This is a genomic window from Rhizobium sp. USDA 3886, assembly GCF_056279785.1.
In genome coordinates, this window is record NZ_JBWCDC010000001.1 from 731,235 (window position 1) to 788,404 (window position 57,170).

General features: G+C 60.9%; 48 protein-coding genes, 1 tRNA gene and 2 pseudogenes (2 of these 51 cut by a window edge). 28 read left to right on the plus strand and 23 right to left on the minus strand.

Annotated elements, in window-relative coordinates; genetic code table 11:
- The 4 genes from serS to ACZ9BX_RS03800 form a co-directional block, all read left to right on the plus strand.
- A protein-coding gene (gene serS / locus ACZ9BX_RS03785; protein WP_476215807.1) for a serine--tRNA ligase crosses the window boundary here: on the plus strand, window positions 1-764 show its 3' portion. The gene continues 520 nt to the left of window position 1, outside the view; only the last 764 of its 1,284 coding nucleotides appear in the window; its start codon lies off the left edge, out of view; the stop codon is at window positions 762-764.
- A gap of 4 nt (window positions 765-768) precedes the next feature.
- The gene (surE, locus tag ACZ9BX_RS03790; protein ID WP_132561791.1) at window positions 769-1,536 is read left to right on the plus strand and encodes a 5'/3'-nucleotidase SurE; all 768 of its coding nucleotides are present in this window, start codon (window positions 769-771) and stop codon (window positions 1,534-1,536) included.
- A 6-nt stretch (window positions 1,537-1,542) separates the two neighbouring features.
- A complete protein-coding gene (locus tag ACZ9BX_RS03795; protein WP_027509313.1) occupies window positions 1,543-2,196 on the plus strand; it encodes a protein-L-isoaspartate(D-aspartate) O-methyltransferase in 654 nt (217 codons plus the stop codon).
- A gap of 172 nt (window positions 2,197-2,368) precedes the next feature.
- The gene (locus tag ACZ9BX_RS03800; protein WP_476215810.1) at window positions 2,369-3,961 is read left to right on the plus strand and encodes a peptidoglycan DD-metalloendopeptidase family protein; all 1,593 of its coding nucleotides are present in this window, start codon (window positions 2,369-2,371) and stop codon (window positions 3,959-3,961) included.
- A gap of 75 nt (window positions 3,962-4,036) precedes the next feature.
- On the opposite strand, the gene ACZ9BX_RS03805 is transcribed toward ACZ9BX_RS03800, so the two are convergent.
- Window positions 4,037-4,909, minus strand: a complete 873-nt coding sequence (locus tag ACZ9BX_RS03805) for an ATP-binding protein (protein WP_476215812.1) — start codon at window positions 4,907-4,909, stop codon at window positions 4,037-4,039.
- A 210-nt stretch (window positions 4,910-5,119) separates the two neighbouring features.
- Between ACZ9BX_RS03805 and yajC the strand changes: the two genes are divergently transcribed.
- The 5 genes and pseudogenes from yajC (at window position 5,120) to ACZ9BX_RS03830 (ending at window position 9,831) form a co-directional block, all read left to right on the plus strand.
- Entirely contained in the window at window positions 5,120-5,467 is a 348-nt protein-coding gene (gene yajC, locus ACZ9BX_RS03810) for a preprotein translocase subunit YajC (RefSeq protein WP_476215816.1), read from the plus strand.
- A 43-nt stretch (window positions 5,468-5,510) separates the two neighbouring features.
- Window positions 5,511-8,044, plus strand: a pseudogene (gene secDF, locus ACZ9BX_RS03815) (protein translocase subunit SecDF).
- A gap of 3 nt (window positions 8,045-8,047) precedes the next feature.
- The gene (locus ACZ9BX_RS03820; RefSeq protein WP_132561797.1) at window positions 8,048-8,434 is read left to right on the plus strand and encodes an Mth938-like domain-containing protein; all 387 of its coding nucleotides are present in this window, start codon (window positions 8,048-8,050) and stop codon (window positions 8,432-8,434) included.
- 2 nt (window positions 8,435-8,436) lie between these two features.
- Complete coding sequence (locus tag ACZ9BX_RS03825) at window positions 8,437-9,288, plus strand: phytoene/squalene synthase family protein (RefSeq protein ID WP_476215818.1); 852 nt, start codon at window positions 8,437-8,439, stop codon at window positions 9,286-9,288.
- 72 nt (window positions 9,289-9,360) lie between these two features.
- Window positions 9,361-9,831, plus strand: a complete 471-nt coding sequence (locus ACZ9BX_RS03830; RefSeq protein ID WP_476215819.1) for a hypothetical protein — start codon at window positions 9,361-9,363, stop codon at window positions 9,829-9,831.
- A gap of 3 nt (window positions 9,832-9,834) precedes the next feature.
- On the opposite strand, the gene trmFO is transcribed toward ACZ9BX_RS03830, so the two are convergent.
- The 7 genes from trmFO to ACZ9BX_RS03865 form a co-directional block, all read right to left on the minus strand.
- Window positions 9,835-11,268 carry a methylenetetrahydrofolate--tRNA-(uracil(54)-C(5))-methyltransferase (FADH(2)-oxidizing) TrmFO gene (gene trmFO / locus ACZ9BX_RS03835; RefSeq protein ID WP_476215821.1) on the minus strand — a complete coding sequence of 478 codons (1,434 nt, stop codon included), beginning with the start codon at window positions 11,266-11,268 and terminating at the stop codon, window positions 9,835-9,837.
- 60 nt (window positions 11,269-11,328) lie between these two features.
- Window positions 11,329-13,002 carry a GNAT family N-acetyltransferase gene (locus tag ACZ9BX_RS03840; protein ID WP_476215823.1) on the minus strand — a complete coding sequence of 558 codons (1,674 nt, stop codon included), beginning with the start codon at window positions 13,000-13,002 and terminating at the stop codon, window positions 11,329-11,331.
- Window positions 13,003-13,131: 129 nt separating this feature from the next.
- Window positions 13,132-13,623: a hypothetical protein gene (locus ACZ9BX_RS03845; RefSeq protein WP_476215825.1), complete on the minus strand. Its 492-nt coding sequence runs from the start codon at window positions 13,621-13,623 to the stop codon at window positions 13,132-13,134.
- Window positions 13,624-13,709: 86 nt separating this feature from the next.
- A complete protein-coding gene (locus ACZ9BX_RS03850) occupies window positions 13,710-15,056 on the minus strand; it encodes an HlyD family type I secretion periplasmic adaptor subunit (protein ID WP_476215827.1) in 1,347 nt (448 codons plus the stop codon).
- The gene (locus ACZ9BX_RS03855; protein WP_476215829.1) at window positions 15,046-17,310 is read right to left on the minus strand and encodes a type I secretion system permease/ATPase; all 2,265 of its coding nucleotides are present in this window, start codon (window positions 17,308-17,310) and stop codon (window positions 15,046-15,048) included. The genes ACZ9BX_RS03850 and ACZ9BX_RS03855 overlap by 11 nt, the downstream gene beginning before the upstream one ends.
- 23 nt (window positions 17,311-17,333) lie before the next feature.
- On the minus strand, window positions 17,334-19,325 hold the full coding sequence (locus tag ACZ9BX_RS03860; RefSeq protein ID WP_476215831.1) for a hypothetical protein: 1,992 nt from the start codon (window positions 19,323-19,325) through the stop codon (window positions 17,334-17,336).
- A gap of 139 nt (window positions 19,326-19,464) precedes the next feature.
- Window positions 19,465-20,430 (minus strand): fibrinogen-binding protein, encoded by a 966-nt coding sequence (locus tag ACZ9BX_RS03865; RefSeq protein WP_476215833.1) that lies wholly within the window; start codon window positions 20,428-20,430, stop codon window positions 19,465-19,467.
- Between the two features lie 868 nt (window positions 20,431-21,298).
- Between ACZ9BX_RS03865 and ACZ9BX_RS03870 the strand changes: the two genes are divergently transcribed.
- Window positions 21,299-22,066, plus strand: a complete 768-nt coding sequence (locus ACZ9BX_RS03870; protein ID WP_476215835.1) for a helix-turn-helix transcriptional regulator — start codon at window positions 21,299-21,301, stop codon at window positions 22,064-22,066.
- 13 nt (window positions 22,067-22,079) lie between these two features.
- Here the strand turns inward: ACZ9BX_RS03870 and ACZ9BX_RS03875 are convergent, their stop codons facing one another.
- Window positions 22,080-22,400: a hypothetical protein gene (locus tag ACZ9BX_RS03875; RefSeq protein ID WP_476215836.1), complete on the minus strand. Its 321-nt coding sequence runs from the start codon at window positions 22,398-22,400 to the stop codon at window positions 22,080-22,082.
- 370 nt (window positions 22,401-22,770) lie between these two features.
- On the opposite strand from ACZ9BX_RS03875, the gene ACZ9BX_RS03880 reads away from it, so the two are divergent.
- The 6 genes from ACZ9BX_RS03880 to ACZ9BX_RS03905 all read left to right on the plus strand — a co-directional run bounded on the left by ACZ9BX_RS03880 (window position 22,771) and on the right by ACZ9BX_RS03905 (window position 29,290).
- Window positions 22,771-23,790 carry a UDP-glucuronic acid decarboxylase family protein gene (locus ACZ9BX_RS03880; protein WP_476215837.1) on the plus strand — a complete coding sequence of 340 codons (1,020 nt, stop codon included), beginning with the start codon at window positions 22,771-22,773 and terminating at the stop codon, window positions 23,788-23,790.
- Between the two features lies 1 nt (window position 23,791).
- Window positions 23,792-24,775 (plus strand): UDP-glucose 4-epimerase GalE, encoded by a 984-nt coding sequence (galE, locus tag ACZ9BX_RS03885; RefSeq protein WP_476215838.1) that lies wholly within the window; start codon window positions 23,792-23,794, stop codon window positions 24,773-24,775.
- Window positions 24,772-26,667, plus strand: a complete 1,896-nt coding sequence (locus tag ACZ9BX_RS03890; protein ID WP_476215839.1) for a glycosyltransferase family 2 protein — start codon at window positions 24,772-24,774, stop codon at window positions 26,665-26,667. The genes galE and ACZ9BX_RS03890 overlap by 4 nt, the downstream gene beginning before the upstream one ends.
- A gap of 46 nt (window positions 26,668-26,713) precedes the next feature.
- A complete protein-coding gene (locus ACZ9BX_RS03895; RefSeq protein ID WP_476215840.1) occupies window positions 26,714-27,220 on the plus strand; it encodes a DUF995 domain-containing protein in 507 nt (168 codons plus the stop codon).
- Between the two features lie 11 nt (window positions 27,221-27,231).
- The gene (locus ACZ9BX_RS03900) at window positions 27,232-28,197 is read left to right on the plus strand and encodes a glycoside hydrolase family 26 protein (RefSeq protein ID WP_476215841.1); all 966 of its coding nucleotides are present in this window, start codon (window positions 27,232-27,234) and stop codon (window positions 28,195-28,197) included.
- A 127-nt stretch (window positions 28,198-28,324) separates the two neighbouring features.
- Window positions 28,325-29,290 (plus strand): squalene cyclase, encoded by a 966-nt coding sequence (locus ACZ9BX_RS03905; RefSeq protein ID WP_476219890.1) that lies wholly within the window; start codon window positions 28,325-28,327, stop codon window positions 29,288-29,290.
- Between the two features lie 154 nt (window positions 29,291-29,444).
- Here the strand turns inward: ACZ9BX_RS03905 and ACZ9BX_RS03910 are convergent, their stop codons facing one another.
- Together ACZ9BX_RS03910 and ACZ9BX_RS03915 are read right to left on the minus strand one after the other, a co-directional pair.
- Entirely contained in the window at window positions 29,445-29,588 is a 144-nt protein-coding gene (locus ACZ9BX_RS03910) for a DUF1127 domain-containing protein (RefSeq protein WP_084606424.1), read from the minus strand.
- 298 nt (window positions 29,589-29,886) lie between these two features.
- Window positions 29,887-30,033, minus strand: coding sequence for a DUF1127 domain-containing protein (locus ACZ9BX_RS03915; RefSeq protein WP_476215843.1), 147 nt, complete (start codon window positions 30,031-30,033; stop codon window positions 29,887-29,889).
- Between the two features lie 865 nt (window positions 30,034-30,898).
- Here ACZ9BX_RS03915 and ACZ9BX_RS03920 point away from each other — a divergent pair.
- The 4 genes from ACZ9BX_RS03920 (at window position 30,899) to tig (ending at window position 34,489) form a co-directional block, all read left to right on the plus strand.
- Window positions 30,899-31,999, plus strand: a complete 1,101-nt coding sequence (locus ACZ9BX_RS03920) for a DUF2157 domain-containing protein (RefSeq protein ID WP_476215845.1) — start codon at window positions 30,899-30,901, stop codon at window positions 31,997-31,999.
- Window positions 31,996-32,586 carry a GDYXXLXY domain-containing protein gene (locus tag ACZ9BX_RS03925; protein ID WP_476215847.1) on the plus strand — a complete coding sequence of 197 codons (591 nt, stop codon included), beginning with the start codon at window positions 31,996-31,998 and terminating at the stop codon, window positions 32,584-32,586. Before ACZ9BX_RS03920 ends, ACZ9BX_RS03925 begins: the two co-directional genes overlap by 4 nt.
- A gap of 151 nt (window positions 32,587-32,737) precedes the next feature.
- Window positions 32,738-32,822: transfer RNA gene (locus ACZ9BX_RS03930), tRNA-Leu, on the plus strand.
- Window positions 32,823-33,010: 188 nt separating this feature from the next.
- Entirely contained in the window at window positions 33,011-34,489 is a 1,479-nt protein-coding gene (gene tig / locus ACZ9BX_RS03935; protein ID WP_476215849.1) for a trigger factor, read from the plus strand.
- Between the two features lie 104 nt (window positions 34,490-34,593).
- On the opposite strand, the gene sthA is transcribed toward tig, so the two are convergent.
- From sthA to map, 4 genes and pseudogenes are all read right to left on the minus strand, one after another.
- The gene (gene sthA / locus ACZ9BX_RS03940) at window positions 34,594-36,000 is read right to left on the minus strand and encodes a Si-specific NAD(P)(+) transhydrogenase (protein ID WP_027509334.1); all 1,407 of its coding nucleotides are present in this window, start codon (window positions 35,998-36,000) and stop codon (window positions 34,594-34,596) included.
- A gap of 102 nt (window positions 36,001-36,102) precedes the next feature.
- On the minus strand, window positions 36,103-36,693 hold the full coding sequence (locus tag ACZ9BX_RS03945) for a tyrosine-protein phosphatase (protein WP_476215851.1): 591 nt from the start codon (window positions 36,691-36,693) through the stop codon (window positions 36,103-36,105).
- An 84-nt stretch (window positions 36,694-36,777) separates the two neighbouring features.
- A pseudogene (locus ACZ9BX_RS03950) lies at window positions 36,778-37,117 on the minus strand (JAB domain-containing protein); the annotation flags it as partial.
- A 141-nt stretch (window positions 37,118-37,258) separates the two neighbouring features.
- Window positions 37,259-38,092 (minus strand): type I methionyl aminopeptidase, encoded by an 834-nt coding sequence (gene map, locus ACZ9BX_RS03955; protein WP_476215853.1) that lies wholly within the window; start codon window positions 38,090-38,092, stop codon window positions 37,259-37,261.
- A 385-nt stretch (window positions 38,093-38,477) separates the two neighbouring features.
- Here map and ACZ9BX_RS03960 point away from each other — a divergent pair, with 385 nt between their 5' ends.
- The 3 genes from ACZ9BX_RS03960 (at window position 38,478) to ACZ9BX_RS03970 (ending at window position 40,928) form a co-directional block, all read left to right on the plus strand.
- Window positions 38,478-39,041, plus strand: a complete 564-nt coding sequence (locus tag ACZ9BX_RS03960) for a RidA family protein (protein ID WP_476215855.1) — start codon at window positions 38,478-38,480, stop codon at window positions 39,039-39,041.
- On the plus strand, window positions 39,038-39,940 hold the full coding sequence (locus tag ACZ9BX_RS03965) for an adenylate/guanylate cyclase domain-containing protein (RefSeq protein ID WP_476215857.1): 903 nt from the start codon (window positions 39,038-39,040) through the stop codon (window positions 39,938-39,940). Before ACZ9BX_RS03960 ends, ACZ9BX_RS03965 begins: the two co-directional genes overlap by 4 nt.
- Before the next feature lie 94 nt (window positions 39,941-40,034).
- A complete protein-coding gene (locus ACZ9BX_RS03970) occupies window positions 40,035-40,928 on the plus strand; it encodes a phosphotransferase family protein (protein ID WP_476219891.1) in 894 nt (297 codons plus the stop codon).
- 27 nt (window positions 40,929-40,955) lie between these two features.
- Here the strand turns inward: ACZ9BX_RS03970 and ACZ9BX_RS03975 are convergent, their stop codons facing one another.
- Both ACZ9BX_RS03975 and ACZ9BX_RS03980 read right to left on the minus strand, forming a co-directional pair.
- Complete coding sequence (locus ACZ9BX_RS03975) at window positions 40,956-41,954, minus strand: alpha/beta hydrolase family protein (protein ID WP_476215859.1); 999 nt, start codon at window positions 41,952-41,954, stop codon at window positions 40,956-40,958.
- Between the two features lie 32 nt (window positions 41,955-41,986).
- Window positions 41,987-43,234 (minus strand): DUF2778 domain-containing protein, encoded by a 1,248-nt coding sequence (locus ACZ9BX_RS03980; protein WP_476215861.1) that lies wholly within the window; start codon window positions 43,232-43,234, stop codon window positions 41,987-41,989.
- Window positions 43,235-43,533: 299 nt separating this feature from the next.
- Between ACZ9BX_RS03980 and ACZ9BX_RS03985 the strand changes: the two genes are divergently transcribed.
- Window positions 43,534-44,556 (plus strand): SAM-dependent methyltransferase, encoded by a 1,023-nt coding sequence (locus ACZ9BX_RS03985; protein WP_476215863.1) that lies wholly within the window; start codon window positions 43,534-43,536, stop codon window positions 44,554-44,556.
- A 30-nt stretch (window positions 44,557-44,586) separates the two neighbouring features.
- On the opposite strand, the gene phaC is transcribed toward ACZ9BX_RS03985, so the two are convergent.
- Window positions 44,587-46,422: a class I poly(R)-hydroxyalkanoic acid synthase gene (phaC, locus tag ACZ9BX_RS03990; RefSeq protein WP_476215865.1), complete on the minus strand. Its 1,836-nt coding sequence runs from the start codon at window positions 46,420-46,422 to the stop codon at window positions 44,587-44,589.
- Between the two features lie 155 nt (window positions 46,423-46,577).
- Here phaC and ACZ9BX_RS03995 point away from each other — a divergent pair, with 155 nt between their 5' ends.
- From ACZ9BX_RS03995 to recJ, 4 genes are all read left to right on the plus strand, one after another.
- Window positions 46,578-46,994 (plus strand): SHOCT domain-containing protein, encoded by a 417-nt coding sequence (locus ACZ9BX_RS03995; RefSeq protein ID WP_132561855.1) that lies wholly within the window; start codon window positions 46,578-46,580, stop codon window positions 46,992-46,994.
- Window positions 46,995-47,216: 222 nt separating this feature from the next.
- Window positions 47,217-48,434, plus strand: coding sequence for an LL-diaminopimelate aminotransferase (locus ACZ9BX_RS04000; protein WP_027509346.1), 1,218 nt, complete (start codon window positions 47,217-47,219; stop codon window positions 48,432-48,434).
- A gap of 67 nt (window positions 48,435-48,501) precedes the next feature.
- Window positions 48,502-49,824, plus strand: coding sequence for a homoserine dehydrogenase (locus tag ACZ9BX_RS04005; protein WP_132561857.1), 1,323 nt, complete (start codon window positions 48,502-48,504; stop codon window positions 49,822-49,824).
- A 154-nt stretch (window positions 49,825-49,978) separates the two neighbouring features.
- Entirely contained in the window at window positions 49,979-51,802 is a 1,824-nt protein-coding gene (recJ, locus tag ACZ9BX_RS04010; RefSeq protein ID WP_476215869.1) for a single-stranded-DNA-specific exonuclease RecJ, read from the plus strand.
- A 1-nt stretch (window position 51,803) separates the two neighbouring features.
- Here the strand turns inward: recJ and rfbA are convergent, their stop codons facing one another.
- The 5 genes in view from rfbA to ACZ9BX_RS04035 are tightly spaced (at most 26 nt apart) and all read right to left on the minus strand, a layout consistent with a single transcriptional unit that may run on beyond the window.
- On the minus strand, window positions 51,804-52,673 hold the full coding sequence (gene rfbA, locus ACZ9BX_RS04015; protein ID WP_476215871.1) for a glucose-1-phosphate thymidylyltransferase RfbA: 870 nt from the start codon (window positions 52,671-52,673) through the stop codon (window positions 51,804-51,806).
- A gap of 11 nt (window positions 52,674-52,684) precedes the next feature.
- Entirely contained in the window at window positions 52,685-53,572 is an 888-nt protein-coding gene (rfbD, locus tag ACZ9BX_RS04020) for a dTDP-4-dehydrorhamnose reductase (RefSeq protein ID WP_476215872.1), read from the minus strand.
- Between the two features lie 2 nt (window positions 53,573-53,574).
- Window positions 53,575-54,630: a dTDP-glucose 4,6-dehydratase gene (gene rfbB / locus ACZ9BX_RS04025; RefSeq protein ID WP_476215874.1), complete on the minus strand. Its 1,056-nt coding sequence runs from the start codon at window positions 54,628-54,630 to the stop codon at window positions 53,575-53,577.
- Between the two features lie 7 nt (window positions 54,631-54,637).
- Window positions 54,638-55,216, minus strand: a complete 579-nt coding sequence (rfbC, locus tag ACZ9BX_RS04030; RefSeq protein WP_476215876.1) for a dTDP-4-dehydrorhamnose 3,5-epimerase — start codon at window positions 55,214-55,216, stop codon at window positions 54,638-54,640.
- Window positions 55,217-55,242: 26 nt separating this feature from the next.
- Window positions 55,243-57,170, minus strand: partial view of a CgeB family protein gene (locus ACZ9BX_RS04035; protein WP_476215878.1) — the 3' portion only. It continues 28 nt past the right edge of the window; the window shows 1,928 of its 1,956 coding nt (coding positions 29-1,956); the start codon falls outside the window, past its right edge; the stop codon is at window positions 55,243-55,245.

Below are 57,170 nucleotides of genomic sequence, written 5' to 3' on the forward strand. Positions count from 1 at the left end.
TCGAACGGGCGCTCGGCCAGTTCATGATCGACCTCCACACGAGCGAGCACGGCTATACCGAAGTCAGTTCGCCGCTGATGGTGCGTGACGAGGCGGTGTTCGGCACGGCACAACTGCCGAAGTTCGCGGAAGACCTCTTCAGGACGACGGACGGCCGTTGGCTGATTCCGACGGCTGAAGTAACGCTAACCAATCTTGTCTCGGGTGAGATTCTCGAGCAGGAAAAGCTACCGCTCCGCTTCACCGCGCTGACCCCCTCCTTCCGCTCGGAAGCCGGTTCGGCTGGGCGCGATACGCGCGGCATGCTGCGCCAGCACCAGTTCTGGAAATGCGAACTCGTGTCGATCACCGATGCCGAGAGCTCGCTCGCCGAGCACGAACGCATGACAGCCTGCGCCGAGGAAGTTCTGAAGCGCCTCGGCCTGCATTTCCGCACGATGACGCTCTGCACCGGCGACATGGGCTTCGGTTCGCGCAAGACCTACGATATCGAAGTCTGGCTGCCGGGACAGAACGCCTACCGCGAGATCTCGTCCTGTTCGGTCTGCGGCGATTTCCAGGCGCGGCGCATGAATGCGCGCTATCGCGGCAAGGACGATAGGAGCGCGAAGTTCGTTCACACGCTGAATGGCTCCGGCACTGCTGTCGGCCGCTGCCTGATCGCAGTTCTCGAAAACTACCTGAATGAGGATGGGTCGGTCACTATCCCCGACGCGCTGCTGCCCTATATGGGCGGTTTGACGAAGATCGAACGGGCGGCCTGAGGCGATGCGCATTCTGCTCACCAATGACGACGGCATCCACGCCGAAGGTCTCGCTGCACTTGAGCGGATTGCGCGTACCCTTTCCGACGACGTCTGGATCGTCGCGCCGGAAACGGATCAGAGCGGCCTGGCGCATTCGCTGAGCCTTTCCGAGCCGCTTCGCCTGCGTCAGGTGGCCGACAAGCATTTCGCGCTGCGCGGTACGCCGACCGATTGCGTCATCATGGGCATCAAGCAGGTGATGGACATCAAGCCTGACCTCGTGCTTTCCGGCGTCAATTCCGGCTCGAACGTCGCCGACGACGTCACCTATTCCGGCACCATCGCCGGCGCCATCGAAGGCACGATGCAGGGCGTGCGTTCCTTCGCGCTGAGCCAGGCCTACACTTATTCAGACGGCGCGCGCATCGTGCCGTGGGAAGTCGCCGAGGTCCACGCGCCGGCGCTGCTTGACAGGCTGATGAAGGTTGACTTGCCTGAAGGCACCTTCCTCAACCTCAACTTCCCGAACTGCCGTCCGGATGAGGTGCAGGGCGCCGAAGTCACCGCCCAGGGCAAGCTTGCCTTCAACCTGCAGGTCGACGCGCGCTCCGACGGCCGCGGCTTGCCCTATTACTGGCTGAAGTTCGGCGAGCGTGCCGGCGCCTTTACCGAGGGCACGGATATTCACGCGCTGAAGCATAATAAGATTTCGGTAACACCTTTGAAACTGGATCTGACCGATTATTCCGTGGAGGACCGCGTGGCGCGGGCGCTTTCTGGTACGGAGTAGGACATTTTGACGGCACGGCTGGTCGAGAAGGAAGGTTTTGCAGCACTTGTCCTGAGGCTGCGGGCGGAGGGGATATCGGACATCGACCTCCTGACCGCCGTCGAGCAGACGCCGCGCGCGCTCTTCGTGCCGCCGCAATTTGCCGACGATGCCTATTCCACCCGGACGATCCCGATCGAGTGCGGGTCGTTCCTGGAGGGCGTCGATCTCGCTGTCCGTATCCTTTATCTTTTGAAGGTGAAGCCCGGCCAGCGTGTGCTGGAAGTGGGTACCGGCAGTGGTTTCACCGCAGCTGTCATCGGCCGCATTGCCGAGCGCGTTTTGACGATCGACCGCTACAAGACGCTGACGGCCAACGCGCAGCGCCGCATGGATCAGCTCGGCCTTCGCAGCGTCATCGTCCGCCAGGCCGATGGCAGCAATGGCCTGCAGGGCGAGGGGACTTTCGACCGCATCCTTGTTACAGCCGCTTTCAATTCCATGCCGCGCTTTTATGCGGACCAGCTCGTCTCCGGCGGTTCGATGATCGCACCGCTGATGATGTCCGAGGACCAGTGCCGCATGGTGCGGCTGACGAAGACCGGCAGCCGTTTCGAGCGTGAAGAGCTTTTCGACGTGCCCTATCTGTCGATCGTGCCGAGACTGGCTTCCCAGCTCTGACGGGCATTCCCTCGGCATTTTCCGCGTGTCGGGCGTCTGCGATTTCTCACCCGCAAAACTATGGTTATCAATTCCTCAAAAAAATCGCACTGATTCCAGCGCTTTAACCGGGTGGTAACACTAACGCGCTTTAATATACCCACGAATGGTTGAGTTATGAGTGGGTCGAGTCATGCGTTTTAGCGTTTCGCCAAAGTTCGGAAAGCCGGCCGGCAATCTCTTGTTTGTTGCCTTGTTGGCAAGTGCCGCTACGGGCTGCAGTTCGGATGTGACCCGCTTCGGCGGCCTCTTTGCCGGGTCGGGTCAAGATCAGATGACGACCGGTTCTGTACCGAGGCGGAACATGAGTGGCTCACAGGGTGATCCTGTCCCGAGCGCCGATCTTCAGTCCGGAATGGCGCAACCCTCATACAATGCCAGCAATAATGCATTGAATCAGCCTTATCCGCCGACAACCGCAACGACCCGCTCCAGCGCGCGCCTTGCCTCCGCTCCGGTTTCCGTCCAACGCACCGAACTTGCGGCGCCGGCGGGCGCATCCTCGATGCCGTCGCGTGAAAAGCAGGTCGCGATGGCGCAGCCGTTCCCGGCGTCTTCCTCGGGATCGCAGGCTCCGCGCCAGATGCAGGCCGCTCCGAAGCTGGCTTCGCCCGATCAGATGACGACAGGCACGACGCCGAAGGTTTCTGGCTGGTCCGCCGCTAATGCGCCTTCCGTCCTGGTTCGTCCGGGCGAAAATCTGACGACCCTCGCCAACCGCTACGGCGTTCCCGAAAAGGAAATCCTTCGCGTCAACAACATGAAGTCGGCCGCTGCCATCAAGCCGGGCGAAACGATCCTCATCCCGACCTTCAACGGCGGCAGGAATGCGGCCAAGGCTTCGGCGCAGGCCGCCGACATTTCCAAGAGTGGCAAGCTTCCGCAGCCGTCGAAGACGCCGGACCAGAACCTCGCGGTCCTGCCGGCTGCGAATGCTGCTCGCGACAAGTCGCAGGCAAGCACAGATGCTGCCGCGGGCAAGATTGCGGCCGGTGCCGGAAAGGATCCGAAAGCACGCGGCGGCACTTACACGGTCAAGCCGGGCGATTCCCTCGCCAAGATTGCCAGGGCGACTGGCACGAAGATCGACGACCTCAAGGCTGCGAATAATCTCTCGGCAACCTCGATTCGCATCGGCCAGACGCTGACGATCCCGAACGGCTCCGCTTCCGCCGATCAGACGAAGACTGCGTCCATTCCGGCCAAGGCCGAACCGAAGCCTGCGTCCCCTGCCGCAGCTGAAACGGCCTCCGCTCAGCCGGCCTCCTACCAGCCGCCGGTTGCAACGCAGACCGTCGATGAAGTCCAGAAGAAGTCCGACGTCGCCTCAGCCGCCCCGGAATCGACCGGCATCGGCAAATATCGTTGGCCGGTCCGCGGGGCCGTCATCGCGGCCTATGGCGCAAACGTCAACGGCAGCCGCAATGATGGTATCGACATCTCGGTGCCGCAGGGCACGCCGATCAAGGCCGCCGAAAACGGTGTGGTCATCTATGCGGGCAACGGCCTGAAGGAACTCGGAAACACCGTTCTCATCCGCCACGACGACGGCACCGTGACCGTCTACGGCAATGCCGACACGCTGAGCGTCGCCCGCGGCCAGAAGATCCAGCGCGGACAAACCGTCGCCGTCTCCGGCATGAGCGGCAGCGTCAAGCAGCCGCAGGTCCACTTCGAAGTCCGCAAGGACGCCTCGCCGGTCAATCCGATCACCTTCCTCGAATAGGTAAAGCGTCTCGGGGAAGTGCAAAAGCCCGGCCGACCGCCGGGCTTTTGTCGTTTTGCACTGGCCATAGCCTGTTTAGCCGCGGGCGAGAGCGATCCGCATGCGCCCTGCAAGATCCTGGATATACTGCCATGCGACGCGGCCGGAGCGCGCACCGCGCGTGGTTGCCCATTCCAGCGCTTCGGCATGCATCTTCTCGCGGTCGAGTGTCAGCTTGAAATGCTCGGCATAGCCGTCGATCATTGTGAGGTAGTCTTCCTGGCTGCATTTGTGGAAGCCGAGCCAGAGACCGAAACGGTCGGAAAGCGATACCTTCTCTTCGACGGCCTCGGATGGATTGATGGCGGTCGACTGCTCGTTCTCCATCATGTGGCGCGGCAGCAAGTGGCGGCGGTTGGAGGTGGCGTAGAAAAGCACGTTGTCCGGCCGGCCTTCGATGCCGCCGTCGAGCGCTGCCTTCAGTGACTTGTAGGCGGTATCGTCATGGTCGAAGGAGAGGTCGTCGCAGAAAACGATGACGCGATGCGGCGCTTCCTTCAGGATATCGAGCAGCGTCGGCAGGCTCGCAATGTCTTCGCGATGCACCTCTACGAGCTTCAGCGAAACGCCGCTTTCCTGGCGAACGTCTTCATGGACCGCCTTGACCAACGACGACTTGCCCATGCCGCGCGCGCCCCAGAGCAGCACGTTGTTGGCTGCAAACCCGTCGGCAAAACGCACCGTATTCTCGTGCAGGATGTCGCGCACATGGTCGACGCCACGGATGAGTTTCAAGGCCACACGGTTCGGCCGTGCGACGGGCTGCAGGTGCGTGCGGGCGGGCGACCAAACGAAACAGTCGGCGGCATTCCAGTCGTTGGGGCCGGGTGCCGGACCCGCCAGCCGCTCGACCGCGTCGGCAAGCCGCCGCAGCTCCTGCAAAATGACGCTGTTCAATTCTTGGGCCATCGCATGTCCTCCTGAATTTCCTGCCGCGGCGTCCGCGCCAAATTTTTCGACGCGGAGTAGCATGGCCTTTCCAAAGCGGAAAGGTTATGAGACAGGGGAATCGGTACGCCCGCAGGCTGTTTTTGTTGCATTCATCCTTGCCGCAACTATAGTCCGGCCACCCGAAAAAGAGAGGCGGATATACGCCGCCCGTAATTGAGGAGCCTATCAATGTTCATCACCCCGGCATTTGCCCAGGCCTCACCGGATGCCGCTGCGTCGCCCTTCGGCTCCGGCTTCGAAATGATCATCCTGTTCGTGCCACTGATGGTCGTCTGGTACTTCCTGCTGATCCGTCCGCAGCGCGCCCAGGCCAAGAAGCGTGCAGAAACGCTGAGCGCGATCCGCCGCGGTGACCAGGTGGTCACGGCCGGCGGCCTCGTCGGCAAGGTGACCAAGGTCGTCGACGACAAGGAATTGGAAGTCGAAATCGCTGAAGGCGTGCGCGTCCGCGTGGTCCGTAGCGGTATCGCAGACGTTCGCGTGAAGGGCGAGCCCGTAAAAGCAGACGCCGCGTAATTCCGGCAGGCAGAGCAGCCGGATCAGAGGTGTCGAGACTGAAATGCTCCATTTTTCGAGTTGGAAAACAGTTCTGATCTGGCTCATTGTCTTTGTGGCGGCGCTCTGCGCCGCCCCAAATCTTTTCACGGACGCCTCGCTGCCAAGCTGGCTGCCGCACAAGCGGGTGGCCCTCGGCCTCGATCTTCAGGGCGGCTCGCATATCGTGCTGAAGGCCGAGCGCTCCGATATCGTCAGGGAGCGGCTCGAAAGCACGGTTGCGAGCGTGCGCGGCAGGCTGCGCGAAGCCGGAATTCGCTATACCCGGGCTGGCCGGCACCGGGCAGACCATTCAGGTCCGCATCACCGATCCGAGTGAGGTCGATCGCGCCGTCACCATTCTGACCCCGGTGACGGCACCGGCCGCCGGCGCCCCGGATCCCGAAGTCACGCTCTCGAAAGGAAATGACGGCCAGCTGACGCTGCAGATCACCGGCAAAGCGATCGACCGCAGCCTGTCGGCGACCCTCACGCAATCCGTGGAGATCGTCGGCCGCCGCGCCGTCGAAGCGGGCGGGATCGATCCCGTCATCGAAACCCGCGGCGCTGATCGATTATCCGTCCAGGTGCCGGGTCTCGCCGACTCGCAGCGGTTCAAGGATCTCTTGAGCCAGGATGGCCGGCTCTCCTTCCACTTGATTGATAGCAGCGTGTCGCCGCAGGATGCGATGAGCGGCACGGTACCGTCGCGCTCGCGGATCGTCTATTCGCCGGACGATCCGCCGGACATCTACCTTGTCGAGCGCGCTGAAGTGCTGTCGTCGGCTGATCTCGGCGATTTCCAGGTCAAGCCTGGCAACGACGAAGACAGCTCCATCCTGACCTTTCGCTTCAATCCCGAGAGTGCCAGGCAGTTTGGCGAGCTGACGCGAAAGAATGCGGGGCGGTCGTTCGCAGTCCTGTTGGACGATCAGGTCATTGCCACGTCTGATATCCGCGAACCGGTCACCGGCGATAGAGGACAGATAGCGCTTAACTATTCTCCGGAGGAAACCGAAGATCTTGCCGCGGTACTGCGCTCCGGTGCGCTTCCCGTCACGCTGACGATCGTCGAGGAACGGACGATCGATCCCGGCCTCGGCGCCGGCTCGATCCGCTCCGGCCTCGTCGCAGGGGGCGTCGGCGCCGTTCTGGTGATCGGCCTGATGGTGGCGCTCTACGGCGTGCTCGGTGTGATTGCCGGCGCCGCGCTTGTCGTCAACATCATGATGATCCTTGCCGTTCTCAGCCTGTTCGGAGCGCCGCTGACCTTGCCGGGTGTTGCCGGCATCGTGCTGACGATCGGCATTGCGGTCGATGCCACCGTTCTGATCTACGAGCGCATGCGCGAAGAGGTAAAAGGCGGCATGCATCTCGATCAGGCGATCGGCGTGGGCTATTCGAGAGCCTTTATGACCGTCGTCGATGCCAATATCACGACCTTGATTGCCGCCGCGATCCTCTTCTATCTCGGAAGCGATGCCATCCGCGGTTTTGCGGTCACGCTTGCGATCGGCATTCTAACGACGGCTTTCACTGCTTTCGTCTTCACGCGCCCGCTGGTCGTTGCCTGGGTGCGCCACCGTCGCCTCAAGCATCTGCCCAAGAGCGTCCATACCGATCTCTTCGACGGCACGAACATCCGCTTCATGGGCATCCGCCGCTACAGCTTCACCGCGCTTGCGGCCCTTTCGCTCGTCTCTATGCTGGCGGTAACGGCGATCGGCATGAAACTCGGCATCGATTTCACCGGCGGCTCCGTCATCGAAGTGAGGTCGAAGCAGGGGGCCGGCCGATCTCGATGACATCCGCGCGCGGCTGGGCGAAGTCAATATCGGCGACGTCCAGGCCAGGCGCCTCCGCGATGCCTCAAACGCCATCATCCGCATTGAAGCCCAAGGCGGCGGCGAAAATGCCGAACAGTCGGCAATCACGCTTGTGCGGAGCGAGCTTGCGGACCAGTATGATTTCCGACGCGTCGAAACTGTCGGCCCCGCGGTTTCCGGCGAGCTGACGAAGACGGCGACGCTCGGCATCCTTGCCTCGCTCGCCGCGATCCTCATCTACATCTGGTTCCGCTTCGAATGGCAGTTCGCCATCGGCGCCATCATCGCGACGTTGCACGACGTCATTCTGACGCTCGGTTTCTTCGTTGTCACCGGCATCGAATTCAATTTGACGAGCGTCGCCGCATTGCTCGTGATCGTCGGCTATTCGCTGAACGATACGGTGGTCGTTTACGACCGCATGCGCGAAAACCTGAGGCGCTATGCGCGCATGCCGCTGCCAATCCTGATCGACGCCTCGATCAACCAGACGCTGTCGCGCACGATCCTGACCTCGGCCACGACGCTTCTTGCGCTGCTCGCTCTCTATCTTTTCGGGGGCGAGGTCATCCGCTCCTTCGCGCTCGTCATGCTTTTCGGCGTTGCCGTCGGCACCTTCTCCTCCATCTATATAGCAGCACCGGTACTGATCCTCTTCCGCCTTCGCCCGAAGGCCTTCGACGACAAAGAGGATGGCGCCACCGATGAAAAATCCGGAAAGGCCACAGTGTAAGCCATGGCGAAAGGAATTGAAATCCGCGAGGCCCATTTCCCCGGCCGCGCTCCGGTCGACACGTACGGCAATGGCGGCTTCCGCTTTGCCGATATGTCGCATCGCGGCTCCATCCTCTGCCTTCCATCCGGTATCTACGGCTGGGAGATGGATATGTCGAAGCCGCTCTCCGTCGACAGTTTTCAGAGGGTGCTGGACGAGGCGGGCGATATCGAGGTTCTGCTGGTCGGGACGGGCACCGAACTTCGCCGCCTGCCGCCGGAGCTGAAGCATGCACTGAAGGTCCGCGGCATCTCCTCTGACCCGATGAGCACGGGTGCTGCCGTCCGCACCTTCAACATCATGCTCGCGGAATCCCGCGCCGTTGCGGCCGCCCTGATTGCGGTCTGACGATGACGGAACAGCCAATGAGCAACCAGGAGATTTGCCTGGCGATGCTGCGCGACAGTGATCGCGACCGCTATCTCGCCTGTCTACTGTCCTCGGAGGACAAGCGCGGCGCGCTCGCCGCCCTTTACACCTTCAATGCCGAACTCGCCCGCATCCGCGATCTCGTGCACGAGCCGCTGCCCGGCGAGGTCCGCATGCAATACTGGCGCGATCTGTTGGATGGCAGCGCCCACGGCTCGACCGAGGCTAATCCTGTTGCCGCATCCTTGCTGAGCGCGATCGAAGCCCACCGCCTGCCGCGTCAGACACTCGTCAACATGATCGATGCGCGTATCTTCGATCTCTACGACGATCCGATGGAAACCCGCACCTCGCTCGAAGGCTATGCCGGTGAAACGGCGTCCGCCCTGATTCAGCTGGCAAGCCTCGTCCTGTCGGCGGAGGAGGCGGCGAACTCCACCGAAGCCGCAGGTCATGCCGGCGTCGCGCAGGCCGTCGCCGGCGCGTTGCTTCTGATGCCGCTGCACCGCCACCGGGGCCAGCTCTATATTCCACTTGAAATTCTGAGCGCCACCGGCCTCGACCGCGACAGCTTTCTGGCGGGCAAGGACAAGGCGCGCATTTCTGCCGCTATCGAGGCCTTCGCCGGCCTCGGCCGCGATCACCTGGCAAAGGCCCGTGCCGTGCCGCTCCCGCCGACCGTTTTCCCGGCCTTCTTGCCTGTGACGCTTGCTGAGCCGGTGCTCGTGAAGGCGCAGAAGGCCGGTGCCGCGCTTTTCGACCAATCGCTGCAACCGCCGCAATGGCGCCGCCAGCTCGGCATGACGCTGGCGCTGATGCGCAAGAAAATCTGAAGCTGTTCAAATTCGCGCAAGGCTCGGGCACTATAAGTGGATAACCGCTATGCCTGAATCGGAGAAACGGCGTTGAGCTTTATCGTCTGGTCCGTCATTTTTACCCTCGTGGTCCTCCTAGCCTTCGTCGCGACCCGCATGGCCGCCAGGAACAAGGACGAGGAGGGCTTTCACGACACCGGTCTCGCGATCCTGGAGTTCAACCGCGCCTTCCCGCACGAGGCGATCCGCCAGCTTCAGGCGACGGCCGACGGCCAGGTGGTGTTCGTGCGTCTGCATGACAACAAGGCGGGCTTCATGCGCAACATGCACCGCCACTTCTCCTGCCATGTGCTGGAGCCGGGCAGGGTGCGCGTCGTCAGTTCGGAAACGGGCAAGGGTCTGGTCATCGATTTCCTCGATCACCCGCACCATAACGGTGTCTTCGAATTCGCCTCCGCCAAGGAGGCGGCCGAAGTCTCGCTCTGGCTGCTCGGCAATTACGTCGCCGACGCAGACCTTGCGCTGCCGCCGGCCGAAAAGCCGGCAGCCAACAAGCAATAAAAATCAGGCGCTTTCTGCAAGAGGGGCGCTCTGGCCGAGCCATGCGGCGCAATCGGCAAGCGCGCGCTTGGCGATCAACTGGCGTTTCAGGATGGTTTTGTCCTTGCCGCGGAACCGCTTGACCCCTTCTGGCTTGACGATGGAACCCGGCTGCAGCTCGGGAAACAGGCCAAAATTGATGTTCATCGGCTGGAAGGAGCGCTTTCCCGGTTCCTCGTCGGTGACGAGATGCCCGCCGGTGATATGGCCAAGCAACGAACCGAGGGCGGTCGTTGCAGGCGGCAGCGAGACCGTTTCGTCTTTGCGCTCGGCAGCGGCGAAACGCCCTGCCAACAGCCCGACGCTGGCGCTTTCGACATAACCCTCGCAACCGGTGATCTGGCCGGCAAAGCGCAGTCCTGGCCGCGATTTCAGCGTCAGCGACGGATCGAGCAGCGTTGGCGAGTTGATATAGGTGTTGCGGTGCAGGCCGCCGAGGCGGGCGAACTCGGCGTTCTGCAAACCGGGGATCATCCGGAAGATTTCCGACTGTGTGCCGTATTTCAGCTTCGTCTGGAAACCGACCATGTTGTAGAGCGTGCCGAGCGCATTGTCCTGACGCAGCTGAACAACAGCATAGGCCTTCACCAATGGATTATGCGCATTGGTCAGTCCCATCGGCTTCATCGGGCCGTGGCGCAGCGTCTCGCGGCCGCGTTCGGCCATTACCTCGATCGGTAGGCAGCCGTCGAAATAGGGCGTGCCTTCCCATTCCTTGAAGCCGACCGTATCGCCGGCAATCAGCGCGTCGACGAAGGCGTTGTACTGGTCTTCGTCCATCGGGCAGTTGATATAGTCCTTGCCGGTGCCGCCCGGGCCGACCTTATCGTAGCGCGATTGATACCAGCAGATATCCATGTCGATGCTGTCGCGATAGACGATTGGCGCAATCGCATCGAAGAAGGCAAGCGCGTCCGCACCTGTTTCCTCCTGGATTGCGGCAGCCAGCGACGGCGCCGTCAGTGGTCCGGTGGCGACGATCGCCAGATCCCATTCCTTCGGCGGCAGCCCGGTCACTTCCTCACGAACGACGGTAACGAGGGGATGCTCGCGGATTGCCTTCGTCACCGCCTCGGAAAAGCCGTCGCGATCGACGGCGAGCGCGCCGCCCGCCGGAACCTGATGCTTGTCCGCGCAAGCCATGATCAGCGAGCCTGCCATGCGCATTTCCGCATGGATCACGCCGACGGCATTGCTCGTCGCATCGTCGGAGCGGAAGGAATTGGAGCAGACGAGCTCCGCAAGGCCGTCGGTCTTGTGCGCATCCGTGCCGCGCACGCCGCGCATTTCATGCAGGACGACCGGCACGCCGGCGCTGGCGATCTGCCATGCGGCCTCAGAGCCGGCGAGCCCGCCGCCAACGACGTGGATAGGGGAATAGGAAGAGGTCTTGTTCATGCGCGGCTGATATCACGCCTGGCACGAACAGGGAACTCCCGGCATGAAAAAGCGCAGGCCTCATGCCGGCACCAGTTCCGTCGCTCTGCGCTCGAATTTTGCCGAAACCCTGCCTGTCTGGTTCCGTCGCGATGACTTCTGCCGTTTGGCGGCCCCAACCGGCGCCCCTGCGGCTTGTTCGGTTTCGCTGACGATCCGCCGCAGAGCCTCGCGCGCCTTCTCGGCGAATTTCCGCTGAACTGGATTGTCGTAGTTATAGCGCTCGACCATGGCGAAGACGCGTGCAGCTTCCGGCTGACGGCCGGCCGCCGCCAGTGCCACGCCTTGCTTGTAGTGCGCCTGCGCGTCGTAGGGCGAGCGCTCGATGATGCGGCTGAATGTCCTCGCAGCTTCCTCGTAGCTGCCGAGCGCGAGGTGTGTCTCTCCAAGACGCAGATAGACCGGATTCGGATCGTCCACGCGGCCGATAAGCGCCGTGAAGCCGGCTTCGGCCTCGTGCAGCTTGCCCTTCTCGAACAGCAGGCTCGCCAACCCGAATTCGGCACCCATATGGCCGGGGACGGTTTCGAGAAGCTGCCGGAACGCCGCTTCGGCATAGGCCTTGGCGCCGTCGCGGTACATCTGCAGTGCTTGCTCGTAGACGAAGCGGATGCTGCGGGGATGGATCACGTCGCCGAGATTGCGGCCGCTGCGCGTGCGAAACAATGTGCAGCTGACTCGGCGCTCTTCGGCGCCGAACATGTATTTGTAGGGCTCGTTGCCGCGCAGGAAGTCATATGTCTTGAAGCCGTCTGCTATCGCTCGGCGAATGCAGTAGCCATGCAGGATGAGGCCGGGCGAGGGCGTCTTCCAGGTCTCGTCGCGGCCGGTGATGTAAAAGAGGATCGACTTCTTCTGCCGGTCGATGATGTTGGCCAGTGCGCCGAGCGGCCGGTCGCCGTACCACACCACCGGCACATCGAGGTTGCCGTCCTTGAAGCTGTCCATCAGCAATTGGCGCGTCGCTCCGATCAGCCGTTCGGTGCGTTCCTTGCCCTTGCGTCCGACCCATTTCGTCCGCCACAGGTCGAAGAGAATATCGAGGTCGCGGTCGATGGTTTCCGGCGTCGCCATGGTGATGCGATAGTCATCGTCGCCCTCGACCTTGCGCAGGAAGCGCCGCAGTTTCTGGCGCGTCTGGCTGCTCATCTTCTGTTCCAGATAGTCGTCGAAGCTCGATGGCAGGGTGACGACCGGGCAGATGCAGTTGTCTATGTTCTCGGGATTGCGCACAGAACTGTCGCGGAACATCACCTCCGGACCCTGCAGCGCGCGGACCAGTGCTTCACGCCGCTCCGGAGGGCCGCCGAAGTATTCCAGCTTCAGATGCGTCCAGTTCTGCCGCTTCAGATAGGCGGCAAATCCGGCGATCGCGTGCCGCTCATAGTTCGGCTGAGCGAGGAAGCCGGTATAGTCGGCCGAAAAATTGCCGGCCATGATGATCTCGTCGAAAAAGATGCCGTTCTTCTGATCATGCTGGGTCGTGATACGCAGCGGAAAGAAGGCGACGTAAGGCGAGCGCTCTTCGCGTTCGCGCAGCGCTAGAATGAACCAGCGTTTGCGATGAAAAAGATAGGACTTCAGCCATGTCCAGGACAGGAAGTGTTGCGCATGAGGATCGGCCATATAGACCCGATCCCACTCTTCGCGGACAGCCTCGAAGCCGGCTTCGGTGTCGATCACGTCAATGCGCATGGTCCCCTCCCAATACCCATTACATATTCGGGAGGCTTCATTTTAAGGGCAAATGCGGGGCTTCAAATATGCCGTTCGGATGAAACGTTTGCACTAAATATGATTAGCCGCCCGGGGGAGGGCCAGGGGCTAAAGCTCGCCGGAAATATGCGAGCTTGCGTTGATGAAGTTCCAGAGCGATTGGCTGATCGAGACGATCTCGGCGATCGATTTCTCCAGCGCCGCAATCTCTTTTTCGTCGAGCTGCTCGACCTTGCCGTAGCTAATTTCCTTGTCATCCTCGACGAAGCGCATCATCTGCGTACTGGAGATCTGGCCCTTGTCGTCGAAGGAATAGATGCAGTGGTTATACTTGTTGCGCATCTTGGATTCCTTCTTCATGCGCGCCATCGCGTGAAGAACGGCCTTGCGGTCTGCCGCGGGTGTTGAATGCAGCTTGGCGAGGCGCTCGACCAGGTCGATCCTCGCCCGCGTCGTGTTGAGCGTCAGGAACACGACGATCGCCGCGTCCTTGTCGATTTTGAGAAGATGAGCAATGATGTAAATCAGCAGGCTTTCCGTATTGGTCCAGACATAGTTCAGGCGGCCGACCCGCAGCAGCACGTCAGACATCGCCGCCATGAAAGCCTCCCTCCGTCGATCCTTTGCTGAAACGATACTTCAGATCGCAGCGGGAGGCTTTTGTTTTCTTCTCCTGCCTGCCGCCATCAGCGTTCCTTGAATGCACGCGACATGCTGTCGGTGATCGGTTTCGTCAGATATTCGAAGAACGTGCGTTCGGATGTTTGGATCAGCACATCGGCCGGCATGCCGGGTACCGGACGGAAGCCGTGAACGCGGCGGATCTCGTCGTCGGGTATCTGGACACGGACGATATAGACATCCTTCACTTGCTGTCCGGCATTTTCCTCGATCGAGTCCGCGGAGACGTAGAAGACCTTGCCGTTCAACACCGGCGTCGTGCGCCGGTTGAGCGCGGAAAGGCGGATGGACGCCGTCTGTCCCTCATGCAATTGATCGATCGACGTGCGCAGCACCTGCGCTTCGATGATGAGCGGCACATGTGCAGGCAGAATTTCCATGATCGGCTTGCCGGTGGTGATGACGCCGCCGGCCGTATGATAATAGGTGCGCACCACGGTGCCGTTGACCGGCGAGCGGATGATCGTGCGCTCGAGAATGCCTGCTGCTTCGCGAACCTGCTCGCGCACGCTGTCGAGTTCGGATTCGGCGGTTTCTAGCGCGTCGAGTGCGGCCTGCTTGTTGGAGTTTACGGCGATGACCGCTTCCTGGCGGAACTTGGCGATTTCCGCCTCGCTTTCATTGAGTTCGCCGGTCAATCGCGAAATATCGCCTAACACATCGGCCATGGCGCGTTCAATGGCCAGGAGATCGGTCTTGCGCATGTAGCCTACCTTGACGAGGCGGGCCTTGGAATCGCGCTCTTCGGTCAGAAGAGCCAGCTGGCGCTCGAAGGACTCCCTCTGGCCGTTGTAGCCTTTGAAGCGGTATTCCAAAGATTTGATGTTCTTCTCGATGAGATTGAGTTGTTCTTCCAGCTTGATCTGCTTGCTGTGGAAAATGACGTTCTGGCTCTGGATGATCGCGTTGACATCCGGATCGCTCGCTGCGGCCATGACGATTTCGGGTATCTTGAATTGCTGGACGCCTTCGGCTTCGGCGCGCAACCGCGCCACCACCGCTTCCAGGCGCAAGCGCCGCAGTTTCAGCATCCGCTCGTTGGAGACCGCCGCCGTCGGGTCGAGCGTCACGAGGACATCGCCTTCCTTGACGACATCGCCCTCGTTGACGCTCATGTCCTTGATGATGCCGCCTTCGAGATGCTGCACTATCTTGTTGTTGCCGGTCGCAACAAAGCTGCCCTGCGCAATGATTGCGGAGGCAAGCGGTGCGGTTGCCGCCCAGAAGCCGAAGCCGCCGAAAGAGGCGAAAAGGACGCCGAGCCCGATTATGCTGTGATAGCGGATGGAGCGCGGCACTTCGCTGTACCATTCGATCGCGTTGCCGGCCGGTTGCAGTTTCTTACTCACCATTGTCGTTACCTTCAATACGCGGTTGCGGCCGGCCGTTATTCTTGGAAAGCGCCTCCAGGACTTCGATGCGCTCGCCGAACATGGCGACGGAGCCCTCCTTCAGAAGCAGGATCTTGTCGACGCACTGAAGCAGGGCGGGGCGCTGCGTGATCGTTACCGTCGTGATGCCCTTTTTCTTCGCGTGGATGAGGGCACGCGCAAGTGCTGCCTCGCCCTGCGAATCGAGATTGGAGTTCGGCTCGTCCAAAACGACGAACTTCGGATCGCCGAAAAACGCGCGGGCAAGCGCGATGCGCTGTTTCTGGCCACCGGACAGCGGAGCACCGTCGGCGGCAACCATTGTCTCGTAGCCCTGCGGAAAGCTCGCGATCAGCTCATGCACGTCGGCAAGCACGGCCGCCTCGAAGATCTGCTGATCTTCGACGTCGTCGCGCATGCGCGATATGTTGGCCTTGATCGTGCCGGGGAAGAGCTGAACGTCCTGCGGCAGATAGCCGATGCTTTCGCCGAACTGCCGCTGGTCCCAGTTGCGCAGATCCATAAGGTCCAGGCGCACGTTGCCGGAGGTCGGCAGGATCGAGCCTACGAGCATCTTGCCGAGCGTCGTCTTGCCGGAACCGGAATTGCCAATGATCGCCAGCGACTCTCCCTTCTTCAGGGAAAAGGAGATGCCGTTCAAGATAACCTTCTTCTGTGGCGGCGGAACGAAGAGGATGCGCTCGACATCCAGCCGGCCTTCCGGATTGGGAAGGCGCAGCCGCGGGAAGTTCAGTGGCGAGGTGACAAGCAACTGCTTGATCCTGCCGAAGGCAGACGCCGACTTGTTGAATTGCTGCCAGCCTTCGATTGCACCTTCGATCGGCGCCAGCGCGCGTCCAGAAACGATCGACGCCGCAATCACCATGCCGCCCGTCATTTCGCCCGAAAGCGACAGATGGGCGCCCCAGCCGAGCAATGCGACCTGCGTGATCATACGGCAGGCCTTCGAGACGCCGGAGAAGACAATATTCCGGTCCTGCGCCGAGACGTGGGATTTCAGCGAGCCGGCCGTCTCGCGACCCCACATCTTCACCGCTTCGGGGATCATGGCGAGCGCGTTGATGATCTGTGAGTTGCGCGACATGGAATCGAGGTGGAAGTTCGCGCGGCTGAGATAGCCGTTCGCCTCTGCAAACTGGCGGGCTGTGAACTTCTGGTTCAGATAGGCGATGACGAAGAGCACCGCGCAGCAGATCATGATGATCAAGCCGAGATGCGGATGCACGAGATAGACCACGACGACGAAGAGCGGCATCAGCGGCGCATCGAGAAAAGCGATGAGCGTCCCCGAGGTCAGGAAGGAGCGTAGTTGCTGCAGATCCTGCAGCGTCTGGTAGTCCTTCCCGTTGCCGTGAAGCGAGGCGCGGGCGGCGGCACTCAGGATTGGCGCGCCGAGCTGCACCTCGAGTTCGACCGCCGTGCGCATCAGAATGAAGCGCCGGATCGAATCCATGAAGGCCTGCAGGATGACGGCGCCGAGAACGGCAACCGTGAGCATGACCAGCGTATCGATAGAGCGGCTTGTCAGCACGCGGTCCGATATCTGGAAGAGGTAGAGAGGGATCGCCAGCAGCAGCACGTTGATCGCGATCGTGAAGGCCATCACGATGACCATGTTGCGCCGGACGGCAGCGATGCCCCTGGCAAGGCTGACGGCAAAATTCACCGGTTCGCTTCGCTTGTGGAAGCTGGCGCCGCCGCCGCCACCACCGCCGCCACCGCCGAAATCCGGAGTCTTGCCGTTGCTGCCACCATCGCTGCGCTGGCGGCGCTCGTTTTCCTTGATCGGGCCGCGGTTGCCATCGATGGTTTTGGCGAAGGGAACTGCGGGGTTGGCCTTTGCTTCGCTCTGATCGGCCGGTGGCGTGAGCGGCACGACCGGCGTGTCGGGTGTCTGCCGGGCAACGAATTCCTCTGCATCCGCCTGCCGTGGCGATGGCGCAGGGTGAACGGCGGCTCGGGAGCGCAGGGGAACCAGCGGGAGCGTTTCTTCCGCTGGATTCTCACTCGGTTTCGGGGCTTTTGCGGCTTCCGGCTTGGTGGGCGAAACGGACTGTGCCGGCGCCATGCGGTTCTCCATGAGCTTTCGCAGGCTCGCCACCGCGTCGTCGATCGCCGATATGCAGGCGCCTGTCAGCGTGTCGTCAATACGGCCTGTGGGACCCAGTCGGAGCGAGCGGTTGGCGGCAAGTGTATGTTTTGAGATATGATTCATGTAACGTCTCCCACTGGCTCCGGTTATGCGACGACGGTTTGCATTACGTCGGCCGGTTGAGCCAGCGTCCATGAAAGGTCATGATCTGGATTGATGACGCCGTCCTCGGATCCGCTTAGCGGCTCGTCCTCCCCGAGGAATGCGATAACTTCATTGGCGAGATGATCGCTGTTCGGCTGTGATGTGTCATGCTCCACCAGACCGCCCTGGATCAGGATGGCATCCGAATAGAGTTGGCCGGCCAAGTAGGTCGTCTGGCCGAAGCTGTCGTAGTCGGTGATCTGCGCGATGTTGACGACCGCATTGCTGCCGGTATCGATCTGGATGTCGGCGCCCGCGTTGTGCTCGAGAATGTCCGAGACCGCCAGCGTCACGTCGTCGGAATCACCAAGGATGCTCACCTGTTTGACGATGTTTACATCGTAGAGATTGCCGGTGATGTAGAGAACGTTGAGTCCGGCATAGCCTTCGAAATTGACGTCATGCGCCAGCCCGGCCGGCATCGCCGCTTCGCGGTCTTCGATTGCCTTCTGCGTCTGTACCACATAGTCCGGCATCGCCTCGAAACGGTCGTTCCCGCCGACGTTGTGGATGGAAGCGAGGTTCCAAATCAGATTGTTGCCGGCTTGAACGGTCGCTCCCGGAGCACCGTCTTCGGCGCGTACCCAGTCATTGTCGTAGAGTATGGCGATCTGTGAAATGACATTCATGTCGAGAATGTCGCCGCCGACGATGATCAGGTCATATTGAATGCCGATCCCGAGGAAGGAGGCAAGGTTGACGGTGGAATTACCGCCGGTCAGCACCGTTGCCTCCGAACCGCTCGTCGTCACGGTCATCGTGTCGTTGTCGCTGATGAAGTGGTACTGCTCGATCCAGTTCACAAACGAGACATCGCCCTCGACCACGCTGACGCGCCAGGCCGTCGGGAAGATCGTCTCCTCCGACGATGCTGCGGCTTCCGGCTCTCCATTGTCGTAAGTGCTGCGCTCGAAAATCGCGATGTTCTTCGCAACGGTCGCCGCGCTGTTGTCCTGGTTGAAGACGGAAGCGATCTCGTCGCGATCGCTGTAGACGTAAACCTGCGAGATTGCGTCAATCTGATGGTAGTCGCCCATGACGGCGGTAACCGGCGACATGATCGCCGTCGCGGTGACCTCCACCACGTTTGCAAGCACATTCGCGCCTGCCGCCACAACGAGGCTGTTGCCGTCCTGTTCCAGGGGTACGTCGCTCTTTTCCGGTTCCGTCGGCGGCGTTGCGATGCCGCGGTCGGGCATGAAGTCATCGATTGAAGGCGCTTCTGCGACGAGTTGACCGTTCACATAAGGGCCGTCGATTTGGTCGTCGGCGAGCACGAAAATCTGCGGTGGGCCGCCTTCCATCACCGGAGGGCCGCTCGCGCGTGCCGCCTGGATGTACTCGTGAATGTCGTCCGCGATCGCCCGCAGGTCCTCCTGCGTATCGACGCGATCATAGGAAGAGAAGGGCGTAAAGGCTTCCGCCTTCTCGCTGAATTCCATGAGGCGGTGCGTGACGAAGCTCGTGTCGCGCAGTTCCGGCTGCTCGCCGGTCATATTCAGATTGTCGTCGTCGATCAGCATATTCGCCTGGGCGACATGACTGATGACCGACCCTGGTCCCTGGAAGACCTCAAGGTCTTCTTCCTCGCCCGGAAGATAGACACTGGCGCCGAAGTGCGGAGCGCTGAGATCGCGCGATGCAATCTCGGCAAGCTTCTTCAAGGTCTCTTCGAATATGCCACCGAGTTGGCGGGGATGCTCGTAGTTCACATCATAGCTGACGGAGCGGTAATCGACGCCCGGATCGTAATCTTTCAGTTGAAGGTGCGAAGCGAAGGCCGGGCTGAAAGGCTCGTCCTCTGACAGCGAAGGATCTGCTTCGCGCGGATGGGCGCCGTCCAGGTAATTGCTTCGCATCCGCGCTTCATCGGTGGCAGCGCCGAATAAGCCGATGAAATGGGCAACGATTTCGGAAATCTTCTCTGCATGCATGACGGCCCCTCCCGTTCAACACGGTGTCCGGCCCGAAAGGCGGCAAACTCATCTATGACGAGTCCTTCCCAGCCGCGCCTCAAGCCGCCAAGCTGCACCGGCGGATGCCGGTGCAGCTTGTTTCTGGACTGGTTGGAGGTCAGGCTCCAGCGTCGGTGTCGTCGCCGGCCACGTTGCTGCCAACGTTGCTTTCGAAGGCATTGCTGAGCAGGTTGGCGCCCTGGACGACTTCCAGATGGAAGCCGGAATTGGCAATGATCGCAGACGCGTCTGTCGTGCTGGCGCCTGTGACGTCATCGCCCGCGCCGCCTTCCCAGCCGCAATCGTTGATATCGATGCCTTCCGAGCCGAAGGCCTTGCCGCCGTCTGCGTTGAGATGGTTTTGGGCCCCTGAGTTATCCATCCTGATGTTCCAGGCGCTGTCCTGGTCGGCAAGATGGTTTGCCTGGACGGCGCTGAAGCCGTTTCCGCCGGCACCGAGCGAGCTGTTGAGGATGTTGTCGACATCAAGCGTGAACGAGAAGTTGTCACCGATGTTGAGGTTGCCGCCGGCGATCCCGAGGTTGTCAAAATCCTTGACGTCTTCCAGAACGGCGAAGTCTGTATCCGTCTTGTTGAAGCTGTCGGTTGTCGTCGTATTGTGGCTGTTCGTATCGGTTATCGTCTTGATATCGGTGTCGGTAATCGTCTTGATATCCGTTTCCGTTTCCGTCTTTGTACTGGTGATGACGTCGTTGTCACTGTACGACTTGCTGTCGTAGCTCCAGTCATAGTCGGTTTTGACGTCGGTATCGGTGATAGTGGTCGTCTTGATATCGGTATCGATATCAGTGACGGTCACTTCCTTGTTGTCGTAGCTCCAGTCATATTCATTGTCGCGGTTGTCGCCGTTATTGGCATCGACATCGATCTTGGAGTCCACGTCGACATCGAGGCTGTTGTCTGTGTTGTTGCGATTGTCACCATTGGCGATGCCGCCGACATAGCCGGTGGAGCCGTCGTCGACGTCAGTATCATTGATGGCGGTATTGGCGAAACCATCGGCAAGTGCGCCGACATTCGTCTCGGTCTCATCGCCGCCATTCGGATAGTTGTAGTTAGTCATTTCGCTTTATCTCCAAAAAAATTCGGAGCAGCCTTCGAAATCCCTTTCATCTCAACGGGATTTTGCTCGCGCTTGCTCCGATACTGTTACAGATCGGCAGATGTAAGCAGTACCTTTTCACCTGCATTTGACGTTTTGGTTTGTAGACCAAACCCTTGTTGAACTGCGCGTTACTCAGTACAAAGGCGCAGGCATCCGGTTCCGCAATAGTAATATTGCAGATTTCATGCGCTTATTTCCTTGAATTACCCCAGCTGAGACGCCGCGATACCGCAGGCACTAGGTGATATTCGACGCCTCCCATGTCGCCATTTGGCAACGATGCGACTGTGGTCGAGAAAATAGTTTGTTGATAGATACCAATTCGGGCTAGCGAATCGGGAGTTACTAGTAATGGCCAAAGGTAATCATGGATGAACAGATCGGTGGGGCACCCGGATATCCAGCCGCGCCCTCGCATACTGATGCCGCGGGGGCGCCGGCCCGGCGTTCTGAAGGTTCAGCTTGCCGGATTTAAGGCAGGAAGGTTTTCATAAGTAACTTTTTAGTTCATTGCCCCAATGGTAAAATACCAAAAATAGTCTGTCTTTTATTATTGGCACATGAATACCATTTTGAGCCAAAAATATTGGAACATATAGCCCAGAAGTTAGCTATCTTACGCCTATGCAACCGTAACAATAGAAAATATCACTTTAAATTGGCAAAAACTAACCCATTTGGGCCATTTATTTTCGTATCTGTTCATATTACCATAATTAAGAAATGGCTAATAACTAAGGCAGAAAATTTTAGGGTACACCTCTTTGGGTGTTTTCACAGTATCGCCCAAAGCATCTGTAACGTGTAGCGCTATGGGGAGGCGTAAATGTTCATGACGGCGTCAAAGACGGGGGATGCCGACCAAAGCCGAAAGTTCGGCCCGGCCGGAGACACAATACTGGTCATTGCAAATGCGGATTTGTTCTCCGAATGCCTGGCAGAGGCTTTGGCGAAGAAATTTTCTGGCTGCGAAGTGGTCAGCAAGGGCTATTCAAAGGCCATGCTGGAGAACGACGCAAACGATGCCAAGCTCGTGCTCTTCTATCATATAGCAGGCGTCGAATTGAACGAGGCGCTTCAGGTCGTGCGGGACAATCACCCCTCGACGTCGATCGGTCTCGTCGTCGAGGCGATCGACATGCTGGAACCCTACATAAACCGGCTGGTCGAAGCACGGGTCATCGACGGCGTGCTGCCGCTCAATCTTCGCCTGGACGTGTTCATGGCAGCCGTCGATCTTTTGATGAAGGGCGGCGAGCATTTCCCTTCGGCGTTGCTTAACCGGCTCACAGCCGCGCAGCCGGAGAAATCGCTTTACGAGTCGAAGTCGGTCGCGGCAGCTGGTGCCGGTGCTCTAAGGCTTCGCCAAGGCGACCTTTCCGCGCTCACCACCCGCGAAGTTCAGATCCTTGATCTGATCTGCAAGGGCACGCAGAACAAGATCATCGCCGATGAGCTGCATCTTTCTGAAAACACGGTGAAGGTTCATGTGCGGAACATCTATAAGAAGATGAACGTCCGCAACCGCACCGAGGCCGCATCGCGCTTCTTCAACAATGAAGCTGCCAACGCATCCGGTAGATGGCGAAACTAATTCTGTCTGGCCGTTAGATAGCCGGTCGCGCGAAACAGCGCGACTTCTGGCCGAAGCCGCTTGGCGTACAGATCCACGGTGCGGATCCGTGATAAACCTTGGCGCCCGCGCTCACCGGCGCTTTGCCGTTCGCCGCCGAATAGCTGTAGACCTTGCTGGTGTGCGGCACCTTGGCAACCACCATCTTTGCCGGCTTCGCGTTGGATGCGAGTGCCAGGTCATCGACGGCCGCGCAGGAAATCGGCCCTGCCGCCATCAGCATCAGCCCGAAAGCCAGCGCAGTCCTGCGGGCAGCATCCGAAGTCCGTATTCCGGTGAAATCAAAGTTCCGCATTGCGCAAATCCCCGAACACGGCAGTCCTTTTGCCTGCCTTCAGCTCCAATGTCTAGCCCGTATCGGTTGAGCGAAGCTTGCGTTGCGATTTTATAATCAAATCCAATATAGTTAAGCAGGATTAAACACGCTTATCTCAGCTGTACTATAAGAGTAATCAATTAGAAATAGTCAATGCTTTTCATGTTGACGGGACAGCAAAGCGTCATATCATCAACCATAGATAGACTTGAATTGGCAAGTGAAACGTAACTCCACTTTGGTAGTACAAGTATTTATCTATTCCGCTTCGGAGTAAATCTGGAGACTGAAGGAGAGTTACTAGAATATAGGGATCAGTGTTTGTGATCCTACTGGGAAGGAGTTTGTAATGCGTAGTTTCGTTCCCAACGAAATCTGTTCCGGTTATGATCGTCTATCTGGCCGGACACCCAAGAAAGTGCTCGTCAATGGAGGTGCCGGGTTCCTCGGTTCCCACCTGTGCGAGCGGCTTCTCAAGGGCGGCCACGAGGTTATCTGTCTGGATAATTTCTCCACCGGCCGCCGATCCAACGTCCACCATCTCCGGCCATTTTCGCGGTTCCGCATCGTCGAGCACGATGTTCGCAGTCCGTTTGACGTGGATGCGGCGCTGATTTTCAATTTCGCGTCCCCGGCTTCTCCGCCGGATTATCAGCGCGATCCGGTCGGAACCCTGCTCACCAATGTGCTTGGCGCCGTCAATGCGCTTGACCTGGCACGGCGGAACGGAGCGACGATCGTGCAGTCCTCAACGTCCGAGGTCTATGGCGATCCGGAGCATAGCCCGCAGCGCGAGAGCTACTGCGGCAACGTCAACCCGGTCGGTCCGCGTGCCTGCTATGACGAGGGAAAGCGCAGCGCCGAGACGCTGTTCTTCGACTATCATCGAACCTACGGTGTCGATATCCGGGTCGGCCGGATATTCAACACCTATGGGCCGCGCATGCGACCGGATGACGGCCGCGTGGTGTCGAACTTCATCGTCCAGGCCCTGCAGAACAAGAACATCACTATTTACGGCGATGGCTCGCAGACCCGCTCCTTCTGCTACGTCGACGATCTGATCGAAGGTTTTCTTCGTTTCGCGGCGGCCGGGAAAAAATGCACCGGACCGATCAATCTCGGCAATCCCGCCGAAATCCCGGTGCGTCAGCTCGCCGAAATGATCCGCGAGATGACGAATTCGCGCTCGCGCATCGTTCATTTACCGCGTGTCACCGACGACCCCAAGCAGCGGCGGCCGGACATTACGAAGGCGCAGGCGAAACTTGGCTGGCAGCCGCGTATTCCTCTGGAAATGGGTCTTGGAAGGACGATCGATTATTTCGAGGCGCGTCTTTCCGAGGCAAGGGTAGTGGAGGCTGTATGAGATGTCTCCCTACATCATCGTCACGGGTGGCGCCGGCTTCATCGGCAGCCATATCTGCAAGGCGCTCGCCGGCGCGGGATTCACGCCGGTCGCATATGACAACCTCTCGACCGGCCATCAGGACGCGGTTCGCTGGGGACCGCTGATCGATGCCGATATCGCCGATGCCGGTTCCCTGAAAAAAGCGCTCGCCCGCTTCGAGCCCACGTGCCTCATCCATTGCGCGGCAAATGCCTATGTCGGCGAGTCCGTCACAGATCCACGCAAATACTATCGCAACAATGTTTCCGGCAGCCTTGCGCTCTTGGAAGCATGTCTGGACCAGAACGTCGATCGCATCGTCTTCTCGAGCAGCTGCGCGACTTATGGCATTCCGGCGGCATTGCCGATCCGCGAGGAGATGGTTCAGCTGCCGGTCAATCCCTACGGGCGAACAAAACTGATCTTCGAAATGGCCCTGGAGGATTATGCCGCCGCCTATGGCCTTCGTTTCGTGTCGCTGCGCTATTTCAACGCCGCCGGAGCCGATCCGCAGGGCGATCTTGCCGAGCGTCACGAACCGGAAACCCATCTCATTCCGCGGGCCTTGCTTGCGGCTGCCCACCGTCTTCCGTGCCTGGAGGTTTTTGGCTCGGACTACGAGACCGAGGACGGCACCTGTGTTCGCGATTATATCCATGTCAGCGATCTTGCGCAGGCCCATCTTGCCGCTGTCGATTATCTCGCAAGCGGCGGCGAGACCTTGCGCGTCAACCTCGGCTCCGGCCATGGCACCTCCGTCGGCGAGATCTTGAGCGCAATCCAGCGCATCACCGGGCAGGAGGTTCCTGTTCGCTACGATTGCCGTCGTGCGGGCGACCCACCGGTGCTGTTTGCCGATACGGCACGGGCGCGGGCGGTTCTCGGCTTTACACCGCAGTTCTCCGACATCGATACGATCATCCGTACGGCGAGCCCGAGCTTCGGTCTGGAGGTGCGGGCATGAACGTGGCGCCATTCGTGACCAGACAGCCAAGGGCGACGGTGGCGGTTCGTGCTGCCAGGCTGGATGCGCTCGAGCCCGTCTTTGCAGGCTGGAGCCGTGCCGCCTACTGGTTCGGCGTTGCCTGCTGGCTCGCCGCGCTCGCCTATTTCTGGACGTGGTGGCTGCAGCCCGCCCACGTGATCTCAAAGTCCGCATTCATCGGTATCACAGCGACCGTTGCCTGGGTCACGCTGATCCCGGCCTATTTCATCTTCATCTTCGTCAACGCAAAGCGGATGAAACCTTCGGCAGCCGTTCCCGCGGGCCGCATCGCGATGGTGGTCACCAAGGCACCGTCCGAGCCTTTCGAGGTGGTGCGGAAGACATTGCTCGCGATGCTCAATCAGAAAGGCGTCGAGTTCGACATCTGGCTTGCCGATGAGGATCCGGCGGAAGAGACGAAGCTCTGGTGCGCCCGGCATGGCATCTTCATTTCGACACGCAAGGGCGTCGCCGCCTATCACCGGACAGTATGGCCGCGCCGGACGCGCTGCAAGGAAGGCAACCTTGCCTATTTTTACGATCGCTACGGTTATGATCGCTATGATTTCGTGGCGCAGTTCGATGCCGACCACGTGCCTGAGCCAACCTATCTGCAGGAGGTCATGAAGCCCTTTGCCGATCCGCGTGTCGGCTATGTCTCGGCTCCCAGCATCTGCGATGCGAATGCAGCCGGCAGCTGGGCCGCAAGAGGCCGTCTCTATGCCGAGGCAAGCCTGCACGGTTCGCTTCAGGCGGGCTATAACAGCGGCTGGGCACCGCTCTGCATCGGCTCGCATTATGCCGTGCGCACGGCAGCTCTGCGTCAGATCGGCGGTCTCGGGCCGGAACTTGCGGAAGATCACTCGACGACGCTGATGATGAATGCCGGCGGTTGGCGCGGTGTGCATGCGCTCGATGCGATCGCCCATGGCGACGGCCCGGCGACGTTTGCCGATCTCGTCGTCCAGGAATTCCAGTGGTCGCGGAGCCTGGTGACGATCCTGCTTCAATATTCGCGCACCTATGTGCCGAAGCTGCCGTTGAAGCTGAAGTTCCAGTTCCTGTTCTCGCAGGTCTGGTATCCGCTGTTTTCGGCCTTCATGGCGCTGATGTTCGCCCTGCCGGTCGTGGCGTTGCTGACAGGCCATGTTTTCGTCGGCGTCACCTATCCGGAATTTCTGCTGCATTTCGCGCCGCTGTCGCTGGTGCTGATTGCGCTTGCCCCCTTCTGGAGGCGCAGCGGAACCTTCCGGCCAAGCGACGCGAAGCTTTTCGGCTGGGAAGGCATCGCCTTCGTTCTCCTGCGCTGGCCGTGGTCGCTTGCAGGAAGCCTTGCTGCGCTGCGCGATCACATCTCCGGCTCCTTTGTCGATTTCCGCATCACGCCGAAGGGAGCGCAAGCGCAGAGGACGCTGCCGCCGGTTGTTCTGCTTCCCTATGTGCTGCTGGCGGGTATTTCCCTTGCAGCGATGGTTCTCGCGCCTTCCGAAAGCACTGCCCGCGGCTTCTATATCTTCGCCGGTATCAACGCCGTCATCTATGCCGCGCTGACTATCCTGATCGTCGCACGTCACGCAGGCGAGAACGGCTTGCCGCTTCTGACGCGCTCGCGCGGTCTGAGGATCGTGGCGGCCAGCGCGCTGGCGCTTCTTGTCGCCGGCAGCGGCGAAATCCGCCTGCACGGCCTGAGTGGTCTCGAAGCGCTGTCGCATGGCCAGGGCATCGTCAGTTTCACGGAAGCTAAATTCGCAGTCGCAGGCGCCGGTCTCGGGGGCGGCAAGACGCGGATCGTCAAATTCCGGTTCAAGTGGAATGGGTTCCGGCAGCAGGCTGCTGTCGCAGGATCAGAGAGAGTGAAGCCGAGCGCGTAGAGTCAAAGCCATGTCGGCGGGTGCGATTCGGTTGAAGGAGGGTGCAATGAGAATAGGAACAAGAACAAATGGCGCGGCGGCTGCCGTCCTCAGCCTGGCCCTTTGTTTGCCGGGCGCGGCAGCGGGGGCCGAAGCGAAGAAGGGGCCTGTGCCGCTCAGCGCCTACGAACTTTACCAGCTCTATCGCAACAAGACCTGGACCTGGGGCGCCGGTGGCGGCCGCTTCATGGACGAGGGCCGTCGCTTCGTCGCCTGGACGAATGACGGCGGCAAGCAATGGGTGGCCGAGGGTCGATGGGCCGTCGACGATCTCGGGCAGATGTGCATGCGCGCCACCTGGACGAACGAAGAAGGCCCGGCCCGCGCCAGCACCTGTTTCGGTCATCGCAAGATCGGCAAGGTGATTTATCAGAAGCGTCAGCCCGACGGCAATTGGTACATCTTCCGCCACGCCTCGGCGCGCGCCGGCGATGAATATCTGAAGCTCGTGCAGGCGGATACCGTCAGCGCCAGTGCGGATGCCTACAGGCAGAAGCTGATGGCTCGGAGGTAAGAGGAGAAGCCATGAAGAAGCTAAGAGAAAGAATAGTCTCGGCCACCGCGATCGCGTTGCTGCTGTCCATCGCCGCCGATCCGGCAAGGTCGAGCCTGGCGCAGGAGGTAGCGGGCGTTCCCGCATCGTCCGGCCAGACGATCGTCGACAAGCGCCCCGTCCTGCATGCCGCTGGCATCAAGTTCGGTGCCTATGACCCGCACGGCGATTTTACGTCGCAGCAAGGTGTTGCGACCGAACACCTGTTCCTGCCGTGGGAAGACGTCGATCTTGAAACGCTGAAAGTTGCGGACGCCTATGCGCAGGCGAGGGGACGCAATCTGCTGATCACGATCGAACCCTGGTCATGGGACGTCGACTGGCGTTTGACCTCCGCTGAACTGCGGCAGAAGGTCCTGCGCGGCGATTACGACGCCAACATGCGCGCCATCGCCCGGATGATTACCGAGCTCAAGAGCCCGGTCATCGTCCGCTGGGGGCAGGAAATGGAGGACAGGGACAGCCGGTTTTCGTGGGCGGGCTGGAACCCGCGCGATTATGTCACCGCATACCGGCGGATGATGGATATCGTGCGCGCCGAGGCACCGGCGGCGGAAATGATGTGGTCTCCGAAGGGGCTCGACGGGCTCGATGCCTATTATCCTGGTGACGACTATGTCGACCTCGTTGGCCTCTCCGTCTTCGGCCTGGAACCCTACGACGCGCTCGCCTATGGTGGTCCCCGTGATTTCCGTCAGGCACTGACGGACGGCTACCGGCGCGTCTCGGGATACGGGAAGCCCATCTGGGTGGCCGAACTGGGCTATGAAGGGAAGGACGCCTACATGCGGCCGTGGATCGACACCGTGACCTTGAAGCACAGCGATTTTCCGAAATTGGAGGAAGTCGTCTATTTCAACGACCGCGACGTCCATGCCTGGCCTTTCAATCTCGGCCGTCCGAACTGGAGGGTCATCAAGGGCGACGAGACGAATTAAGCGTCGTCGAGCACGAGCTGTGGATGGCTAGCCCGGATTTCTCACGATTGCATCGGGCTAGCAAAGGCCAGGAGAAGTGGATTATAAGCGAGCTCTCGACCCCGATCTCCTGATGGGCCCACGCAACATGACTGACTCTGGCTCGGTGATCGACTGGCTTCTCGACTCCGACCCATCGATCCGATGGCAGGTGATGCGCGACCTGATTGACGCCCCGGAGCCGGAGTGGGCGGCGGAGCGGGCTAAGGTGGAGACCGAGGGCTGGGGAGCCAGACTTCTCTCTTACCAGGACGAGGACGGGCAATGGGCGGGGGGCTCCTTCGTCCCAGCCGATTTTGATCCTTGCGAGTGGCAGGAGCGCGGTCAGCCGTGGACGGCCACGACATTTTCATTGTCGCAACTCCGGGAGTTTGGTCTCGATCCCGCGTCGGACCGGGCCAAACGAACTGTCGCATTGATCGGCGCCAACTCGCGTTGGGATGAGGGCGGCCAGCCCTACTGGGAGGGCGAGGTCGAGGAGTGCATCAACGGCCGGACCGTTGCAGATGGCGCCTATTTTGGGGCTGACGTCTCGTCCATTGTCGACAGGCTGGTAGGCGAGCGTCTCGCTGACGGCGGCTGGAACTGCGAGAGGCTCAAGGGTTCAGTCCGCTCGTCGTTTGCCAGCACGATCAACGTGCTGGAAGGGCTCGTGGAGTACGAGAAAGCCGCCGGGGGTACGCCTGAATCTCAAAAGGCGCGTAGGTCGGGCGAGGAGTATCTCCTAGAGCGCAACCTCTTCCGTCGTCTCGGCACGGGTGAGCCGGCAGACGAGCGGTTTCTGCGCTTCCTGCATCCGAACCGTTGGCGCTACGACGTCTTGCGTGCGCTCGACTATTTCCGCTTCTCTGCGATGTTGACCGGCGCCGATCCCGATCCGCGACTTGGCGAGGCTATCGGCCACGTTCGTTCCAGACGCCTGGAGAACGGCACATGGCCCCTCGACTGGAGCCTGACGGGGCGGGTGTGGTTTGAGGTCGACGACGGGCAGGGCCAGCCCTCGCGATGGGTGACGCTCCGGGCGATGCGGGTGCTTAGATGGTGGGAGAGTTAGCCGATCGGGAAATCCCCACCAGGCCTACGAAGGTTCCACCAAGGGTGAGATTGAGGTTGCTCGTTTCGCTGGGGCACAGCGCCTAGGGCTGAAGGGCCAAAAACGAAAACGGCGCCAAAGCGGCGCCGTTTTTGATGTATCACGCTTGCCGCGATTAGCGGAACGAGCGGGATGCGATGTTGCGGATCTCGTAGCGGCTGATGCCGATGTCGGAGAGCGTCTGGTTCGAAAGGCTGCCCAGCTCGTTGAGCGTGCGGCGGTAGCTAATCCAGCTCTTGGCAATGCGGATCGGGTTCATTGTCGTCTTCCTCGGAAGGTTGCTTCGCGGGCGGCGCCATCGCCGTCTTTGCGGATGACATTGATATAGTGGTTCCCGGTCGTATTGTGCAGTGCAAAGAAAAGGCATCTGCTATGCGTTTGTGCACTGTGATGCACGATAAATGCGCAGGAGTTATTTTTTAAGCGGCAAAAATGTAGGGCGATTTTCATCGCAACTACTACGAAAGTGTAATTTGAACAAAAGAAAACGCCCGTTGCCGAAGCACCGGGCGTTTTTGAAGAAGGAGATCAGCTTGGGAGGACGCTGATCGCCTGAATTAGCGGGCAGAAGCCTCGCGAGCGACGCGATTGATGTCCGAGCGGTCGATGCCGAGGTCGTGCAATTCGCGGTTGGTCATGCGGCCGAGTTCGGTAACCGTCTGACGGTACTTGCGCCAGTTGTTGAAAGAGCGTGAGAAGTTCATTTTAATCCCCTTTCCTAGGGTTCGCCATCTGCCAGCTGCTGCCCATCAGCGCTGGCTTCCGTTTGATGACCAGAATATATGTTGCGCCGCGAAGAACTAACAGAGACAAGATTTCATTCCACCTATGCATTCGATGCAAGTCTCTAGCTGAAAAATATGTGATTTCGCCGTTTTTTGGTCAATGAATAGGCAGAATGACTTTTCACGGGCATGGACTTTGGGTTGGCTGCTCAAATCGCCGGCGTCCGGGTATCGCTGCCGATTTGGTCGCTCTCAAAATGAAATCGGCAACGATGTCGCCCTCCGAGACAGCTTGGTTCCGGCAAAGAGCTGGCGGCTTCCCAAATGGCCGGAGCCAGGCGCTCCTGCAGCTTGGTGGAGCCGTTGGCAAAGTCCCTGCAAACCAGCAGACTAATCGTTTTATCTCGCGAAAACCAAAACGCCCACCGGGGGAGGATCCGGTGGGCGTCATGTTGGTGACTGACAACTGGGAGGAGGAGTGTTGTCAGTCTATCGGAGGGCGCTGGGAGGAGGAGTGCGCTGCTCCGAATTCCGTTACGGACATCATATCCGCAGGCGTTCCGGTAAGCCGGGACGGGCTGCCACGCCCGCGCTTCTTGATAATCAATATAGTATGACTAATGATTATTTTGCAGTGCAATATTATCATGGTGGCCATGCGCTTCATGCATGGCTTATCTGAAAGAATCAATATTAGCCTATTGCTGTTAATAGCCGGTTAAATCCGTGCCAAGTTCGCACAGTGAAGTATCTTGAACGGCTTAGGGTCCGGGAGATTGCGAAAGACGCTGGGCCATCTATAAGATTGATCGGGAAAGCCGCTGGAGGCGGCACGGAGGCAGCAATGTATCGGGGACGGTTGGAGCGGGATCTGTCGCTCTGGGTGGAAAAGGGTCTGCTGCCCGAGGCGACGGCGGAATCGCTGCTTGTCGAATATGACAGCCGGCCGGCGAGCTTCAGCCTCGGCAACGTGCTGATGGTGCTCGCCGCGATCCTGCTTGCGGCTGCAGTCCTGTTGCTCGTCGCGTCCAATTGGGAGGCGATCCCGCGGCCGGTCCGCGTCGGCGCGATCCTCGCCCTCATCTGGGCTGTTTATCTCTCCGCGGCGCTGCTGTTTGCCCGCGGGGCTTCGGCGGCTGCCAGCGGCCTGCTCGTCATCGGCGCCCTCAGCTTCGGCGGTGCGATCTCCCTCGTCGGCCAGATGTATCATCTGTCGGGCGACGAGCAGACGGTCATGTATCTCTGGTTCGCGGTTGCGGCTGTGTCTGCAGCGCTTTTCCGCTCAGGCGCCGCGACCGCTATATCAGGCTTCCTGTCCTGGGCTTCATTCGCGGTCTATCTTTCGAATTACGACTCGCGGTGGGTCGGCTTCGATCCCTGGGCGCCGCCGATCATGGCATTGATCGTTGTGGCATTGGTGCGCTTCACCGGCGCTCATCGCGCACGGCATCTTGCCTATCTGCTCGTCGTGGGCTGGCTCACGTGGCTCTATGCGTTGCACGAAGATATCCGGGTGGCGATTTCCTTCGTGCTCTGCGGCATGGCCGCGTTCGTAGCCGTCAGCCTGCCGCCGCTGCGTGGCTCTGCGTTTATAAAGAGTGCGGGTGCTGCACCGGCATTTTATGCATTCCTGGTGGCGGCAGTCGGATTGCTGTTGCTCAACATAGAGCTCGATGAAGGCTGGCCGCTCGTTCTGGTCGGTATCGCGACGCTCGCAATGGCGGTGCTTGCGATCGCGCTGCAGGGTCGAGACAACGGCGCCGTGCGCTATCTTGCCTACGCCACCTTTGCCGCCGAGGTTTTCTATCTCGCTTCCGTCACAGTCGGGTCCATCCTCGGAACCTCAAGCCTCTTTCTTCTGTCCGGTCTGCTGGTGGCGATCGTCGCCTGGGTGGTGATCCGCCTCGAGAGACGTTTCGGTGCAAGAACGGAGGTGACGGAATGAACGCGCTGTCTTCGAAGCGTCGATCGGTGAGGGGTTACCTGATCGCGGCCGTCATTGCTGCCGCCCTCCAGACCATCATTCTGGGCTATATCATCGAAAGCCGCGCGGCGATCCTGCGCAGCGGCGCCGAAGTCCTCCTGAAGACGACACCTGTCGATCCGCGTGATTTCCTGCGTGGCGACTACGTCGTGCTGAATTACGAGATTTCGTCGGTGCCGGCACAAACGGTGATCGGCGAACTGCCCACCGTACCGGGCGAGCAGACGCTCTGGGTCCGCTTGAAAAAGCAGCCGGACGGGTTCTGGGCAATCGCCGAATCGTCGTTCATGCCGCTTCCCGAGCAGCCTGAAAGCGTCGTGCTCAAGAGCCGTCCTTTTTACAGCTACGGTGCGCGCGCGACTGATACGATCCGCGCCGAATACGGCATCGAGCGCTATTATGTGCCGGAAGGCCAGGGCAAGCCGCTGGAGGAGGCCCGGCAGGACGGCAGCGTTTCGATCGCAGCCCGCGTATCGAACGATGGCTCGGCGCAGATCCGCAGCCTGCTCGTGGACGGCAAGCCCGCATACGAGGAGCCGCTTTACTGACTTTGGCGAAATGACGGGAGAGGGTCTTGGAGGCCATAAAATCCCTGTCATTCGGCCTTTATTTTTCCTTTGCCTCCACCAAATCGGGTGTTATAGAGACGCGCGCTCCGGAAGGCCTCATGTCCAGGCATATGCATGCGGTTTTGCGAACGCGGGTATGGTGAAATTGGTAGACACGCCAGATTTAGGTTCTGGTGCCGCAAGGCGTGGGAGTTCAAGTCTCTCTACCCGCACCAAAGCTGGCTTGCAGGTGGGGAGACCGGATAGGTCGCCCCCAATTACCCGGCAGGATGGCGCCGTCCCCCTTCGGGCGGGATGCAATGGAATCTGAGAAAAGCCACGCGCGGCAAATTTTTCCGGCGTCGTGCTCATCGAAACGAAACGGCGTCTGGGCACGGCCGCCACGAAATGAAGGTAGGAAGACATGCAGGTTATCGAAACGCTCGCTGAAGGGCTGAAGCGCGAAATCAAGGTCGTTATCCCGGCCAAGGACATGGAAAACAAGATGAACGAGCGCCTTGCCGACGTAAAGGACAAGGTGCGCATCAATGGTTTCCGTCCCGGCAAGGTTCCGGTCGCCCACCTCAAGAAGGTCTACGGCAAGTCGATCATGGCCGATCTCGTCAATGAGATCGTTCGCGAACAGCCGACCCAGATCCTTTCCGGCCGTGGCGAAAAGTCCGCCACGCAGCCGGAAGTCGCGATGACGGAAGACAAGGACGAGGCTGACAAGATCCTCGCCGCTGAGCAGGATTTCGAATTCACGCTCTCCTATGAGGTTCTGCCGCCGATCGAGCTGAAGTCCGTCAAGGGAATCAAGATCACCCGCGAAGTCGTTGATATTTCTGACGAAGAAGTCAACGAGCAGGTCCTTAAGGTCGCTGAAAGCGCCCGTTCCTACGAAACCAAGAAGGGCAAGGCCGCTGATGGCGACCGCGTCACGATGGATTACGTCGGCAAGGTCGACGACGAAGCCTTCGAAGGCGGCACCGATCAGGGCGCTGAACTCGTCCTCGGCTCCGGCCGCTTCATTCCGGGCTTTGAAGATCAGCTCGCCGGCGTCAAGGCTGGCGACGAGAAGACCATCACCGTGACCTTCCCGGCCGATTATCCGGCCAAGAACCTCGCCGGCAAGGAAGCCACTTTCGACGTCACCGTCAAGGAGGTTGCTGCTCCGGCCGACGTGGAAATCAACGACGAACTGGCAAAGAAGCTCGGCCTCGAATCCGCCGATCGCCTGAAGGAAATCGTCCGCGGCCAGATCGAATCGCAGTACGGATCGCTGACCCGCCAGAAGGTTAAGCGCCAGATCCTCGACCAGCTCGATGAGATGTACAAGTTCGAGACCCCGAAGTCGCTTGTTGAAGCCGAATACAACGGTATCTGGAGCCAGGTGAACAACGACCTCGCTCAGTCCGGCAAGACTTTCGAGGACGAAGACACGACGGAAGAGAAGGCCAAGGAAGAATACAAGACGCTGGCAGAGCGCCGCGTCCGCCTCGGCCTCGTCCTCTCCGAAATCGGCGAAAAGGCCGGCGTCGAAGTGAGCGAAGACGAAATGCAGCGCGCAATCTACGAGCAGCTGCGCCAGTATCCGGGCCAGGAAAAGCAGATCCTCGAGTTCTTCCGCAGCCAGCCGGGTGCCGCCGCTTCGATCCGCGCGCCGATCTTCGAAGAAAAGGTCATCGACCATCTGCTGACCGAGATCGACGTCACGGACAAGAAGGTCACCAAGGAAGAGCTGCTCGCCGACGAAGAGGGCGAAGGCTCCGAGAAGACCAAGAAGGCCGCGCCGAAGAAGAAGTCAGCCGCCAAGGCCGAAGCTTCTGAAGGCGAGGAGGCAGCTGCTCCGAAGAAGAAGGCCGCTCCGAAGAAGAAGGCCTCCGAAGGCGACGCCGAGTAATCGGCTTTTCCGGTTCAATAGTTTAAGGCCCTGCCGGTTCGGCAGGGCCTTTTTCTTTGGCGCACGCGGGTGCTATGCCGCGGCACTCGCCAAAAAGAGGCGGATCAGAGTTCCGACTTGATGTCGCCCATGCGGTTCCAGGCGTCGAGGCCGGCGATCTTGTAGGCTTCGGCAAGCGTCGGATAGTTGAAGGTATTCTCGACGAAATATTCGACGGTGCCTTTGAGATTGAGCACTGCCTGGCCGATATGCACGAGTTCGGTCGCCCCTTCGCCGACGATGTGGACGCCCAGAAGACGGCGGGTCTTCAGCGAGAAGATCATCTTCAGGAGACCGGTGTCGAGGCCCATGATGTGGCCGCGCGAAGTCTCGCGGAAGCGGGCGATGCCGCATTCATAGGGAATGCCGCGTTCATTGACCTCTTCTTCCGAAAGGCCGCAGGTCGAAATTTCCGGCACGGCGTAGATGCCGTAAGGGAAGTATTTCGGAGGCTCCTTGGCGATCGCGCCGACGGCGACGCGGGCGGCGATGCGGCCCTGCTCCATCGACGTCGAGGCGAGGCTCGGAAAGCCGACCACGTCGCCGGCGGCATAGATGTTCGGCACTGAGGTCTGGAAGGTTTCCGGATTGACCTTCAGGCGGCCGCGGCTGTCGGCCTCGAGGCCGGCGGCGGCAAGGTTGAGCGCGTCCGTCGCCCCCATGCGGCCGGCGGCGAAGAGCACCATGTCCGTCGTCAGGTGGCGGCCATTGTCGAGCGTCAGCGCGACTCTGCCGTTGTCGAGCGTCTCCACCTTGTCCGCCTTCTGGCCGAGCAGCAATTTCATGTTGCGGTCACGGAGCTGGTAGGTGAAATCCTCGATGATCTCCTTGTCGATGAAATCGAGCATGGTCGACTTGGGATCGAGGACGGTCACAGCCGTATCGAGGGCGCTGAAGATCGTGGCATATTCGATGCCGATGACGCCTGCGCCGATAACGACCATCGAACGCGGTAATTCCTCGATATCGAGCAGTTCGTCGCTGTCGATCACCGTCTTGCCGTCGAAGGGCATGTATTCCGGGCGGAAGGGCTTGGTGCCGACGGCAAGCAGGATGCTGGCGCAGCTGACCTGCATGGTCTCGCCGTCGTCCTTGATCACCTGCAGCGTTGAGGGATCGATGAAGCTCGCCCTGCCGCGGATATGCTGGACGCGGTTGCGGGCGAACTGGTGCTCGAGCACCTCGACTTCATGGTCGAGCGTGATCAGCAGGCGGCGGCGCAGATCCTCGGCGCTGATCTCTTCCTTGACCCGATAGGCGCGACCATAGAAGCCGCGCTCGCGCCAGCCGGAGAGGTTGAGTGCCGTCTCGCGGATTGTCTTGGATGGGATGGTGCCGGTATGCACTGAGACGCCGCCGACGCGCTTACCCTGTTCGATGACCAGGACCTTCTTGCCGAGCTTCGCAGCCTGGATGGCGCCGCGCCGCCCTGCCGGACCGCTGCCCACAACAACAAGATCGTACTGAAACATGGCTTGGCCCCGGAAATAGGAAATTGGAATCATATTTTGCAGCGCAAAATGTCGCTCATTCACCGGTAGCTGGTCAATGTTACAGTTTCTATTCCGGCGACGTCACGAGTTCATAAAGCCAAACATCGGCTCCAGCTTTTCGAAAGTCCGGTCCATCGCATAGGCGCCGATGAAGAACAAGGAAAGGTGCCCGTAGGTCAGCGAGATCTGCGACTCGGCCGCGATCTCGCCGAGCTTTGCGACGCCGGCTACATAGATGGCCGAGGCAAGCCCGGTACGGTCGGCGCCGGCCCGACAATGGATGAGCAGCGGCTTCGGGGCGGACGCCATGATCGCCATGAGCTGGCTTCCTTCCTCGATCGTCAACTCCTTGGAGGCCGACATGCGGAAATCGATGTGGTTGAGGTTGAGGCTCTTCGCTGTCGCCACTTCATCGTCATACCAGGCTTTGCCGTTCTCGTTACCGCGCAGGTTCAGCACCGTCTTGATGTCATAGTCCTTCACCAATTCCTTGAGTTCGTCCGGAGATGGCTGGGAAGCGCGATAGACTTCGCCCGCCACGACCGCGTGAACATTGTTGGAAAGCTGCAGGTAGCCGAGATAGAGTCCGATGACGGCCAGCGTTATCAGGGCGAGCCGCGCGATCGATTTGTATGTCAGGGGAACATGGAAACGATCGGTCAGTAGGGCCATAGTTGGGGTCCGGTTGGCGTGGAACCCTGCTAGAGAATGCTATGATGGCTTTTTCATGCCTCCATCTTCGGAACATCGCAAATGTCAGATCAGCCGGATGCCCTTGAGCTCGCATGGCTGTCCTTGCCGATGATGATGTGGTCGTGGACGGTGATGCCGAGCGGCGTCGCCGTTTCGACGATCGTCTTCGTCAGATCGATATCGGCGCGCGACGGCGTCGGGTCGCCGGATGGATGGTTGTGGACGAGAATGATGGCCGTCGCCGAGAGTTCGAGGGCGCGTTTGACGAGCTCGCGCGGATAGACCGGCGTATGGTCCACCGTTCCGCGGCCCTGGTCCTCCTCGGCGATCAGCGCATTCCGTTTATCGGGGAACAGGATGTTCGCGCCTCATGCGCCATGGCGGCGTGGCAATACTCGATCACCGCGGTGGCCGTGATAGTGCTCTTCCTTCGAAGAGCCGGGGCTGCTCGGCAACGAATCGGCGCTCGTCAGCGGGCGAATGGTGGTCTACGTCGAAAGGCAGTTCACCGTTCGGGAGGAAGAGAGGACCTTTGCCATCGCGTTCACCCGTTGAGCGGCAGGCCTGGCCGGTCGAGGCCGCCGGGCGAAAGCGTGAAGATCTCGCAGCGGCCCGCCGTAACACCGACGGTGTGTTCGTATTGCGCCGAGAGCGACCGGTCGCGCGTCACCGCCGTCCAGCCGTCGGCCAAGACCTTCACATGCGGACGGCCGAGATTGATCATCGGCTCGATCGTAAAGATCATGCCTTCGCGCAGTTCCGGACCCTCGTTGGCGCGGCCGTAATGCAGGATATTCGGCGAATCGTGGAACAGGCGGCCGACGCCATGGCCACAGAAATCGCGGACGACCGAGCAGCGCTCGCTTTCCGCATGGGTCTGGATCGCCTCGCCGATCGCGCCAGTGCGTGCGCCGGCGCGGACGGCGGCAATGCCGCGCATCAGCGCTTCATGCGTGACTTCGAGAAGTCGTTCGGCGGCACGCTTGATCTGCCCGACCGGATACATGCGGCTGGAATCGCCGTGCCAGCCGTCGAGCACGAAGGTTACGTCGATATTGACGATATCGCCTTCGCGCAGCGGCTTTGCATCCGGAATGCCGTGGCAGACCACATGGTTGATCGAAGTGCAGGTCGATTTGGTATAGCCGCGATAATTGAGCGTCGCCGGATAGGCGCCGTTGTCCATCCCGAATTCGAAGACGAACCGGTCGATCGCATCGGTGGGCAGCCCCGGCCTGACGATCGCGGCAAGCTCGTCGAGGCAGCGGGCGGTCAGCTGGCATGCCTTGCGCATGCCCTCGAACGCCTCGGGGCCATAGAGCCTTATGGCACCGGTATTCTTCGACGGCGCGGAGGAGGCTTCGATATAATTCACCATTGGAGGGCCTTAGCAGAAATTGTCTTCATCGTTCATAATGCAGCTATGCCGCGTTCGTCCATCGTGTTCAACTGCGGCCACGAGATTTGTCTCACTTTGATACGGTGCAACGGCACGCCTTTCCGTTCACGCTGTGGAATCCACCCGTGTTTTGCCCTTGCATTTCAACTCGGACGAGGCGCGGGAAAATGCCGCGTTGAGATGAAACTATATGGCGCTTCCCAGCGCCCCGTTCGACGGTTTTTATCCTCAACTTTGGCCGCCCCTCTGCTCGGATACCGGTGCCTTGGGGCGCCGCAAACCCTGGGGAGTTGACAATTAGCTTCACCCTGAGGTTGCGAGTTCGTGGGGCGTACCCCCGAAGGGCGAGGGCGGGTGTGGTGGCGTGGCGCCCGGCTGCGGACCGAACTGGATCGGCTATCCCGAGGGACTATTTTCATCGGTGGCAAGCAGATACCTTGAGAAATGGGAGAAGAGAATGGAACTCGTGACCCACAGGAAATTCAAAAGCGGCTTGTTGATGCCGTGGGGAAAGGGGACGGTCGTGAGCGGAGCCAGGGGATTCGTCTACCTTTCCGGAAACACAGCGACCGCCGAGGATTATGATCCGGCTGGCAGGAAGGGAGGGGGCTTCGTTGGCGATGCAGCGGCGCAGTGGCGCGCAATTCTCACGAACATCAAAGCGGACTTGGAGGAACTCGGCAGCGCGCTCGAATATCTCATTCGGCTGACCTTCTTCGTTAAGGGGCCGTTTCCCGATGGCAGCGTTCTGAACTCTCCCAATTTTCGCCTGGATGTGATGGAGGACTTCTTCACCGAGCACTGCCCAAAGCACCGCAGCTATAACAACCCGCCGCCCTCGGAGGTGATCGGCGTTGCGGCGCTTGCGCAACCCGACGTCCTTGTTGAGATTGTTGCAGTCGCGGCGCTGCCGGACAAGCCGTCATGAGCGAAACGCGACGCAAGCTGACGACCATCTTCTGCGCCGACGTGCAGGACTATACGCGCCTGATGGGGGCGGACGAGGAGGGCACGCTGGCGATGCTGAAGCGGCATCGCGATGCGATGTCGCGGCTCATCGGCTCGCATGGCGGGCGGGTGATCAATACCTGGGGCGACGGATTGATCGCCGAATTCCCGAGCGTCGTCGAGGCCGTGCGCGCGGCCGTCGACGTTCAGAATGAGCTCGCCGGCCTGAACGCTGCGCGGCCGGCGGACGGGCGCATGCTATTCCGGATCGGCATCAATCTCGGCGACGTGATCGTCGAAGGCGACGATCTCTATGGCGACGGCGTCAATATCGCCGCGCGGCTCCAGGCGTCTGCCCCTGCCGGCGGGATCGTGATCTCGAACACCGTCTACGACCAGGTCCGCAACAAGGTGGCCGTCGGGTTCGATTTTCTCGGCCCTTTGGTGGTGAAGAATGTCACGGAACCCGTGCCGAGCTATGCCGTGCGCATCGGCGAAGGCATGGAGAGCACGCCGCAGCCGGCGGCTGCAGCGAACCGTCCAGAGGCCCCGGCAGCGACCGATCGGCCGCTCGGCACGAAGGCTCGCAGGATGTTCGGTCTGCTCGCCTTGTTGAGCGCTGTTCTGGTCGTCATCAATCTTCTCTCCTGGCGGGGCGTCTTCTGGGCGGCATGGCCGCTTCTCGCCTTTGCTGTCCTCTCGGCCATGATATGGGTGCGGCGCCAGAACCATGTCGACCGGGGCATTGCCGCCCTCGGCGTCGCCGGGCTCGGCATGATTGCTATCAACCTTCTGTCGTGGCACGGGATATTCTGGGCGATATGGCCGCTTCTGGGGCTGGCCGCCGCTGCCGCCATTCGATGGGTGATGCGCGGCTGACCCAAGAGTGCATTGGCCGTGCCTGCGGAGCGGCGTTGCCGTGTTGCCGATTTGCGTATCTTGCGGCGGTGTTCAGTTGATCGACAAAAGCATGATGACAGAAAAACTAGATCGGTTCCGGAACATCATTCTCAGCGAGTATCCGGACTTGGCCAAATCGACGTTCGAACTCGCGCCGGTAGGCTGGGATTCGATTGCCGTCGATGTGGATGACCGGCTGATCTTCAAGTTTCCCCGCCATGAGGTCGCGCAAAAGGCGCTTGTGAGGGAAGCCGCGCTGCTTGCCGTTGTCCGGCCCAGGGTCTCAATGGCCGTCCCCGACCTGCGCATTTTCGAGAAAAGTGGGGAGCTGTTTTCCCTGCACGAGAAGCTGAAGGGCGAACATTTGCTCACGGCCGAATATGACAAACTGCCGAAGGATGCGCGGCAGCGCCTTGGCGATGATCTGGGCCAGTTTTACGCCGAGCTTCACCGGCTCGACAGCGAGCGGATGGCGGACGCCGGTGCCGCCCTGGTCGGCGCATGGCAAAGCCCCGCAACAGTTCGCGAGAAAGCCGTACCGGCGCTTCCCTCCGAGCTTCGTTCCGTGGCGGAGGATATCATCGCGGGTTTCGAGCGACTTCCGCCCGATCCGCACGGACAGACCTACGGCTTTTTCGACGGCCATGGATGGAACATGGCATTCGACCATGCGCGCAGCCGCCTCAACGGCATCTACGATTTCGCCGATTCCGGCTTCGGTCCGGTCCACCAGGAGTTCATCTATTCGAACCTCATATCGCCGGATCTCACAGAGCGGATCGTGGCGGCTTATGAGAGAACATCGGGCCTGATGCTCGACCTGCGCCGCATCGCAATCCTCACCGGCTTTCACCGGCTGTCGGAACTGGCGGAGCTTCCGGAGGATTGCCGGCACACGCCGGCCATGACCTACCATGCCGTGGCATGGCTCGAGGAGGTGTCAGGCCGCGGGTTCACTGCGACCTAGTGTGGGGGAGAGGCGGCGACGACGATGTCAGTCAACGGACCCAAAGAACCGGGCTGCGATGCTGGCGACTTCGTCGTGAATGGACCGCCGGTCGACGCCGTCGGCATCCGTGAAAATGTCCGGTGCGAGTTTCCTCCCTTGCGGCGTCGGTTCCGGCACAAAGACGTAATGGTCGATTCCACCTTTCAGAATATCCAGCCAAGCGCCCGGTAGATGGCTGTGCAGCCAGCCGCAGCACTCCTCCGCAGGTGCAATGGTGTCCTCATCGCCGCCGATAATTCGAACCGGCTTTGTGACCCGCTTCAGGCTCTCGGCCAAAAAGCCCAACACCGAGCGGCCAGGCGCAAGGACAAGGGCAGCATCAAATCGAGGGTCGCTGTAGTCCTTCGATCTGCGATCCCACGACGCGCGAAAGACCTCGCTGCGCTCCAGCAGGGGAGCTATGTGGTCCGCCAGATCGGGAAACTCCCTCGGTCCGCGACGCGGGCCTTTGATCGGGTTTGCAGATTCAAACTGGGAATAAGCCACGCGTGCGCCCATCAACAGCATCGCCGTGTAGGCACCGGCGGAAAAACCGGCGACGCATGCACGAGCGCTGACCGTTCCGCCCAGTTGCCTTCGCCAGCCGTGATCGTCGAGCATTGCACTTAGGTCGCTTGCCCGTTCCCAAAGGCAGAGGAAGCCTTCCGGCCTATAGGGTTCGGCACCGGTGTGGCCGTGGTGATTGACCGCAATGGCAACGAAGCCCCGCTGCGCCAGGCGATGGGCCAGCCATTCAAGACCGGCGGCAACGCCCCCGCTACCATGAGAGAGGAGCACGAGGGGACGAGGCGTCGTTGCCGGCTTAAGAGCCGCATCAGGCGCAACGGGCTCCATCTGAAACCAGGATGCGCCGGATACGGGCATCTCGATTGCGGCATCATCTGCAGGATACCAAGCTGTCCAGGAAAGAGGCCGGGGGCCGGTACCCGCCCAATTCGTCCTGTTCTCATCAAAGCAGAGGCCTTCCGCGAAGCCGACCGGCATATGAGTGCTCCAAATTCAGGAAGCGATATGCCTCAGCTTCGTTTCGAAAACAGCGACGCGAGGCTTGGGCGCGGAGAGGGTGGATTTTTCAGGCGCGGTACGACGACGAGGCGCTTGACTTCGCCGCGCTTGAAGGCGGCTAGGAAGCGGCGGTAGTCCTTGAACGAGATGCAGCCGTTGGAATCGCCGCGCTTGCCCAGCATATAGGTGTGGGCGAGCAGGCCGACGCGGCCGTGGATCTTCTGCGGGCCGCCGACGGGATGGAGGCGGATCGCCTCGACGCCGTGGAACAGGGCTTCGCGCATGGCAAGGTCATAGGTGTGCGGTGGGGTTGGCCCGCGCATTTTCTTGTCGGCATAGCGCGGCTTGTCGCGCATGGCACCGAGACCGGAATGGGCTTCGAGCTTTTCGCCGTTCGGCAGATAGACGACGCTGGCCTCGATGTCGTAGACGGCCACGCCATTGCGGGCGCTCGGCATCAACGCCGGCTTGGCGAATGCCGGCATCTCCTCGTCGTCATCCTCCGTTCGCGCATAGGCAAGGGCCGGTCCGGCGTCGGGCGCGTCTATCTTCGGCTTGCCGGGGCGTGCCATCGGCAGCGGAATGTCAGTGCCAGGTGCCAGAACGAGGCCGAAAGGCTCGTCGGACGTTGCCGTTTCGGCGGAAGCGGTTTCGATAGGAGCGGCGGCGGGTATCGGCTGGGCGGAAGGGAGCGTTGCCGCAAGCGCGAGACTTGACGCCGGTTCAACCGGCTTGGCGGAGGCGGTCTGGATCGAATAATCGGGTGCCGGAAGGGCAGCAGGTGCCGTGACCGCCGGAACGGGTCCGGCGCTTGCAAGCACCAGCGCCTGCTGTTTCAGGGCGGAAGCCATCTCGGCGCCGTTGTTGCGCTTTGCGAGCAGCGACAGGCCGCGGCGCTGCATGAGAGCGACCATAGCCTTGGGGGATTTCGGCGTAGCCTCAGCAACCATGCGGTCCGAAACCGTCGTCTGGCCGGGGAGGCGCGAGAACTTGCTGACACGGATCAGGGGATGCGAGCGAGTGGCTGCGGGCGAGACTGGCTTTTGAGCGATTGCGACATCGGCGATCATGGCGGCGGCCGGTGGCCGCGGCGTGGCGGAGGTATGCATTGCCGCGATCGACGCGATCATCCAGGCCGACGCAGCGACCGCGATACCAATTGCAGCAGTTCCGGAGATGAGCCGGAAGGGTCTGGCCGAGCGAAAAAAAGCCCAGCCGAAAGGGTTGACGCTTTCACGCGCCTCAACAGCAAACGCCATACTACTCGGTTTCCCAACGCGTCACATTACCGGCGGCTTACGCGGAACGCCCTTGCCGGAGCCGGTAATGAAGCAAGAGGGCCAAAATGAGGCTCGCTGCGACTTGCCGACTGCCTGGAAGCATGACGCACTATGGTAACTAATTCCTTTACGGGATGATCGGCGCTCGCCGAAATGGCACGGGCGATCACTCGTTGCCGGCTAGGTGCCGTCGATTTCGAATATTAGCAACTCGTGTAATTCGTTCCATCTTCTGCTATGGTTCGGCCGTGACTGATGGCTCAATTTGGGGGGAACCAATGTCTTCATTACATGATATGGTCAAGAGCGAAGTCTCTCCGGCGTTGCTAGTTGATGCCATGTTCGCATTCCAGAAGACGGCTGCGATCAAAGCGGCAATAGAACTCGATCTGTTCACGATGATCGGCAGCGAAGCCCGCACGGCCGGATCGCTCGCCGCTGAAGCAGGGAGTGCCGAACGCGGATTGCGCATTCTCTGCGACTTTCTGGTTGTTGCCGGTTTCCTGATGAAGAGCGGCGAAAGCTACGCACTGACGCCCTCCAGCCAAGTGTTCCTTGATCGGCGTTCGCCGGCTTTCATGGGCACTGCGATCGAGTTTCTGGCCTCGCCGGAGATGCTGTCTCTGTTCCTGGACGACCCGGCTGCTTGCGTGCGCAACGGAGGTGCGGTCGGTCTGGCGAACGTGGCGCCGGACAATCCCGTTTGGGTGAGATTTGCGCGGGCCATGGGTGCGTTCACCGGCGCCAGCGCTCAAGGATTGGCATCGGAAGTCGCCGGATGGCCGACGCCGCCGGCCAAGGTGCTGGACGTTGCCGCAGGCCCTGGGCGCTTCGGGATCGAGATCGCGAAGGTGGCGTCATCGGCCAGGATCGTCGCTCTGGATTGGAAACCGGTCCTTGCCGTGACCGAGGAGAATGCAAGGAATGCAGATGTGGCTGACCGTTTCAGTTTCTTGCCGGGCAGCGCTTTCGATGTGGACTGGGGCACGGGTTACGACCTGGTGCTGCTGCCGAACTTTCTTCATCACTTCGGCAAGGACGGCTGCGTCACGCTTTTGAAGAAGGCACGGGCGAGCCTGGTGCCGGAGGGCCGCGTTGCTGTCGTCGAGTTCGTCCCGAACGAGGACCGGGTGTCTCCCGAATTCCCCGCCACTTTTGCCTGGGTGATGCTGGCCACGACGCCAACGGGCGACGCCTATACGGAGCGGGAGCTTGCCGATATGGCAAAGCTTGCCGGTTTCAGCACCGTCGCGAGCAAGCCGCTGCCGCCGACGCCGGCAAGCCTGATGTTCTTCAAGTGATGTTTTACCGGGCCGAGCGCGATATCGGGTTCAGGCCCGCTCCATGACATAGCTGCCCGGTGCTTCCTCGATGGCGTTGAGCGCCGTGCCGCCGGGTTTGCGCGCGGGCACGCGTTTGGCGTCCTTGGCTTCGATCCAGGCCTGCCAGTTCGGCCACCAAGAGCCGGGATTTTCCTCGGCCTTGGCAAGCCAGGTGTCGTAATCGCCCCTGGTCGGGCCGCCGGTCCAGAACTGGTACTTCTTCTTGTCGGGCGGGTTGACGACGCCGGCGATGTGGCCGGAGCCAGCCAGCACGAAATCGACTTTTCCGCCGAAGAACCGGCTGCCGAGGAAGACGGAATTCGCAGGAGCGATATGGTCTTCGCGGGTCGCGAGATTGTAGACCGGGATCTTCACGTCCTTCAGCGACACGGTCTTGCCGTCGAGCATCATCTCGCCAGCGGTGAGCGCGTTCCTGAGATAGCAGTTACGCAGGTAGAAGGCGTGGTTGGCGGCCGCCATGCGGGTGGAATCGGCATTCCAGAAAAGCAGGTCGAAGGGCATCGGCATTTCGCCCTTCAGGTAGTTGTTGACGAAATAGGGCCAGATCAGTTCGGAGGCGCGCAGCATGTTGAAAGCCGTCGCCATCTTCGAGCCGTCGAGATAGCCGGTCGCCTGCATATGCGCCTCGAGCGCTTCCAGCTGTTCCTCGTCGACGAAGACCTTGAGGTCTCCCGCATGGGCGAAATCGACCTGTGTGGTGAACAGCGTCGCGGTCTTGATGCGCTTGTTTTTCTCCTTGGCGTGCAGCGCCAATGTTGCCGCAAGCAGCGTGCCGCCGACGCAGTAGCCGACGCTATTCACGTCCTTTTCGTCAGTCGCCTTCTCGATCGTTTCCAGCGCGAAATCGATGCCCTCGCGGGCATAGGCCGTCCAGTCCTTCCCGGCATGGCGGGCATCGGGGTTCACCCAGGAGATGACGAAGACCGTATGGCCCTGGTCGACGCACCATTTGATGAAGGATTTCTGCGGGTTGAGATCGAGAATGTAGAATTTGTTGATCCACGGCGGGCAGATGAGGAGGGGGCGCTTCAGCACCGTATCCGTTGACGCTTCGTACTGGATGATCTGGCAGATGTCGTTCTGGGCGATCACCTTGCCGGGGGTCAGCGCCATGTCCCGGCCGACCGCGAATTTGGTCATGTCGGTCTGACGCATTTTCAGGTCTCCGCCGCCCGCCGCGATGTCCTCGGCCAGCATCTTCATGCCGCGCACCAGGTTTTCGCCGCTCGTCGCAATTGTTTCGCGGTAGAGCTGCGGGTTGGTGACGACGAAGTTAGCCGGTGAAAGGGCGGCGGTGATCTGCTTCACGTAGAAGCTCGCCTTGTGTTTCGTGTGCTCGTCGAGCCCTTCGGTCTGAGCGACGATTTTCTCTGCCCAGTCGGCGGTGGTGAAATAGACCTGGCGCAGGAAATCGAAGAAGGGGTTCTTCTGCCAGTCGGCATCGGAAAAGCGCTTGTCCTTGCGCTCCGGCTCGGGTTCCGGGTCCTCGCCCTGCAAGCGTTGCATCGAGCGCATCCAGACGCCGAAATAGCTGCTCATCAGCTGGGTTTGCGCCTCGAACGTCCGGCGCGGATCGGACATCCAGTATTCGGTGACCTTGGAGAGCGTCTTGACCATGTCGGTCATCGGCGCGGCGAGCCGGTCGTTGAATTCCCCGCTCTCACGCGGCGCAAGCCAGGCGGAGGCCGCCTTGCCGAGGTTTTCCAGCGCGCGGGCAATGTTCACCGCCATCGCCTCCGGATCCTTCAACAGGTAGGGATCAAGATTCGGTTCGAAGCCCGGGGTTTTCGTCTTTCCGGTATCTTTCTGCTTGCTGTCGGTCACGTATCTCCTCCGGCGGCAGCAATCCTCGTGCAAATTCAGTTGTACATCGTGCCGGATCGATAAAACAAGTTCAACGCAACGGCACTCGTGCTATTGCTTTGTCGGTGCGACAAATTTAACAGTCGGTGAGGCTTCAGCGTTTTGGAAGGTCTGGCATGACGACGAACGGCATCTTTGGCATCGTACTCGCAACCCGCATGGCCCTCGTTGCCGCGGCCGCAGCGATGACGCTTGCCGGATGCACATTGACGCCGGAGCAGAAGGCGGCCGCCGCGGCGCGGCGCGCGCCTCCGACGGCAGTCGTCATGACCCCGACCAAGGGCGAGGAGCCGGCACAAAGCAGCCTTGCTCATTATCCGGACGGCTATCCGAGCTTCGGCGCGCCGCTGACGGCGGCAAACGTCCAGATGAGTAACGAGGAAGCCGCAAGCCTGGGGCAGAGGCTTTCGGCACTCCGCGTTCAGCGCGACGCCGGCGCGATTTCGGAAGCCGAGTATCAGCGGCGGGTCGCCGAATACCGCAAGCTTGCCGCCGAGCACGGCACAGACGCGCTCTCTGCAATCGGCAATTAAGCCTTGCCTTTCAGGCGATTTGGACGCAAAGCCTTCCGCAGCTGGCGGGAGATGCAATTTTCCCGATAATACGCGTCTGTCGCGGCCTTTCGTCAAAGATTCGCCGCGGGACGAAAGTCTGATGAATATGGCGCTCGCGATTCTGAAGTTCGTGTCGCAGGCAGCCGTGAACAAACGAACTTCGAGCGCGGTCACAGTGGCCGCATTTCCATGGGGAAAGAGATGGAAGAGTTTCACAAAGTCCGGCGTTTGCCGCCTTACGTTTTCGAACAGGTCAACCGTTTGAAAGCGAGCGCGCGAGCGGGCGGCGCCGACATCATCGATCTCGGCATGGGAAACCCTGATCTCCCCACTCCAAAGGCGATCGTCGACAAGCTGTGCGAGGTCGTCCAGGATCCGCGCACGCACCGTTACTCCTCCTCCAAGGGCATTCCGGGCCTTCGCCGCGCGCAGGCCGCCTATTACGCCCGCCGCTTTGGCGTAAAGCTCAATCCGGATACGCAGGTCGTTGCGACCCTTGGTTCGAAGGAAGGCTTTGCCAACATGGCGCAGGCGATCACCGCGCCGGGCGACGTCATTCTCTGCCCGAATCCGACCTATCCGATCCATGCCTTCGGCTTCCTGATGGCGGGTGGCGTGATCCGTTCGATCCCGGTCGAGCCGGACGAGAACTTCTTCCAGCCGCTGGAGCGGGCCGTGCGCCATTCGATCCCGAAGCCCTTGGCGCTGGTTCTCAACTATCCGTCCAATCCGACGGCCTTCGTCGCAACGCTCGACTTCTACAAGGATGTCGTCGCTTTCGCGAAGAAGCATGACATCATCGTGCTCTCGGACCTCGCCTATTCGGAAATCTATTTCAATGGCGAGCCGCCTCCGTCGGTGCTTCAGGTTCCGGGTGCGATGGACGTCACCGTCGAGTTCACCTCGATGTCGAAGACCTTCTCGATGCCCGGCTGGCGCATGGGCTTTGCGGTCGGCAACGAGCGGCTGATCGCAGCCCTGACGCGCGTCAAGTCCTACCTCGACTACGGCGCCTTCACGCCCATCCAAGTGGCGGCGACGCATGCGCTGAACGGCGACGGTTCGGACATCGCGGAAGTGCGCAACGTCTACAAGCGCCGCCGCGACGTGATGGTGGAGAGCTTCGGCAAGGCCGGTTTCGACGTGCCGCCGCCGGCAGCGACGATGTTCGCCTGGGCGAAGATCCCGGAGAAGTTCCGTCATCTCGGCTCGCTGGAATTCTCCAAGCTGCTTGTCGAGAAGGCGGATGTTGCGGTAGCACCGGGCGTCGGCTTCGGCGAGCAGGGCGATGACTACGTGCGTCTGGCGCTCGTGGAGAACGAGCATCGTATCCGCCAAGCAGCCCGCAACATCAAGAAATTCCTCTCGACGGCCGACGAGACGATGCATAACGTCATCTCGCTCAACGCGCATCGCTGATATCATCACAGTCCAACGGCAGCCGCTTTCGGGCGGCTGCCTCTCATAAAACACGCAGGATCGTTCCATGACAGACGCCCTCAAAATCGGCATTGCGGGCCTTGGCACCGTTGGTGCTTCGCTCGTCCGTATCATACAGAGCCGCAGCAACGAGCTTGCTGCCACGTGCGGGCGGCCGATTCTGATTACGGGCGTTTCGGCTCGCGACAAGACCAAGGACCGCGGCCTTCATCTCGCCGGCGTCGAGTGGTTCGACCGGCCGGAAGATCTGGCTGAAAAGGGCGATATCGACGTTTTCGTCGAGCTCATCGGCGGCGTCAACGGCCCGGCCAACAGCTCGGTGCGCGCGGCCCTCGAACGTGGTCTCCATGTGGTGACAGCCAACAAGGCGTTGCTTGCCTACCATGGTGTGGAACTGGCGACGATCGCGGAGGAAAAGGGCGCCCTGCTGAACTTCGAAGCGGCCGTTGCCGGCGGGATTCCGGTCATCAAGGCGCTTCGTGAATCGCTGACGGGCAACACGATTTCGCGCATCTACGGCATCATGAACGGCACCTGCAACTACATCCTCACCAAGATGGAGAAGGAAGGCCTTTCCTTTGCCGACTGCCTGAAGGAAGCCCAGCGCCTGGGCTACGCCGAAGCCGATCCGGCCTTCGACATCGAGGGCAACGATACGGCGCACAAGCTCTCGATCCTGACGACGCTGGCCTTCGGCAACCGGATCGCGGCTGACGACATCTATCTCGAGGGGATCACGAACATCTCTATCGAGGATATCCATGCGGCGGCCGAACTCGGCTATCGCATCAAGCTGCTGGGTGTCGCGCAGCGCACCGATAGCGGCATCGAACAGCGCGTGCACCCGACTATGGTGCCCGTCGATTCCGTTATCGCTCAGGTGGACGGCGTCACCAACGCCGTGGCGATCGAGTCGGATATCCTCGGCGAGCTTTTGATGGTCGGGCCCGGCGCTGGCGGCAATGCGACGGCATCCTCGGTGCTTGGCGATATCGCCGACATCGCAAAGAGCCAGCCGGGCGCTCAGCGCGTACCGGTTCTCGGCCATCCGGCAAAGGCGCTTGAGCCCTACCGCAAGGCCCGGATGCAGAGCCATGAGGGCGGCTACTTCATCCGCCTGACGGTGCTCGACCGCACCGGCGTCTTTGCAAGCGTCGCGACGCGCATGGCGGAAAACCACATCTCGCTGGAATCGATCGTGCAGCGGTCGCAGCAGCATCTGGCGCCCTCGCACCACCAGACGATCATCCTCGTCACCCACGCGACGATGGAGGATTCCGTTCGCAAGGCCGTCGCCGCCATCAAGGGCGAGGGCTATCTCGTCGGCGAACCGCAGGTGATCCGCATCGAGCGTCCCAAGGAAGGTTGAGACATCTCGCCATCCATAGAGGACTGTGACCGAACGGGTGGGCATTCGTGCGTGTCCACAGCTAACATGAGCCTTTGCGCCCAAAGTCGTTGTGTGCTCCGCCAAAGCCACATAAATCTGCCGATACGCTCCGGTCTCGGGGTGGTGACAAGCGATGGGCGATCAGAGGGGCATTGTGGATATAGCCGCCGATCCGGTACAGCGGGCGTTCCTGGGCGTGGAGAAATCCGTCCTCGATAACCGCTGGGTATCGCGCCTGGACCAAGCCGGCCAGAACCGCGCGCTCGCCATGTCTCAGACGCACGGCCTGCCGGATCTTATTGCGCGCGTGCTTGCCGGGCGGGGTGTCGGGGTCGACGAGGCCATCGAATTCCTCGATCCGACGATCCGCAGCCTGATGCCCGATCCCTATACGCTGACGGACTGCGAGAAGGCGGCCAAACGTCTCGTCGAGGCGATCCGGCGTGGCGAGAACGTTGCGATCTTTGGCGATTACGACGTCGATGGCGCGGCCTCCTCGGCGCTGGTGTACCGCTTCCTCACGCATTTCGGCGTGAAGGCCAATATCTACATTCCCGATCGCATCTTCGAAGGCTACGGACCCAACCCGGCGGCGATCGACCAGCTGATCGATAACGGCGCGCAAATGATCGTGACCGTCGATTGCGGCTCCACGAGCCATGAGGCCCTGGGGGCTGCCGAAAAGCGGAACATCGACGTCGTCGTCATCGATCACCACCAGGTGACATACGATCTGCCGCACTGCCACGCGCTCGTGAACCCGAATCGCGAGGACGATCTTTCGGGGCAGGGGCATCTCTGTGCGGCGGGCGTCGTCTTCCTCGTATTGGTCGCGACGCTGAGGTTGCTGCGCGAGGCGGGCGACAAGCGGATCCTCGCGATCGACCTGCTGCAATGGCTGGACATCGTGGCGCTGGCGACGGTGTGCGATGTCGTACCGCTCAAGGGGCTGAACCGGGCTTATGTCGTCAAGGGTCTGGTTGCCGCACGCCACCAGAGCAATGCCGGGCTTGCGGCGCTCTTTCGCAAGGCGGGCATTTCCGGGCCGGTGACGCCCTATCATTTCGGCTTCCTGATCGGCCCGCGCATCAACGCCGGCGGCCGCATCGGCGATGCGGCACTCGGGAGCCGGCTGCTGACGCTGGACGATGCCGGCGAGGCGGAGATGATCGCGCTGCGGCTGGACGAACTCAACCGTGAACGCCAGGCGATGGAAGCGGCCATGCTGCAGGAGGCCGAGGCGGAGGCGCTTGCCGAATACGGCGACGGTGAGGGCGCTTCGGTGATCGTCACCGCGCGGGAAAAGTGGCATCCGGGCATCGTCGGGCTGCTGGCGGCGCGGCTAAAGGAGAAATTCAAGCGTCCGGCATTCGCCATCGCCTTCGACCCGTCGGGCCGCGGAACGGGGTCCGGCCGCTCGATCAACGGCTTCGACATGGGCAGGATGGTGCGTGCGGCGGTCGACGAGGGGCTGCTTCTCAAGGGCGGCGGACATGCAATGGCCGCGGGGCTGACAGTCGAGCGCGAAAAGCTTGGAGCGCTGCGCAGCTTCTTCACCGAACGGGCCGAGAAAACCGTGGCGGCGCTGGTCGCAGGCGAGACATTGAAGATCGACGGGGCGATCGGCGCCAGCGGCGCCACGATCGAACTGATCGACCGTCTGGAAACGGCCGGACCCTATGGGTCGGGGCATTCGCAGCCGATCTTCGCCGTGCCGGCCCACAGGCTGCGCGACGCGCGGATGGTCGGCGAGAAACATGTGAAAGTGACGTTGGAGGCGATGGACGGCTCCCGCCTCGACGGCATCGCCTTCCGGGCCGCAGACACCTCGCTCGGAAATCTTCTGCTCAATTCTCGCGGCGCGAACCTGCATGTCGCGGGTATGCTCGGCGCCGATCACTATCAGGGCGCGCGGCGCATTCAGCTGCGTGTCTGCGACGCGGCGCCGGCGCCGTGAGTCACCAGTCGGATGAGAGCTTCGTCAGGTACTGCCCGTAGGCGCTCTTGCCGAGTCTTTTGGCAAGTTTGGCAAGTTCGTCCTGCGAGATGTAGCCCATGCGCCAGGCGACTTCCTCGGGGCAGGCGATTTTGAAGCCCTGGCGCTTTTCCAGCGTGCTGACGAAACCGGCGGCATCGAGCAGGCTGTCGGGCGTGCCGGTGTCGAGCCAGGCATAGCCCCGGCCCATCAGCTCCACGAAGAGCTGACCGCGCTCCAGATAGATGCGGTTGACGTCGGTGATCTCCAGTTCACCGCGCGGTGACGGCTTCAGGTTGGCGGCGATGTCGACCACCTGTTGGTCGTAGAAATAGAGGCCTGTCACCGCCCAGTTGGATTTCGGCTCTTGGGGCTTCTCCTCGATCGACAGCGCATTCATCTTCGCATCGAAGCCGACGACGCCGTAGCGCTCCGGATCGGTGACGTGGTAGGCGAAGACCGTCGCGCCTTCCCGGCGGCTCGTGCCGGATTTCATGATTTCCGGCAGGCCGTGGCCGTAGAAGATGTTGTCGCCGAGGACGAGCGCAGAGCTGTCGCCATGGATGAAGTCGGCGCCGATGATGAAGGCCTGGGCGAGGCCGTCCGGGCTCGGCTGTACGGCATAGGTTAGCGAAATGCCCCATTGCGAGCCGTCGCCGAGGAGGCGCTTGAAGGCTTCGACGTCGTGCGGCGTTGTGATGATCATGAGGTCCCGGATACCGGCGAGCATGAGCGTCGTCAGCGGATAGTAGATCATCGGCTTGTCATAGACCGGCATCAGCTGTTTCGAGACGGCCTGCGTGATCGGGTGCAATCGCGTGCCCGTTCCCCCAGCGAGAATAATCCCCTTCATGTCCTTCTCCCCTAAAGGCCTTTGTTCAAAAGCTCTTGCATGACGATCTTCATGGATTGCTTCCACTCCGGCAGGCGGATGCCATATGTTTCGGCGAGCCTGTCACCAACGAGCCGTGAATTGGCGGGGCGTTTCGCCGGCGTCGGATAGTCCGCCGTCGTGATGCGTTCAATTCGGACGTTCTTGCCGCCGGACCCGTGAAGCTCTGCGAATATTTCTCCGGCGAAATCCGCCCAGCTTGCCTCGCCGCTGCCGGTGAGGTGAAAGATCCCGCGCTGCGATGGTGCCGGGTCCGTAACGAGACGGGCTGTGATCACAAGGATCGCGTCGGCAATATCGAGCGCAGACGTCGGGCATCCCGTCTGATCGGCGACGACTCTAAGATGATCGCGGGTCTCGGCAAGCCGCAGCATCGTTTTCAGGAAATTGGCGCCGAAAGGCGAATAGACCCAGGCGGTGCGCAGGATGACGTGGTTCGGGTTCGCCGCCGCCACCGCCTGTTCGCCCGCAAGCTTCGAACGCCCGTAGACGGAGACCGGCCCAGTGTCATCGTCTTCGGCATAGGCCGACGGCTTGTCGCCGCTGAACACGTAGTCGGTTGAAAGGTGGACGACTGGAATGCCGAGCCGCGCGGCAGCTTCGGCAACCGCCGCAGCACCTGCCGCATTGACGGCGAAGGCGAGTTCGGGTTCGCTCTCGGCCTTGTCGACGGCCGTATAGGCTGCGGCCGAGACGATGACGTCCGGGTGCAGGGCTGAAAATACGGCCGCGATGCTTGCAGGGTCCGCAAGATCCATCTCCGGGCGCCCGATCGCGATGATTTCAATACCCCTTTCGCCGCCGCGCCTGAGCAGCGACTGGACGACCTGGCCGTGTTTGCCGGTGACGGCGATGCGCATCGTCACTGCCCTTTGAAAACGCCGAGGCGTTCGCCGGAATAGACATTCTCGCGCAGCGGCCGCCACCACCATTCGTTTTCGAGATACCAGCGCACGGTCTTCTCGATGCCGGTTTCGAAAGTTTCCTCAGCCTTCCAGCCGAGCTCGCCTTCGAGTTTCGAGGCATCGATCGCGTAGCGTGCGTCATGTCCAGGCCGGTCGGTGACGTTGGTGATCAGGCGCGCATGCGGGCCGTTGTCGTCGTAGACCCCGTCGAGAATGACGCAGATGCGGTGCACGACATCGATGTTCCGGCGTTCGTTGCGGCCGCCGACATTGTATTTTTCGCCGGGGCGGCCGCGGGAGGCGATGGTGAAGAGCGCGCGGGCGTGGTCTTCGACATAGAGCCAATCGCGGACATTGGCACCATTGCCGTAAACCGGCAGAGGTTTGCCCTCCACCGCATTCAGGATCATCAACGGGATGAGCTTTTCCGGGAAATGGAAGGGCCCGTAATTATTGGAGCAATTGGAGACGACGACGGGCAGGCCGTAGGTGCGGTGCCAGGCGATCGCCAGATGGTCGCTGGCGGCCTTGGAGGCGGAGTATGGCGAGGACGGATCGTAGGGTGTCGCCTCCTCGAAGAGGCCCTTGTCGCCAAGCGAACCGTACACCTCGTCCGTCGAGACATGCAAGAAGCGAAAGGCGTTCCTTCCGGCAACGTCGAGGCCGTCCCAATAATGCCGCGCAACGTCCAGCAGGCTGAATGTACCGACGATGTTGGTCTGGATGAAATCGGCAGCACCGGAGATCGAACGGTCGACATGGCTTTCGGCGGCAAGATGCATGACGATATCCGGGCGGAAGGTGGCGAATGCCTCCTGCATTTTTGCGCGGTCGCAGATGTCGGCCCGCAGGAACTGATAGTTCGGTGCCGATTCGACGGATGTCAGTGACGCCAGATTGCCGGCATAGGTCAGCTTGTCGACATTCAGCACCTCGGCGCCGACCTCGCCGACGAGATGGCGCACCAGTGCCGATCCGATGAAGCCTGCTCCGCCCGTGACCAATATGCGCATCGTCGGATCAATCCTTGGGTTGTTTTGCTGCGTAGGAAAAATGGTTCGGCAGGTCGGCGAGCCGCGGCAGCGCCTTGTCCTTGTGGGACAGCACCATTGCTTGCTCCTCGACCGGCCAGCGGATGCCGACCGCAGGGTCGTTCCATGCGATGCCGCGGTCGTGCTGCGGGCTGTAGGGAGCGGTCACCTTGTAGCTGATGACGCTGTTGGGCTCGAGCGTCGCAAAGCCGTGCGCAAAGCCGGGCGGCACCCAGAGCTGCATGCCGTTCTCTGGCGAAAGCTCCTGGGAGAGCCATTTGCCGAAACTCGGCGAGCCGGTGCGGATATCGACGACGACGTCCATTATCCGGCCAGCAAGGCAGCGCACCAGCTTGCCCTGGGAGAAAGGCGGCATCTGAAAATGCAGACCCCGGACGGTGCTGGGTTGCGCCGACATCGATTCATTGTCCTGGACGAAAGCGACGTCGGCCACGTTCTCGCGGAACCAGGCATCCTTGAACACTTCGGAAAAATAGCCGCGGTGATCGCCGAAGCGCGGTGGCGTGATTGCGACGATGCCGTCAATGGCCGTGGTTTCAAGACGCATGACGCACCTCTTTTCTGCGGACTTCATCAAGTGCCGGCCTTCATGACGCTCATCAGCATCTCCGCCTGCGAGCGGCTCTGCATGGCTGCAAAACCGTTAGCGGCGATGGAATCACGCCCGGCCGCATCGGCGATCAGCCGATGGCAGCGCTCGATCATTTTGTCATAGGGCTTGATCGCTACGCCGCCGATGAAGGGCTGGATATCCGGGTCGCGGATGTCGCCTTCTGTCAGAACGCAGACTCGGTTGGCGAGCAGATAGGAAATGCGCACGATCTCGAAGACGCCGCTCGCATAATGATGGATATTGATGACAATCTTGGCGCGGGCAATGGCTGCATCGCGCTCCGCACCATACACGTTGAAGAGGTGCGCGACCTTGAGCCCGCCTTGCTCCAGCGTCTTCAGGATATGGTGGCGGCGCTCGTTCAACGAACCGTAAAAGAGCACGTCGATATCCTTGACGGGGGCGTGCTCTATCTGGCTGAGGCAGCGGCTGTAGCCGACTTCGAGCACGCCGGCATGGTTAATGCCCTTGGCTGCGAGATTTTCACGGTTGCGCGGGCTGTAGTCGAGAACCGGCAGTGACTTCAGGATCGACGTGTAGCGCGAGTTGATCCAAATGCTTTCTTCCGACACCTGCTCGAGATTGATGACGACGCTGTCCTTCGGCAGATGCCCAACGATTTCGGCGGGGAGAAGATTGCCGCCGTAGATGATCGGCGCACGGCCGGCGAATGCGTTCATGTCGCGGACGATCGGTGCCGAGCCGCCGAGTTCCTCGAAGGCGCCCTGCAGACCGAGTGCGACTTCATCGAAGGCGTGGCTGTGGTTGTAGCTGTCCGGCGTGACGATCCAGATACAATGACGGTCCTTGTGGGCCGGCCATCCCCCGGCAAAGGGCTGCAATGCGTTGCGGAGCGGCTGCTCGATCCTCGGCGCGGCCTGTGCCGGCTGCTGCGACACCGGGATGGCGCTTGAAGCCTGCGGAGCATAGGAACGCATCAGTTCGCGGCCGACGGCGAACTGGCCGCGCGGCATCCAGGCCGGCGGATCGTCGGCGCCCCAAATCAGATGCGGCTGCTTGATCAGCGGCTGGCGGCCCTCTTGCCAGGCGGTCAGCAAAGCCTGGTCGCGGCTTTGCAGAAAGGCTTCCTTGGCGGCGAAGAGGCCATGCAGCATGCGGCCGAGGCGGGCACCGAACTTCCACTCGAAATCGGCAACGGTCGGCACAAAGGCGGCGATTTTCAATCCGGAGGCGGCTGCCTGCTGGACATAAAGCCCGAGCAGACGCTCGATCACGAAGGGGCGCATCTTCGCGTTGGCGTCGCGTGAATAATGTGCCACGCCGGCATAGGCGGTGCCTGCCGGCGTGCCGAGGCGCGCCTCGTCTTCCAGTGATTCGAGAATGCGTTCGCAGAAGGCGAAATATCCGGACCAGAATTTCCGGTTGCCGCAGAAATAGTTGCAGAACATGAAGGCCGTCTTGTCCTGCGGTGGCGCGATCGGGTAACCGAGCTTCTGGAGATGCAGGAAGATAGGCTCCATACCAGGATGGCCGCCAAGCAGCGAATGCTCCCAGACGTTGCTGTAGATTGCCGCATGGCCGATCAGCGGATTGTAGAGATAGGCATCCGCCCCCTCCGCCTTTGCCTTTTCCGACTCCGCGACGAAGGACGGGAAGCTCGTGACGGACTTCATCTCGAACTTGCTGGAGAGCAGTCCCCAAAATACGTCGTCGTCGAGGCCAATTGCTGCGTGATTCTGATGCAGAATGCGGAACAGCTCGTATTCGCGGGTCGTGGCCTGCGTATTGAACGAGATGTCGAGCGGCACTGCGGCAGCGTCGAGCTGATTGCGCTGCGAAGGATCGAGATAAGGCTGATAGATGATGACTGACCCGGTGCTGGCAGCTTTTCCCATAAGAGACGCCAGATCAGGAAGACCGGCCGGCA

Coding starts and splice junctions, on each gene's coding strand:
- rfbA (WP_476215871.1), bottom strand. CDS start 52,673: ATGAAGGGGATTATTCTCGCTGGGGGAACGGGCACGCGATTGCACCCG.
- ACZ9BX_RS03820 (WP_132561797.1), top strand. CDS start 8,048: ATGGCGAAAGGAATTGAAATCCGCGAGGCCCATTTCCCCGGCCGCGCT.
- ACZ9BX_RS03850 (WP_476215827.1), bottom strand. CDS start 15,056: ATGGTGAGTAAGAAACTGCAACCGGCCGGCAACGCGATCGAATGGTAC.
- ACZ9BX_RS03920 (WP_476215845.1), top strand. CDS start 30,899: ATGTATCGGGGACGGTTGGAGCGGGATCTGTCGCTCTGGGTGGAAAAG.
- ACZ9BX_RS03895 (WP_476215840.1), top strand. CDS start 26,714: ATGAGAATAGGAACAAGAACAAATGGCGCGGCGGCTGCCGTCCTCAGC.
- ACZ9BX_RS04005 (WP_132561857.1), top strand. CDS start 48,502: ATGACAGACGCCCTCAAAATCGGCATTGCGGGCCTTGGCACCGTTGGT.
- ACZ9BX_RS03975 (WP_476215859.1), bottom strand. CDS start 41,954: ATGCCGGTCGGCTTCGCGGAAGGCCTCTGCTTTGATGAGAACAGGACG.
- ACZ9BX_RS03870 (WP_476215835.1), top strand. CDS start 21,299: ATGTTCATGACGGCGTCAAAGACGGGGGATGCCGACCAAAGCCGAAAG.
- ACZ9BX_RS04000 (WP_027509346.1), top strand. CDS start 47,217: ATGGAAGAGTTTCACAAAGTCCGGCGTTTGCCGCCTTACGTTTTCGAA.
- ACZ9BX_RS03860 (WP_476215831.1), bottom strand. CDS start 19,325: ATGCATGCAGAGAAGATTTCCGAAATCGTTGCCCATTTCATCGGCTTA.
- trmFO (WP_476215821.1), bottom strand. CDS start 11,268: ATGAACAAGACCTCTTCCTATTCCCCTATCCACGTCGTTGGCGGCGGG.
- tig (WP_476215849.1), top strand. CDS start 33,011: ATGCAGGTTATCGAAACGCTCGCTGAAGGGCTGAAGCGCGAAATCAAG.
- ACZ9BX_RS03965 (WP_476215857.1), top strand. CDS start 39,038: ATGAGCGAAACGCGACGCAAGCTGACGACCATCTTCTGCGCCGACGTG.
- rfbD (WP_476215872.1), bottom strand. CDS start 53,572: ATGCGCATCGCCGTCACCGGCAAACACGGCCAGGTCGTCCAGTCGCTG.
- ACZ9BX_RS03910 (WP_084606424.1), bottom strand. CDS start 29,588: ATGAACCCGATCCGCATTGCCAAGAGCTGGATTAGCTACCGCCGCACG.
- ACZ9BX_RS03805 (WP_476215812.1), bottom strand. CDS start 4,909: ATGGCCCAAGAATTGAACAGCGTCATTTTGCAGGAGCTGCGGCGGCTT.
- ACZ9BX_RS03825 (WP_476215818.1), top strand. CDS start 8,437: ATGACGGAACAGCCAATGAGCAACCAGGAGATTTGCCTGGCGATGCTG.
- ACZ9BX_RS03880 (WP_476215837.1), top strand. CDS start 22,771: ATGCGTAGTTTCGTTCCCAACGAAATCTGTTCCGGTTATGATCGTCTA.
- galE (WP_476215838.1), top strand. CDS start 23,792: ATGTCTCCCTACATCATCGTCACGGGTGGCGCCGGCTTCATCGGCAGC.
- ACZ9BX_RS03845 (WP_476215825.1), bottom strand. CDS start 13,623: ATGGCGGCGATGTCTGACGTGCTGCTGCGGGTCGGCCGCCTGAACTAT.
- ACZ9BX_RS03840 (WP_476215823.1), bottom strand. CDS start 13,002: ATGCGCATTGACGTGATCGACACCGAAGCCGGCTTCGAGGCTGTCCGC.
- sthA (WP_027509334.1), bottom strand. CDS start 36,000: ATGTTTCAGTACGATCTTGTTGTTGTGGGCAGCGGTCCGGCAGGGCGG.
- ACZ9BX_RS03900 (WP_476215841.1), top strand. CDS start 27,232: ATGAAGAAGCTAAGAGAAAGAATAGTCTCGGCCACCGCGATCGCGTTG.
- ACZ9BX_RS03905 (WP_476219890.1), top strand. CDS start 28,325: ATGACTGACTCTGGCTCGGTGATCGACTGGCTTCTCGACTCCGACCCA.
- map (WP_476215853.1), bottom strand. CDS start 38,092: ATGGTGAATTATATCGAAGCCTCCTCCGCGCCGTCGAAGAATACCGGT.
- rfbC (WP_476215876.1), bottom strand. CDS start 55,216: ATGCGTCTTGAAACCACGGCCATTGACGGCATCGTCGCAATCACGCCA.
- ACZ9BX_RS03875 (WP_476215836.1), bottom strand. CDS start 22,400: ATGCGGAACTTTGATTTCACCGGAATACGGACTTCGGATGCTGCCCGC.
- ACZ9BX_RS03985 (WP_476215863.1), top strand. CDS start 43,534: ATGTCTTCATTACATGATATGGTCAAGAGCGAAGTCTCTCCGGCGTTG.
- recJ (WP_476215869.1), top strand. CDS start 49,979: ATGGGCGATCAGAGGGGCATTGTGGATATAGCCGCCGATCCGGTACAG.
- ACZ9BX_RS03800 (WP_476215810.1), top strand. CDS start 2,369: ATGCGTTTTAGCGTTTCGCCAAAGTTCGGAAAGCCGGCCGGCAATCTC.
- ACZ9BX_RS03970 (WP_476219891.1), top strand. CDS start 40,035: ATGACAGAAAAACTAGATCGGTTCCGGAACATCATTCTCAGCGAGTAT.
- ACZ9BX_RS03890 (WP_476215839.1), top strand. CDS start 24,772: ATGAACGTGGCGCCATTCGTGACCAGACAGCCAAGGGCGACGGTGGCG.
- ACZ9BX_RS03945 (WP_476215851.1), bottom strand. CDS start 36,693: ATGGCCCTACTGACCGATCGTTTCCATGTTCCCCTGACATACAAATCG.
- ACZ9BX_RS03865 (WP_476215833.1), bottom strand. CDS start 20,430: ATGACTAACTACAACTATCCGAATGGCGGCGATGAGACCGAGACGAAT.
- rfbB (WP_476215874.1), bottom strand. CDS start 54,630: ATGCGCATATTGGTCACGGGCGGAGCAGGCTTCATCGGATCGGCACTG.
- surE (WP_132561791.1), top strand. CDS start 769: ATGCGCATTCTGCTCACCAATGACGACGGCATCCACGCCGAAGGTCTC.
- ACZ9BX_RS03980 (WP_476215861.1), bottom strand. CDS start 43,234: ATGGCGTTTGCTGTTGAGGCGCGTGAAAGCGTCAACCCTTTCGGCTGG.
- ACZ9BX_RS03995 (WP_132561855.1), top strand. CDS start 46,578: ATGACGACGAACGGCATCTTTGGCATCGTACTCGCAACCCGCATGGCC.
- ACZ9BX_RS03925 (WP_476215847.1), top strand. CDS start 31,996: ATGAACGCGCTGTCTTCGAAGCGTCGATCGGTGAGGGGTTACCTGATC.
- yajC (WP_476215816.1), top strand. CDS start 5,120: ATGTTCATCACCCCGGCATTTGCCCAGGCCTCACCGGATGCCGCTGCG.
- ACZ9BX_RS03915 (WP_476215843.1), bottom strand. CDS start 30,033: ATGAACTTCTCACGCTCTTTCAACAACTGGCGCAAGTACCGTCAGACG.
- ACZ9BX_RS03855 (WP_476215829.1), bottom strand. CDS start 17,310: ATGAATCATATCTCAAAACATACACTTGCCGCCAACCGCTCGCTCCGA.